The 57,671-nt window shown below is 40.6% G+C and carries 50 protein-coding genes (2 of these 50 cut by a window edge); 40 read left to right on the forward strand and 10 right to left on the reverse strand.

Translation table 11 applies throughout. The annotated features are described in order from the left end of the window. Together sirA and HDC33_RS05455 are read left to right on the forward strand one after the other, a co-directional pair. A protein-coding gene (gene sirA, locus HDC33_RS05450) for a sporulation inhibitor of replication protein SirA (protein ID WP_179391483.1) crosses the window boundary here: on the forward strand, positions 1-446 show its 3' portion. It extends 4 nt beyond the left edge of the window; 446 of the gene's 450 nt are visible here — the last part of the coding sequence; its start codon lies off the left edge, out of view; the stop codon is at positions 444-446. Positions 447-649: 203 nt separating this feature from the next. After that, positions 650-892: a YneF family protein gene (locus HDC33_RS05455; protein WP_179391484.1), complete on the forward strand. Its 243-nt coding sequence runs from the start codon at positions 650-652 to the stop codon at positions 890-892. A 43-nt stretch (positions 893-935) separates the two neighbouring features. On the opposite strand, the gene HDC33_RS05460 is transcribed toward HDC33_RS05455, so the two are convergent. Both HDC33_RS05460 and HDC33_RS05465 read right to left on the reverse strand, forming a co-directional pair. Further along, positions 936-1,862: an alpha/beta hydrolase gene (locus HDC33_RS05460; protein WP_179391485.1), complete on the reverse strand. Its 927-nt coding sequence runs from the start codon at positions 1,860-1,862 to the stop codon at positions 936-938. Positions 1,863-1,877: 15 nt separating this feature from the next. Continuing rightward, entirely contained in the window at positions 1,878-2,780 is a 903-nt protein-coding gene (locus tag HDC33_RS05465) for a hydroxymethylglutaryl-CoA lyase (protein ID WP_179391486.1), read from the reverse strand. A gap of 77 nt (positions 2,781-2,857) precedes the next feature. On the opposite strand from HDC33_RS05465, the gene HDC33_RS05470 reads away from it, so the two are divergent. From HDC33_RS05470 to HDC33_RS05505, 8 genes are all read left to right on the forward strand, one after another. Further along, positions 2,858-4,042: an acetyl-CoA C-acetyltransferase gene (locus tag HDC33_RS05470; protein ID WP_179391487.1), complete on the forward strand. Its 1,185-nt coding sequence runs from the start codon at positions 2,858-2,860 to the stop codon at positions 4,040-4,042. Positions 4,043-4,061: 19 nt separating this feature from the next. Continuing rightward, complete coding sequence (locus HDC33_RS05475; RefSeq protein ID WP_179391488.1) at positions 4,062-4,313, forward strand: DUF3886 domain-containing protein; 252 nt, start codon at positions 4,062-4,064, stop codon at positions 4,311-4,313. Between the two features lie 598 nt (positions 4,314-4,911). Then, positions 4,912-6,177, forward strand: coding sequence for a formaldehyde dehydrogenase, glutathione-independent (fdhA, locus tag HDC33_RS05480; protein ID WP_179391489.1), 1,266 nt, complete (start codon positions 4,912-4,914; stop codon positions 6,175-6,177). Positions 6,178-6,227: 50 nt separating this feature from the next. Then, on the forward strand, positions 6,228-6,653 hold the full coding sequence (locus HDC33_RS05485; RefSeq protein WP_179391490.1) for a GlcG/HbpS family heme-binding protein: 426 nt from the start codon (positions 6,228-6,230) through the stop codon (positions 6,651-6,653). Between the two features lie 284 nt (positions 6,654-6,937). Continuing rightward, positions 6,938-8,119: an N-methyl-L-tryptophan oxidase gene (gene solA, locus HDC33_RS05490; RefSeq protein ID WP_179392637.1), complete on the forward strand. Its 1,182-nt coding sequence runs from the start codon at positions 6,938-6,940 to the stop codon at positions 8,117-8,119. A 185-nt stretch (positions 8,120-8,304) separates the two neighbouring features. Then, a complete protein-coding gene (locus HDC33_RS05495) occupies positions 8,305-9,612 on the forward strand; it encodes an MFS transporter (RefSeq protein WP_370457450.1) in 1,308 nt (435 codons plus the stop codon). A gap of 59 nt (positions 9,613-9,671) precedes the next feature. After that, entirely contained in the window at positions 9,672-10,907 is a 1,236-nt protein-coding gene (locus HDC33_RS05500) for a M24 family metallopeptidase (RefSeq protein ID WP_179391491.1), read from the forward strand. 69 nt (positions 10,908-10,976) lie between these two features. After that, entirely contained in the window at positions 10,977-11,390 is a 414-nt protein-coding gene (locus tag HDC33_RS05505) for a cupin domain-containing protein (protein ID WP_179391492.1), read from the forward strand. 66 nt (positions 11,391-11,456) lie between these two features. Here HDC33_RS05505 and HDC33_RS05510 read toward each other — a convergent pair whose 3' ends face one another. After that, positions 11,457-13,106 carry a PucR family transcriptional regulator gene (locus HDC33_RS05510; RefSeq protein ID WP_179391493.1) on the reverse strand — a complete coding sequence of 550 codons (1,650 nt, stop codon included), beginning with the start codon at positions 13,104-13,106 and terminating at the stop codon, positions 11,457-11,459. 1,536 nt (positions 13,107-14,642) lie between these two features. Between HDC33_RS05510 and HDC33_RS05515 the strand changes: the two genes are divergently transcribed. The 12 genes from HDC33_RS05515 (at position 14,643) to gnd (ending at position 28,953) form a co-directional block, all read left to right on the forward strand. Next, positions 14,643-15,428 carry a creatininase gene (locus HDC33_RS05515; RefSeq protein ID WP_179391494.1) on the forward strand — a complete coding sequence of 262 codons (786 nt, stop codon included), beginning with the start codon at positions 14,643-14,645 and terminating at the stop codon, positions 15,426-15,428. Positions 15,429-15,850: 422 nt separating this feature from the next. Then, positions 15,851-17,290, forward strand: a complete 1,440-nt coding sequence (locus HDC33_RS05520; RefSeq protein ID WP_179391495.1) for an MFS transporter — start codon at positions 15,851-15,853, stop codon at positions 17,288-17,290. 718 nt (positions 17,291-18,008) lie between these two features. Next, positions 18,009-18,965, forward strand: coding sequence for a sugar kinase (locus HDC33_RS05525; protein ID WP_179391496.1), 957 nt, complete (start codon positions 18,009-18,011; stop codon positions 18,963-18,965). 10 nt (positions 18,966-18,975) lie between these two features. Then, the gene (locus HDC33_RS05530) at positions 18,976-19,995 is read left to right on the forward strand and encodes a zinc-binding alcohol dehydrogenase family protein (RefSeq protein WP_179391497.1); all 1,020 of its coding nucleotides are present in this window, start codon (positions 18,976-18,978) and stop codon (positions 19,993-19,995) included. Positions 19,996-20,011: 16 nt separating this feature from the next. Further along, positions 20,012-20,632: a bifunctional 2-keto-4-hydroxyglutarate aldolase/2-keto-3-deoxy-6-phosphogluconate aldolase gene (locus HDC33_RS05535; protein ID WP_179391498.1), complete on the forward strand. Its 621-nt coding sequence runs from the start codon at positions 20,012-20,014 to the stop codon at positions 20,630-20,632. Positions 20,633-20,645: 13 nt separating this feature from the next. Beyond that, complete coding sequence (gene uxuA, locus HDC33_RS05540; RefSeq protein WP_179391499.1) at positions 20,646-21,719, forward strand: mannonate dehydratase; 1,074 nt, start codon at positions 20,646-20,648, stop codon at positions 21,717-21,719. Continuing rightward, on the forward strand, positions 21,719-22,555 hold the full coding sequence (locus HDC33_RS05545) for an SDR family oxidoreductase (RefSeq protein ID WP_179392639.1): 837 nt from the start codon (positions 21,719-21,721) through the stop codon (positions 22,553-22,555). The genes uxuA and HDC33_RS05545 overlap by 1 nt, the downstream gene beginning before the upstream one ends. A 32-nt stretch (positions 22,556-22,587) precedes the next feature. Continuing rightward, positions 22,588-23,589: a LacI family DNA-binding transcriptional regulator gene (locus HDC33_RS05550; protein WP_179391500.1), complete on the forward strand. Its 1,002-nt coding sequence runs from the start codon at positions 22,588-22,590 to the stop codon at positions 23,587-23,589. 107 nt (positions 23,590-23,696) lie between these two features. After that, on the forward strand, positions 23,697-25,049 hold the full coding sequence (locus HDC33_RS05555) for a gluconate:H+ symporter (protein ID WP_179391501.1): 1,353 nt from the start codon (positions 23,697-23,699) through the stop codon (positions 25,047-25,049). A gap of 207 nt (positions 25,050-25,256) precedes the next feature. Beyond that, positions 25,257-25,985: a GntR family transcriptional regulator gene (locus HDC33_RS05560; RefSeq protein ID WP_179391502.1), complete on the forward strand. Its 729-nt coding sequence runs from the start codon at positions 25,257-25,259 to the stop codon at positions 25,983-25,985. After that, complete coding sequence (gntK, locus tag HDC33_RS05565; RefSeq protein ID WP_179391503.1) at positions 25,982-27,532, forward strand: gluconokinase; 1,551 nt, start codon at positions 25,982-25,984, stop codon at positions 27,530-27,532. The genes HDC33_RS05560 and gntK overlap by 4 nt, the downstream gene beginning before the upstream one ends. Positions 27,533-27,546: 14 nt before the next feature. Continuing rightward, positions 27,547-28,953 (forward strand): decarboxylating NADP(+)-dependent phosphogluconate dehydrogenase, encoded by a 1,407-nt coding sequence (gene gnd, locus HDC33_RS05570; RefSeq protein WP_179391504.1) that lies wholly within the window; start codon positions 27,547-27,549, stop codon positions 28,951-28,953. Positions 28,954-29,689: 736 nt separating this feature from the next. Here gnd and HDC33_RS05575 read toward each other — a convergent pair. Beyond that, complete coding sequence (locus tag HDC33_RS05575) at positions 29,690-30,358, reverse strand: ribonuclease H family protein (RefSeq protein ID WP_179392640.1); 669 nt, start codon at positions 30,356-30,358, stop codon at positions 29,690-29,692. 294 nt (positions 30,359-30,652) lie between these two features. On the opposite strand from HDC33_RS05575, the gene HDC33_RS05580 reads away from it, so the two are divergent. The 3 genes from HDC33_RS05580 (at position 30,653) to HDC33_RS16510 (ending at position 31,277) form a co-directional block, all read left to right on the forward strand. After that, entirely contained in the window at positions 30,653-30,847 is a 195-nt protein-coding gene (locus tag HDC33_RS05580) for a hypothetical protein (protein ID WP_370457451.1), read from the forward strand. Beyond that, the gene (locus tag HDC33_RS05585; protein WP_179391506.1) at positions 30,813-31,070 is read left to right on the forward strand and encodes a hypothetical protein; all 258 of its coding nucleotides are present in this window, start codon (positions 30,813-30,815) and stop codon (positions 31,068-31,070) included. The genes HDC33_RS05580 and HDC33_RS05585 overlap by 35 nt, the downstream gene beginning before the upstream one ends. Before the next feature lie 78 nt (positions 31,071-31,148). Further along, on the forward strand, positions 31,149-31,277 hold the full coding sequence (locus HDC33_RS16510) for a hypothetical protein (protein WP_255457303.1): 129 nt from the start codon (positions 31,149-31,151) through the stop codon (positions 31,275-31,277). Between the two features lie 182 nt (positions 31,278-31,459). Here the strand turns inward: HDC33_RS16510 and HDC33_RS05590 are convergent, their stop codons facing one another. Next, complete coding sequence (locus HDC33_RS05590; protein WP_370457409.1) at positions 31,460-31,711, reverse strand: DUF2651 family protein; 252 nt, start codon at positions 31,709-31,711, stop codon at positions 31,460-31,462. A 176-nt stretch (positions 31,712-31,887) separates the two neighbouring features. Between HDC33_RS05590 and HDC33_RS05595 the strand changes: the two genes are divergently transcribed. Further along, a complete protein-coding gene (locus tag HDC33_RS05595) occupies positions 31,888-32,874 on the forward strand; it encodes a DUF4145 domain-containing protein (protein WP_255457304.1) in 987 nt (328 codons plus the stop codon). Between the two features lie 148 nt (positions 32,875-33,022). Here the strand turns inward: HDC33_RS05595 and HDC33_RS05600 are convergent, their stop codons facing one another. After that, positions 33,023-33,460, reverse strand: a complete 438-nt coding sequence (locus HDC33_RS05600) for a hypothetical protein (protein ID WP_179391508.1) — start codon at positions 33,458-33,460, stop codon at positions 33,023-33,025. A gap of 574 nt (positions 33,461-34,034) precedes the next feature. Here HDC33_RS05600 and HDC33_RS05605 point away from each other — a divergent pair. Then, positions 34,035-34,175 carry a YolD-like family protein gene (locus HDC33_RS05605; protein WP_179391509.1) on the forward strand — a complete coding sequence of 47 codons (141 nt, stop codon included), beginning with the start codon at positions 34,035-34,037 and terminating at the stop codon, positions 34,173-34,175. Positions 34,176-34,552: 377 nt separating this feature from the next. On the opposite strand, the gene HDC33_RS05610 is transcribed toward HDC33_RS05605, so the two are convergent. Then, positions 34,553-34,999 (reverse strand): hypothetical protein, encoded by a 447-nt coding sequence (locus HDC33_RS05610; protein WP_179391510.1) that lies wholly within the window; start codon positions 34,997-34,999, stop codon positions 34,553-34,555. Positions 35,000-36,279: 1,280 nt separating this feature from the next. After that, positions 36,280-36,942, reverse strand: coding sequence for a TetR/AcrR family transcriptional regulator (locus tag HDC33_RS05615; protein ID WP_179391511.1), 663 nt, complete (start codon positions 36,940-36,942; stop codon positions 36,280-36,282). A 498-nt stretch (positions 36,943-37,440) separates the two neighbouring features. Between HDC33_RS05615 and HDC33_RS05620 the strand changes: the two genes are divergently transcribed. The 7 genes from HDC33_RS05620 to HDC33_RS05650 all read left to right on the forward strand — a co-directional run bounded on the left by HDC33_RS05620 (position 37,441) and on the right by HDC33_RS05650 (position 48,569). Further along, positions 37,441-38,943 (forward strand): BCCT family transporter, encoded by a 1,503-nt coding sequence (locus tag HDC33_RS05620; protein WP_179391512.1) that lies wholly within the window; start codon positions 37,441-37,443, stop codon positions 38,941-38,943. A gap of 68 nt (positions 38,944-39,011) precedes the next feature. Continuing rightward, positions 39,012-41,060: a CocE/NonD family hydrolase gene (locus HDC33_RS05625; RefSeq protein WP_179391513.1), complete on the forward strand. Its 2,049-nt coding sequence runs from the start codon at positions 39,012-39,014 to the stop codon at positions 41,058-41,060. Positions 41,061-41,455: 395 nt separating this feature from the next. Next, entirely contained in the window at positions 41,456-42,577 is a 1,122-nt protein-coding gene (locus HDC33_RS05630; RefSeq protein WP_179391514.1) for a M24 family metallopeptidase, read from the forward strand. 46 nt (positions 42,578-42,623) lie between these two features. Next, the gene (locus HDC33_RS05635) at positions 42,624-43,148 is read left to right on the forward strand and encodes a DUF2179 domain-containing protein (RefSeq protein WP_179391515.1); all 525 of its coding nucleotides are present in this window, start codon (positions 42,624-42,626) and stop codon (positions 43,146-43,148) included. 56 nt (positions 43,149-43,204) lie between these two features. Continuing rightward, positions 43,205-44,179 (forward strand): proline dehydrogenase family protein, encoded by a 975-nt coding sequence (locus HDC33_RS05640; RefSeq protein WP_179391516.1) that lies wholly within the window; start codon positions 43,205-43,207, stop codon positions 44,177-44,179. 705 nt (positions 44,180-44,884) lie between these two features. Beyond that, on the forward strand, positions 44,885-46,123 hold the full coding sequence (locus HDC33_RS05645; protein ID WP_179391517.1) for an MFS transporter: 1,239 nt from the start codon (positions 44,885-44,887) through the stop codon (positions 46,121-46,123). Positions 46,124-46,430: 307 nt separating this feature from the next. Beyond that, the gene (locus HDC33_RS05650; protein WP_179391518.1) at positions 46,431-48,569 is read left to right on the forward strand and encodes a M28 family peptidase; all 2,139 of its coding nucleotides are present in this window, start codon (positions 46,431-46,433) and stop codon (positions 48,567-48,569) included. A 210-nt stretch (positions 48,570-48,779) separates the two neighbouring features. Here HDC33_RS05650 and HDC33_RS05655 read toward each other — a convergent pair whose 3' ends face one another. Further along, positions 48,780-49,085: a monooxygenase gene (locus HDC33_RS05655; protein WP_179391519.1), complete on the reverse strand. Its 306-nt coding sequence runs from the start codon at positions 49,083-49,085 to the stop codon at positions 48,780-48,782. A 370-nt stretch (positions 49,086-49,455) separates the two neighbouring features. On the opposite strand from HDC33_RS05655, the gene HDC33_RS05660 reads away from it, so the two are divergent. The 6 genes from HDC33_RS05660 (at position 49,456) to HDC33_RS05685 (ending at position 57,562) form a co-directional block, all read left to right on the forward strand. After that, complete coding sequence (locus HDC33_RS05660; protein WP_179391520.1) at positions 49,456-50,850, forward strand: sigma-54 interaction domain-containing protein; 1,395 nt, start codon at positions 49,456-49,458, stop codon at positions 50,848-50,850. Between the two features lie 211 nt (positions 50,851-51,061). Then, positions 51,062-51,922 (forward strand): beta-keto acid cleavage family enzyme, encoded by an 861-nt coding sequence (locus HDC33_RS05665; RefSeq protein WP_179391521.1) that lies wholly within the window; start codon positions 51,062-51,064, stop codon positions 51,920-51,922. A 136-nt stretch (positions 51,923-52,058) separates the two neighbouring features. Next, on the forward strand, positions 52,059-53,027 hold the full coding sequence (locus tag HDC33_RS05670) for a 3-hydroxyacyl-CoA dehydrogenase family protein (RefSeq protein ID WP_179391522.1): 969 nt from the start codon (positions 52,059-52,061) through the stop codon (positions 53,025-53,027). Between the two features lie 274 nt (positions 53,028-53,301). Next, positions 53,302-54,624, forward strand: a complete 1,323-nt coding sequence (locus HDC33_RS05675) for a gluconate:H+ symporter (protein WP_179391523.1) — start codon at positions 53,302-53,304, stop codon at positions 54,622-54,624. A 153-nt stretch (positions 54,625-54,777) separates the two neighbouring features. Then, positions 54,778-55,818 carry a ketopantoate reductase family protein gene (locus HDC33_RS05680; RefSeq protein WP_179391524.1) on the forward strand — a complete coding sequence of 347 codons (1,041 nt, stop codon included), beginning with the start codon at positions 54,778-54,780 and terminating at the stop codon, positions 55,816-55,818. A 796-nt stretch (positions 55,819-56,614) separates the two neighbouring features. After that, complete coding sequence (locus HDC33_RS05685; RefSeq protein WP_179392641.1) at positions 56,615-57,562, forward strand: 2-hydroxyacid dehydrogenase; 948 nt, start codon at positions 56,615-56,617, stop codon at positions 57,560-57,562. Between the two features lie 27 nt (positions 57,563-57,589). Here the strand turns inward: HDC33_RS05685 and HDC33_RS05690 are convergent, their stop codons facing one another. Beyond that, positions 57,590-57,671, reverse strand: the 3' portion of a protein-coding gene (locus tag HDC33_RS05690; protein ID WP_179391525.1) for a protein-L-isoaspartate(D-aspartate) O-methyltransferase. It continues 548 nt past the right edge of the window; 82 of the gene's 630 nt are visible here — the last part of the coding sequence; its start codon lies beyond the right edge, outside the window — the gene reads right to left on this strand; it ends in the stop codon at positions 57,590-57,592.

Raw genomic sequence — 57,671 nt, forward strand, 5'->3', positions numbered from 1 at the left:
GAGCATATGGGATTTATAAGGTGAAGGAAATGTACCAGCCATTCGTCATTGGACGTGAACGGCTGTTGTATGACCTATTGAAAGAGGACGAGCAACATAATGATAGTATGCCGGAAGTTCATTACTTATGTGACAGGCTCGATGAACTGATGATAGATGATGCTATTATTGCAAACCTTGGAAAAGGATTCACATCGATTGAAACCCGGGATGGGGAATATAAACTAACACATCCCGTCAAAGGTTCCATTCTAATTTCATTATCATCCTATTCACTGAATGTTTTTTGTGACGGATCCCGTATGTTGGACTTGGATCTGTTTGTCGCTTTGTCAGGGGCGGATGATCGTTTTTTCGCCGTCATGGACGGACATGGGGAATGGGGATGGCTAAAACCTGTTAAAACGACTGAATTCCGACCATATGAAGAAACCGTATATTTGTGAAGCGATGTTCATTCATACATACAATGAGGCCCTGAATTTATAGTAAGGGTCTATTTGTATGTCAAAATAATGTAGAATATGCGATGCGGTTATAGGATGATAAGAATAATTGATTGAGGTCCATTGCTATTCACCTTAGCTATGTTGTATAATCCTTGATGGTAGAGTAAAATCGAATAACTGAAGTAGAGGAGGTATAGCGGATGACTACTGTATGGTGGATCGTTTTGATCATCGTCGCGCTATTAGCAGGTGTGGCCCTCGGATTTTTCATTGCACGTCAATATATGATGAAATATTTGAAAGATAACCCGCCGATTAACGAAGACATGTTACGTATGATGATGATGCAAATGGGACAAAAACCTTCCCAGAAAAAAATTAATCAAATGATGACTCAAATGAACAAAGTGAGTGACAAAAAAGATAAAAAAAGTAAAAAATAAGTGAAGAAAAACACCCATTCAGATTGTTGAATGGGTGTTTTTCTTAGTCTCTGAAACCGAAACGTCCCAGAAACTCCTGAACCGTTTTTTCATATTGCACAGGATTTTCATTGAAGGATTTGGCGTGTGCACCTTTTTGGAATAGCTTCAGCATTTTGTCTCCTTCTTTAGCTGCATACAATTCCTCCGTCATATGGGGAAGAATGAAATCATCTTCCATACTGTGTATGAAAAGAACCGGTTTGGAAATATTCCCGACGACTTCTCGCGGCGAAACGAGTTTTAACGTATAGCCGTCACGCATTTTCAAGAAAACGCTGGCGACACGCAAGGCCATCGTCGATCGTATTGGCGTATTTTTACGTAAAATATGAAGTATTTGCTCAGAAAAGTCTGAAAATGGACAATCGACGATATGGAAATCCGTTACATCCTCATAGGTTCCCGCATATAATAGCGTTGTTGCGGCTCCCATTGATTCGCCGTGGATGCCTAGCAATGCTCTTTTCCCAATACGCTCACGAACGGCATGGACAATCGCCTGCAAATCGATCTTTTCATAATAACCGAAACTTGTCGTTCTGCCGCCCGAGTCTCCATGGCGCCGATGGTCGAATATGACCGAATTGAAACCCAGCCGTTCAAATAGACGGGCGTATTTTATCGAATTGATTTTATTTTCCGTCACACCGTGGCAGATAATCACTGTTTTAGCCGTTTCGAGTGGTTTCAGAAAGACTGCCTTCAGCATATAACCATTTGGTGACACAATCCACATATTATCTTTTCGAACCGTCTCATACCACTTCCAGTCAAACCGCTTCGCAATGATTTCACGTTCCAAAATAAAATCGGAATCCTTCAACTTTAAAAACATCAGTCTATTCGTTGCGACGACTCCGAAAATGGTCAATAACGTCGTAAAAATACTGGAGATCACACCGGTTATATAAAGGACGCGCCGTTTCAAACCACTCAACTCCTTCTACAGTTGGCTGTTTTCAAATAAACTGTACATAGCTGTGTCAATTGGCCGTGACACATGCGGCGCAATCACTTGGACTGCTTCACACACCTTTTTCACATCGACGCCTGTTTTGATACCGAGCGAATCGAGCATATTGACAACATCTTCGGTTGCTACATTTCCGGTTGCCCCTGGAGCGAACGGACAGCCTCCAAGTCCACCCGCGGACGTATCGAATCGATCGATACCTGCCTGCAGCGAAGCAAATATATTAGCCATCGCCATTTTGCGCGTGTCGTGGAAATGAGCTGTCAACAAAACGTCAGGCAGTTCTTCCTTCAATGTTTTGAACAATTCATAGCTTTCACGGGGATTTGCCATCCCTATCGTATCTGCGACACTGAGTTCGTCGGCCCCCATGGCGACAAACCGTTTACAAAGTGCAACCACGTTCTGTATCTCTATTTTCCCTTCATACGGACAGTAAAATGCAGTCGAAATACAAGCCCGGATAAAAATGCCGTCCATTTTCAATTTCGCAAAGACGGGTTCGAGCGCATCGATGCTTTCATCCGTTGAACGGTTAATGTTTTTCATGTTGAATGTATTGCTCACCCCAACGAACACGGCAATACTGTGTGCACCTGCTTCAATTGCAAGCTGGGCACCTTTTTCATTTGGAGCAAGAACGAATTGCCTGCCGACCTTCTTAGACTTCTCCACAATCATTTTTGCATCCGCCATTTGCGGCACCCATTTCGGGGATACGAACGAAGTAAGTTCCATCTCCTGAATGCCAGCCCCTTGTAAAGCATCAATAAAAGCTAGTTTATCGCTTTCTTCGACATGTTTTTTTTCGTTCTGCAAACCGTCGCGCGGACCAACCTCGATAATTGTCACGTTATTTGGTAAAATGAACATAACATCCCTCCTCTAGTATATTGTAATGAAGGGATGCATATACAGGCAACTTAATTAAGGGAATAGGGGGAAAAGAAATGTCTAAAGAAGTTGTAATCATTAGCGCGGTGCGTTCTGCAATCGGTTCGTTCCTCGGTACATTGAAAGATGTTCCGGCAACAGAGATTGGCGCAACAGTTATCAAAGAGGCGTTGAAGCGTGCAGGGGTGGCACCAGAAAGCGTCGATGAAGTCATCATGGGGAATGTATTGCAATCGGGTCTCGGTCAAAATCCGGCACGCCAAGCAGCGATGAAGGCTGGACTTCCTGAAACCGTCCCATCTTTGACGATAAACAAAGTATGCGGGTCCGGTTTGAAAGCTGTGCATCTTGCACGCCAGGCAATCGCGGCAGGAGATGCGGATATCATTGTTGCAGGCGGGATGGAAAATATGAGCCAAGCACCGTACATACTGAAAAACGGTCGCGAAGGTTTTAAAATGGGTGATCAAAAAATCATCGATAGCATGATTTCGGATGGACTTTGGTGCGCATTCAATGATTATCATATGGGAGTCACAGCGGAAAATCTTTGTGACCGTTACTCAATTACGCGCGAAGAACAAGATGTCTTCTCGGCAAAATCACAACAAAAAGCGGCAGCGGCAATCGAAGCCGGAACGTTCAAGGAAGAAATTGTAGCGATTGAAATTCCGCAGCGTAAAAGTGAACCTGTCATTTTCGATCAAGATGAATACATTAAAGCGGGGACGACTGCTGACAAGCTTGGTAAATTGCGTCCGGCCTTCAAAAAAGAAGGCAGTGTAACAGCAGGAAATGCTTCAGGTATTAACGACGGGGCGGCCGCATTCGTCATCATGTCGAAAGATAAAGCGGATGAGCTTGGTTTGACAGCGCTTGCAACGATTGCAGCCAATGCCAATGCCGGCGTGGATCCAACCGTCATGGGACTTGGCCCGGTACAAGCGGTTAAGAAAGCTCTTGATAAAGTGAATATGCAACTGGCCGACATCGATCTTATTGAAGCAAATGAAGCATTCGCTGCACAATCGATCGCGGTCGGGAAAGAACTCGAATTTGACGAAGAAAAATTGAACGTCAATGGCGGTGCTATCGCACTTGGACACCCAATCGGCGCAAGCGGAGCACGAATCCTGGTTACACTTCTCCACGAAATGAAACGTCGTGACGCCAAATCCGGACTCGCTACATTGTGCATCGGCGGAGGGCAAGGCGTCGCCACCATCGTTACACGTCCATAAATGAAAGCAGGTGAAACAAGTGGCAAAAAAACGTAAACATACTCCTTCACAGCCGAAAAAGAGAGAAAACGAAGGATCAGTATTTTCCGACGCCCTTGATGATGATATTCTTGAGAAATTAAAAGCGGCGAAAAAAGCATTGTCAGCTGCTGAACAAGAAAAAGAAGAGGAACGACAAGAGCAACTGCGTCTCGAACGGGCAGAACGTGAAAAGAATAAAAGTTTTGGAGAACTTCTTAAAGAATATGGCGATACAGGATCGAAGTTCTGAAGGGAAGCACCGGCTGCAAGATGGTCGGTGCTTTTTTACATTTACCACCTCTCGGGCGGAATAGGAGTGGTGAAGTGTCCAACGAATGCCAGAGCGTCCAACCATTCCTACGAAGCATCCAACGAACGAGATAGAGTGTCCAACCATTCCGCCGACGTGTCCAACAAACATGCCAGAGCGTCCAACAAAAAATCGCGCCTCAAGTTCCTGGTATATTGATAGGTTTGCAGGAACACTATACTTACCTTTGCTATTCCCCTATTTTTCATCCACTTGTACGCCATGCACAATGAAATCCATTTCGCACTTGGAAACTTGAGCATTGAATTCCAATTGTTACATGCAGAGATCCGATGTATGATAAATTCAATCAGATAATTTACTATTCCGACGGTTCGGAATTGATTATTCTTACACGAATCGAGAACTCATGGAAAAGTCTTAAATTAAATGATTACAAGAATGTTCAATCAGTGTTAAGACAGTAGCCAGAATCCTATCAAATTATGTTCAATTTTACGCAGCATGTCTTAATTTTGATTAGATTGATAGGAGTACTTGTTCTTTAAAGAAATATTTTTTTAAGGAGGAAATAAGTATGGTTAGCAGCAAGGAATCCGTAAATGTTAGCAATAAAGGAATAGGCGCGGTTGGAAATAAAGCCGTTGTTTATGCCGGTGCAGGGAAAGTTGAAGTACAGGATATCAGCTTCCCGGAATTAGTATTAAGAGACGGTCCCGGTGTGAATCCGAGAAACGTTGGTCGAAAATGTGATCACGGCGTCATCTTGAAAGTGGTCACCACGAATATTTGTGGAAGTGATCAGCACATGGTCCGCGGTCGGACGACAGCTCCAGTGGGTCTTGTCCTTGGGCATGAAATCCTGGGTGAAGTTATTGAAGTAGGCCGCGACGTTGAATTTATTAAAAAAGGCGACTTAGTTTCTGTGCCATTTAATATTGCCTGTGGACGCTGTGTCTCTTGCAGAGAGCAAAATACCCATGTTTGCCTCAATGTGAATCCGGATCGTCCAGGATCCGCTTACGGTTACGTTGATATGGGCGGCTGGGTTGGGGGTCAGTCGGAATATGTAATGGTTCCTTATGCAGACTTCCAACTTCTCAAATTTGCAGACAAAGATCAGGCTATGGAAAAGGTTCTTGACTTATCAATGCTGTCTGATATTTTCCCGACTGGGTATCATGGCGCATATAGTGCCGGAGTACGTCCCGGATCTACAGTATATGTAGCTGGAGCAGGTCCCGTTGGATTGGCGGCTGCACATTCAGCTCAACTATTGGGAGCTTCGACTGTTATTGTTGGAGATCTGATCCCTGAGCGGCTTGCGCAAGCGAGAAGTTTCGGTTGTGAAACGGTTGATTTAAGTAAACACGATGATTTGGGCGAACAAATCGAGCAAATTCTAGGTATCCCAGAAGTGGATTCGGCAGTTGATGCTGTTGGCTTCGAGGCCCATGGGCATGGACGTGATAAAGGGGAAGCACCAGCAGCTGTTCTGAATTCAATCATGGATATTACTCGTGCTGCCGGTAAACTGGGTATTCCAGGACTTTACGTAACGGGCGATCCAGGTGGAATCGATGAAGATGCGAGGGTTGGTACGCTGAAAATCCGTTTCGGACTAGGTTGGGCAAAAGCGCATACTTTTGTAACGGGACAAACGCCTGTTATGCAATACCATAGATATTTGATGAAATCAATTCTTAGCGGCAGAGCACAAATTGCCAAAGCGGTGAATGCTACAGTCATTTCAATTGATGAAGCACCAGAGGCCTACCATGCTTTTGATAATGGAGCGGCAAGAAAATATGTTATCGATCCACATGGTACGTTGAAAAAGTGAAATTTGTTAACCAAAAAACTATCTATTAAAAACGAGGAGGAAGATTAATAATGACAAAACTTACTTTGGAAGTTGCAAAAAAGCTTATTGAGGGTGCTGAAAAAGAATCGAAAAACCTAGGTGTTAATATGGTGATTTCGGTTGTTGATGAAGGTGGAAACCTTATTGCAAAACACCGTATGAACGACGCTTGGATTGCTAGTATTGAAATCTCTCAAAACAAAGCATGGACGTCTGTTGCGTTAAAGGCACCAACGGCGAATTTGGCTGAAGCTACAGTCCCAAATGCTGAGCTTTATGGCCTGACAACTACAAATAATGGGAAAATCGTTGTATTCGGCGGAGGCATTCCTCTTGTAGAAGATGGTAAAGTAATAGGCGCCGTGGGAGTAAGCGGAAGCTCAGTTCCTAACGATGTAAAAGTTGCGGAAGCTGCTGTACGGGCTTTTGAAAATAATAAAGTAACTGTTGGCTAAATCCATTAATAAAATAAAGTTGAATTAACAATTACCTTCAATAACCCTTCGGCGCTAGGGGATGCCTCCCGCCATAAGCAGATTGCTTTGCAGTCAGACTTATGGCTTCGGCTAACCCTTGCAAGGCGCCTGCGCTCTGTATACTTTTATAGGTGAAAACGAATGTCTTTTACATGTTGGGATGGCTACTATAAAGTTAGTCCACTACTAGTAAGAGGCATTTATTTTACTAGAGTATGCGAAATGTAAAGTCAAAACTTACTTAATGATGGGGGAGTATTATGATGGCAAATCATTATGAAGTAATTGTTGTCGGAGCCGGTTCAATGGGTATGGCTGCGGGCTATTTTTTAGCAAAACAAGGAGTCAAAACCTTGTTGATTGATTCGCATGATCCGCCACATGCACAGGGTAGTCACCATGGTGATACACGGATTATTCGTCACGCATATGGTGAAGGAAGAGAATATGTCCCCCTTGCTCTCAGATCACAAGAGTTATGGGATGAACTCGAAAAAATAACACATCACAAAATATTCACGCGAGTAGGCTCAATCGGTTTTGGTCCGGAAGGCGAATCTGCGTTTATTGATGAAGCGATTGCCAGTGGAAAAGAATATAATTTGGAAATCGACCTCCTTACCGGGAAAGAAGTAAATGAGCGTTGGCCGGGGCTAACTGTTCCGGATGATTACATTGCATTCCACGAACATAACTCAGGCTTCTTGTATAGCGAAAATTGTATCAAAGCCTATCGTGAGCTGGCGGAACATCATGGTGCCGAATTTTCAGTGAACAACCCGGTTGTAGATATCGAAGTTTTTAATGACTCCGTCAAGGTGGTCACGGATAAAGGAACATTTACTGCAGATAAGTTAATTCTTAGCGGCGGTGCTTGGAATGGGAAAATAGCTAAAAGTCTTAATCTAAACCTGCCAATCACACCTACTCGTCAGCCCGTAGCTTGGTTTGAAGCTGATGAATCGCTCTATAGTACGAATTCATTCCCTACTTTCATGGTTGAAGTTCCGACTGAAACATCAAAAGCCATTTATTACGGATTCCCAACGTTCAATGGTTGTGGTGTGAAAGCCGGAAGACATGAATATATCGATGAAATAGATCCAGATACGATGAATCGTGACTTTGGCTCCGATGAGAATGACGAAGGACATATTCGGGAGTTCTTGGAAAGATTCATGCCACAAGCAGCGGGAAAACTTAATAGAGGCGCAATCTGCATTTATTCCAGAACTCCAGATGGTCACTTTATCATCGATAAGCATCCGGAGCATCCTCACATTTCAATTGCGGCAGGTTTTGCGGGACATGGATTCAAGTTTGCTAGTGTGGTGGGGGAAGTGTTGAGTCAACTGGCTGTATCTGGTGAAACGCCACATGATATTTCCATCTTCTCAATCAATCGCCCTGCTTTGAAACCTCAATTGGAAACGGCTGGATTATAGTGAGTGTGTAAGCGTTTACATTTAGGGCGAAACAGATAGAACATGCACATTGACTGATACTAACGTACAAATGATCGGCTATGCTAACTTTTTTAATTTTTTGTCAATAGTTAACTGAAGATTCGCAGTGTTTTAACTATACTGATAGAAACTAAAATTAGAAAGGAGGTTGACATTTGGTTGTCGTGGAAGTCGGACTGGATAAGACGGATAACTCCGAAGAAATATCGTCCGGAGTTAAAAAGGCAGTCATTGGAGCAGCCATTGGAAATATGATTGAGTGGTTTGATTATGCTTCCTACGGGTACCTAGCGGTGGTAATTGCCGCGGTTTTCTTTGCCCCAGGGAACGAAACAGCAGCATTGTTAGGGGCATTCGGTGTATTTTCCGTATCGTTTATCGTCCGGCCAATTGGAGGGCTTATTTGGGGGCATTTTGGTGATAAAATCGGACGTAAAAAAGTCCTGGTTCTAACGATCAGCATAATGTCACTGTCAACATTTGCTATCGGGTTTTTACCAAGCTATGCAGCGATTGGAGTAATCGCACCGCTATTATTACTGGTTTGTCGTCTTGTTCAAGGCTTTTCAGCATCGGGTGAATATGCGGGAGCAGCTTCCTTCATTTCTGAATATGCGCCGAACTCGCGCCGTGGTCTTCTAGTTAGTATGGTACCGGCAAGTACAGCGGCCGGGCTCATGTTAGCTGTAGTGGTTGTATCGCTCCTAGAGTTTAACCTGACAAAGGAAGCTTTGTACAGCTGGGGATGGCGAATACCCTTTCTCCTCTCGGCTCCACTCGGTATAATCGGATTGCTAATTCGTCTTAAGCTGGAAGATACACCGATTTTTAACGAAATGGTTCGTTCGAATAAGGCACCTAAAACTAATATATTCCAGGGAGTTCATCAAAATAGAAAACAGGTTATGATTGCCTTTGGAATTATCTGTCTTAATGCGGTGGGCTTCTACACGATTCTAAGCTATATGCCTACATACCTCACGAAGGAATTGGGCTTTAGTATTACAACTGGAATATTGATCACACTTGTGTCTTTAGGAACCTATATTCTAATTCTCCCGTTCGTTGGCATGCTTGCCGATAAAATCGGAAGAAAACCCGTTCTCATCGGGGCTTCACTCATGTTTGTAGTATTCACTTACCCAGCTTTTTGGCTACTGTCCCAGGGAGGCGTCTATGCGGTGCTGGCCTTAGTCATGCTTGGATTTGTCCTTGCGGGGAACGATGGGGTCCTTGCTACATTTCTCACGGAGATGTTCCCGACTTCGGTACGTTTCAGCTGCTTTGCTTTATCGTTCAATACGGGCAACGCAATCTTCGGTGGGACAGCACCTCTAATCGCAACATTTTTGATTGCTAAAACGGGCAATACATTCGCACCAGCCTATTATTTGATGGCTGCCGCTGTAATTGCATTTATCTTCCTTCTAATGACGAAGGAGACGGCTAAGGAGCCGCTAAGAGAAGAGTGAAAGCTAAAAGTATCACTTGCTAGTCCAACTATAGAACGTAATAGGAAGGGGAAAAAACAATGTTAACAGTTAACGATCTAGAAAGAACGAAGATTATCAAAAATGGAGAAAAAGTGACTCCGACATTTTCAAAGGCAGAAATGAAACGACGCAATGATAATCTACGCAGACATATGGCAAAAGAAGATATCGATGCGGTTTTGTTCACTTCTTATCATAATATCAATTACTATAGTGACTTCCTATATACGTCATTTGGCCGTAAGTACGGACTTGTTGTCACACAGGATAAGCATGTCACGGTTACTGCAAATATCGACGGTGGCATGCCGTGGCGTAGAAGCTTTGATGACAACGTCGTTTACACTGACTGGCAAAAGGACAATTACCTTCACGCAGTTAAGAAAGTGCTAAGCGACTCCGGCAACAACACTCGCCGTCTTGGAATCGAAGACGATCATGTAACTCTGGAGGTTCGCCGAGTACTGCAAGATGCATTCCCTAACGTTGAACTGGTAGACGTTTCAAACGCCACGATGGCACAGCGTATGTTCAAATCAGCCGAAGAGATTGAACATATCAAAAATGGTGCACGGGTTGCCGATATTGGTGGTGCGGCAGTCGTTGAGGCAATCGATGTTGGAGTTCCCGAATATGAAGTGGCGCTACATGGAACACAAGCTATGACACGTGAAATCGCACGCCTTTACCCGCATGCAGAACTAAGGGATTCGTGGATTTGGTTCCAATCGGGCATTAATACGGACGGCGCACATAACTGGGCTACTTCAAGAAAGATGGAGCGCGGTGATATCCTGAGCCTTAATGCATTTCCGATGATTGCCGGTTATTATACGGCGCTCGAACGGACACTATTTTTAGAAGAAGTGTCGGATAAACATCTTGAGCTTTGGGAGATTAACGTGGAAGTGCATAAAAAAGGACTTGAATTAATTAAGCCTGGTGTAAGGTGCATGGATATTGCGATCGAGTTGAATGAGATTTTCCGTGAGCATAATCTACTGCCGAATCGGACGTTTGGCTATGGACATTCCTTTGGTGTGCTTTCCCACTATTATGGGCGTGAAGCAGGTCTTGAGTTACGTGAAGATATCGAGACGGTACTTGAACCGGGAATGGTTGTATCTATGGAGCCGATGATCATGGTTCCAGAAGGTCAACCAGGTGCAGGCGGATACCGCGAGCATGATATCCTTGTGATCCATGATGACGGGTCTGTTGAAAACATTACCGGTTTCCCATTTGGACCAGAGCATAATATCATCAAAAAATAAATTCTAGCTATTTCATAGGTTTTTTATTGAATAATTGCGACTTGGCAAAAAAGTTTAGGGGGAGTTAAAATGACGGGAAAAACAGTAACGAAAAATGAAGCGAAATTATTGTGTGCAAAGCCTGGTATTCAATTAATTAAAGCAGGAACATATAAACTCAATGAATTGAGTGAGCTGCGCGGAACTCCGAATCTGAAAGGTCAAATTGTAGATGTTCCATTAACTACTGAAAAAGCGCCATTAACAATGGGTTACTTTGCGTTACAACCTTCAGAAGACTATTCTGCAGACTTCGATTTCATTGAAATTAAAGTAGTTACAAGTGGAACGATGATTGTACGTGACGTTGAAGGGAATAGATATGTCGGAGAAGTCGGGGATGTGTTGGTCTTTTCCCCTAATACGACGGTTATTTTCGATGGCGAAAGTAATGGAGAAGCCGTTTATTTCAAAAATGTAGAAGTTAACCCTAGTTATTTGTAAGATATAGAATCCAATAGTAAAACGTGCCTGCGGAATACGAGTAGGCACGTTTTATTTCTCGTGAACTCAGGTAAGGCTATATTGTCGGGAAAGTGATTCGATATTAAGGGCAGTTTGAATCCAGAATTGGCAATCGGGTGACGACAAACTATCTTGTAAAAGTTCTTCGATTTTTTTAATCCGATACCGCAATGTATTACGGTGTATGTGTAGCGTTTTTGCAACAATTTCACGGTTGAAGCCGTTCATTGCAAGACATGTCAACGTTTCATAAAGAATTTCATCTTTTTCAAAACGCAATCCCTCGGGCAATAATTTGTTTAGAAGAGCTTGTGCTTCAGCGGGACTCATATTTCCGTAAAGAAGTATTTCACGACGAAACTGCCCGGTAAAGAAAATTTGACCGGAATTTGTTTTAAATTGAACGATCGCAGCTAGCGATTTTGCACTCTTGTAACTTAATCCATAGGATATAAGCTCCGTTTGCGCATCGCCTATTACAATAACGGGGGTTAGTTGATCATTGATACTTGCTATCTGTTGACCTAAAATTGTCAAACGCTTGTCCAATTCAGCACTCTCCAAGCTTGAAGAAAACAACAACACTACTTGATTGTTGTATACTTCGCAGAAGCCATTAATATCACCTTGTTTTTTGAACCATTTGTTGCAGATTCCTCGAATCAATCCCAATTCCAAAAGAGTTTGTGCGGCTAACTTAACATTGCCTGAAAGGATTAGTCCCGCCATCCATTTACCTGTTGGTTTTAGACCTATTTCATGCATTTTCCGATCAATGACAATACTAGCAGTTTCCAGATTTTCGATGAGCAGTCCAAGTACCTCAGATTGTAATTGCCACCGTTTGACGTTTTCTTCTTGCTGAAGCCTGTAAAGATCGACGAGTACGTGGGCTGAATGTTTCAGGGCAAGTGTATGATACTCATCTAAAATATTGTCAGTATGAATCAGCCAAAGCGTCCCATATTCTTTTCCTTCAATAAATATAGGAGCAGCGATTACATAGGGGGAGATGGTCTGTAAATGAATCGCCTCAATATTTCGTTCTGTAACGCTAAATTCCCTATCATCATATGAAAGTTCTTTTTTTAACTGTTCAGCAAATTTTTTAATTTGTTGTGTGAAATTGTTCCGTTGTTCGTTTTTTGGACCGGCCTCTATTAAAATTGCATTTGTTTCATCGGTAATTACAACAGGGCATTTTAGAAAGGAAGCAAGAATTTCGCAAACTTCTTTAGCGTCCTTTGCAACTTGCATTAATTCCGTGAGGCTTGTAGGGACTTGATTGACCAATTCTCTAGTTTTAAACTGACGTTCCATTATTTCTTGATGAATTGCACGGGTTACCCTTACGAAAGGGACTTGAAAAGATGCTTCCATAATGGGTATGGAGTATTTTTCTCCGAATTCCAATAGGGCAGGCGGACAATGTGTTAAATAACGTCCTGTCGCAAGGATAATTCCGGAGATTTGGTGCCTAAGTAGTGAATTGAGAAATTTTTCTTCCGATTTTCTATTTTCTGGCCATACTTGGCCGCAAGACAATAACAGCTCTTGGCCTTCAAGAAAATGTGCCACATCAAAATGATCAATAACATGGACCCAACTAATTTTTCGAGCCAACCCGCCTTGTCCGGACCTGACTATTATCTGTTGTAGGTCGGGCAATCGTAACGATTCTTGTACGGTGATCATTCACTCTCCCCCTTAGTTTGATTGTACTGAAAATTACTACTATTGCAAACTGAAATGATTAAATGATTTTTGGGGGACACTAGTACATTATGAAAACAGGGTTATTCAGTAGGGATATGTGTTCAATGAAGCGGGGGATTTCCAACGATTGAGCGGAGATGTCCAACGAAATTTATGAAATGTCCAACAAAGCAGGGTGTTTCCAACCATTCCACGGAGATGTTCAACAAAACTAGATGTATTGGACCGTTCTATAAGAAACGCGGTATCGATTACACGCCTCTAGAATACCCGAACAATGAAGGATCACTATTTGTATACACAAAGAAAAAGCATGACCCTCAAACTAAGAGGTTCATGCTTTTTCCATTCCCGGTAAAAATGGGGTGCACTCGGAAAATTTGATAGTTTTTTAAATGACCCAAACTGTTCTTTCTGACGATGAATCCTTTAACTCTCGTCAGTGCAGTTTGATAGGGCTGACTCAATTAGCCATTCAGGCCATGCAGTCGTAAGGTGTTTGGCACGCGATCTGCTAGTTTGAAGTCAGTCTACAAGTTGCACTTCCACAAAAAACGTAACGTTTACTGCCTGGTCAACACATCGAGATTGGAAATTTGTTACTTGGTTTCCAAACGTGTACTTATCGCCAGCAAAGCAAATTTTCCGCCAAGGCTGTGCAGTTCATCGTCGGAATCACCTATAGGTTACTCGTCTACTAGGTTCATCTTCTGGTAGTTCCGCCTTGTAATCTAACTATACCCTGGTCGTATAAAGATAAACCCTCTTTTAAAAAAATTAAAAAAACCTTCTATCTGAGAGTCAACAACTGCTCCTACATCCAGTACTTATGTGCGTAAGTAGATTCAGGCGCAGTATTGTGTTGAATTATGCGATTTAGACACATTTATTGTTGATGGCTTACGGATGCAATTTTGTATTTGCGCCTTTTATGTACAGTGTATCAAGGTTGTAAAACAGTACTTTTCTGCTGTTGTGCATCATGCATAAAAAAGTATTTTATTGCTAATAAAGATTAGCCCAACCTTCCAATTGTCAAAAGAGATAATGAGCTGTATCTTAATAAATAAGCGAACAATAAATCTGAATATTTTGAAGTTGTAATCGGATATAGATACCTCGGGTTCTTCGAATAGCCCGATCTATATGATATGTACCTGTCAGTAGATTTGCATCCTTCTAGTCTGTGAATGGTTAAGAGTTTATCCCTTATACCGGATCTAGAAGGATGCATTTTTCTTTAGTATTTGGTAGACAAATTATTTAACGTATATGGCCAGGTTTCCAAGGATTAGAAGATAAATTGGGAAAGGATTTATTGTAAGCGGTTGCAAGACTGCTGGAAAGGAGTTTAGTGGATTCTGTAACAATGTATATGAAAGAGGTGGATAGTACAGTAGAGGTGTTTCTAGGGTTAGTTGTGAAGAATACCGACATGATACTGCCAAGTTAAATTTAGCAATCCAAGTGATGTCATCATCAAATAGAAACTTAAGGATAGGGGAGGAACAGCAAATGAAAAATAACATGATGGATCAAATGACATGGGTAGAATATGAGGCTAGTACAAAGGAAAAAATACTGATATTGCCAGTAGGGTCAACGGAACAACACGGTCCGCATTTACCACTTGGTGTCGATACAATCATTGCAACTAAAATAGCATCGGCGATCGCCGCGCAAATCCCAGCGGTTATTGCCCCTACACTGTCCTACGGGTATAAATCTCAGCCATCGAGTGGAGGCGGGCCGCTGTTTCCCGGAACAATCGATTTAAATGGTTCGACGTTGATTGCTTTGGCTCGCGATATACTTGATGAATTTTTGGAGGATGGCTGGAGCAAAATAGTTATATTTAATGCGCATTATGAAAATGAGGCATTTTTGGCGGAAGCAGCTGACCTTCTATTACGGAAACAAGAAACGGAGTACCCGAAAATAATAATCGCCAATTGGTGGGATAATGTTTCTCCTGACGTATTGTCTCAAGTATTCGATGAGGTGGAATTTCGAGGATGGGCGCTGGAACATGCGGCACTCGCTGAAACTTCGATGATGATGCATTTTACACCAGAACTTGTTCGTATGGACTTAATTCCGGATGACGGGATTGAGAATCCGCCAACAATACAGCAGTTTCCCCCTTCACGCTCGATTGTTCCCGCCTCAGGTTGCCTCAATACAGCACGGTCAAGTTCTTCACAGAAAGGCCAGTTGCTTATAGATGACGCTGTTAACAATATTGTAACGATCTTAACAGATGAGTTTTCACTGCGCAGTCCGGTAGTAAATGTAAATTGATAAAGGTAGCACCGAACACCTAATTGAATCTTGAAAAATTAGATAGGGAAGTGCTCCTTATTCATTTTTTATCTATAGATCTTAAGGACGAATATGTTAGATACGGAATCCCTATAACTATGTCAAGCTTTTTCACATCCATTGCCCCGGCCACTATCTGAATATTCCAAGGGTTACCCGTTTCAACTATTAGTAGATTGCATTGTGTACTCGTTTCAGTATGCTGAAACGTCAATGAATCGGGCGGGTCGTTAACCTTAAAAGAAATACCTAAATAAAGAAAGTTGTAGGTAAACATGGAATTTAAATATTTCTTCATTAAAAAGTATTGAATTCGCTTTATTTCTGAAGAAATAAGTATGAGTATCAGCCCCGGATAACTATGGAAAGAAGGACTTAGACAAAATTATAGGAGGTTCACAATGGAGGTAGGGAAGAAAGGTTCAAATAAAATGATTATTGGAATCGTATTGGCCGTCCTTACGTTTTGGTTGTTTGCTTCGTCAATGGTAAATATTATTCCAGCAATTCAAGCAGATTTAGGAATATCATTAGGAACTTTAAATATTGCTATTAGTATAACCTCCTTATTTTCAGGTATGTTTATTGTTGCTGCTGGCGGAATTTCAGATAGAACAGGGCGTAAGAAACTGACTTTTTTAGGATTACATTTAAGTATTATTGGCTCTTTATGCCTTGTTCTAGCACAAAGTGCTCCTCTTTTAATCGTTGGGCGTATCATTCAGGGTATTTCTGCAGCATGTATTATGCCTGCAACCATTGCTTTAGTTAAATCATGTTTTGATGGGAAAGAAAGGCAACGTGCGCTTAGTTATTGGTCATTCGGTTCATGGGGGGGAGCCAGTGCTTGTGCTTTAATAGGTGGTGCCATTGCTACGTATATGGGATGGAGATGGATTTTTATCCTTTCCATTGTTATCTCTTTGATTGCGATGTACCTATTAAAAGACATAGCAGAAAGTAAAGCTGAACAACCAAGCAATTCGAAATTTGATTTTGCTGGCCTTCTCATCTTTATTTTCATTATGCTGGCATTAAATTTAACAATTACACGTGGACATGAGTTTGGTTGGACGAGTCCGCTTACGATTGCATTAATAAGTATAACTATAATTGGAACCGTTATATTCTTTCTAGTTGAAATAAAGAAAAAGAGTAAATTTATTGAGTTTTCCTTATTCAAGTCTAAAGCATATACCGGAGCAGTAACCTCAAACTTTTTACAAAGCGCGATTGGTGGAACAGTCGTGGTTGCGAATACGTATGTGCAATTAGCAAGAGGGTTTACAGCCTTTCAAACAGGTTTATTAACTATTGGTAACTTAGTTGCTGTGCTCATAATGATTCGTGTGGGTGAGAAAATAATGCAGAAAGTAGGGGCTAGAAAACCAATGATTGCAGCTTCAATCATAACTCCCCTTGGGATTAGTTTAACAGCGTTAACATTCTTACCTGACTCAGCTTATATAATCACAGTCTTTCTTGGTTTCATGCTTTCAGGTATTGGACTTGGATTATACGCAACTCCATCAATGGATACCGCTGTGGTAAATACTCCAGAGGATAAAGTTGGTGTTGCTTCAGGTATTTATAAAATGTCCAGCTCACTTGGTTTTTCATTTGGTATTGCGATTTCAACAGCTATTTATGGTGTAATCGTAGCAACCGGTAACATGGAATTGGCGGCATCTGCAGGGATCATGGTAAACATAGCTTTTGCTATCCCATCATTAATCTTCATAATGTTAACAATTCCGGATAACGAAGGGAAAAAGATAACCGAGCTTTCAGTGGTGGATGGTGAAGATGAAAAATCGCTCGTTCTAAATAGCGGAACCTGATTAAATGAAGATGGATAAAAGTAACTATCAGAATATAGTAAAGTTGGAGTCATTTTCGTTTATTGCTCCACTTCTATGTAAGCTGAAATAGTCGACAATTATTTTAAGCTTACGTTATTTTCTTTCTACACACAGCACACCGATGATATCCACTACTGGTATTCACTTAATTCCGAAAGGATTATCAAGCGATATATATCCTTCGAATGTAATTCAATCCCCACCACTGAACGGGATTCTGCTGGCGATTGTTTTAGTCTACGTCATGAATGGAGTATTTAAATTATTTGGGCTATCTGACGCTCATGAAGTTCCAGAAGATGCAGAAGCTATATAGTAGTAATATGGGTTAAATTTATTCGATATTGAAATAGGAATGCATCCCCTCGCTGAATTAACGGTTAGGGGATTTTTCATTTGTATGAAGTATCAGTACCTATTCCAAATAGATCGTTATTTCCATTTAGGCAAATTCCGCTGACTGTCATTTCTTATCATATTTCAAATTTTGCAACCACAAAAAAACATAATGCATAGGTATCAAGCTTTTCGATGTGCATGCATAACTTAATAAAGAGAGTTTTTAGATTTTATAACCTAAGGCTTGTTTTTGTAAGCCTTTTCATTGTATAATTCACTAAACCGATTTAGTAAACCGTTTTATAATTTTGATAATGTCGATGATAGCTACCAGAAATGGTAGAGGGGGAGGAATTATGTGTCTTCAAATTTTAGTGTTCTGACACTTGGTGATGGACTTATTACGATGAATCCGGCTGATACGGGCCCTTTGCGGTTTGTATCTAGTTTCTCCCGCAAAGTGGGCGGGGCGGAGTTGAATTTTGCCATTGGATGTGCACGCCTTGGTCTTAAGTCGAAATGGGTGAGCCGTTTAGGGAAAGACGAGTTTGGACGAGTCATTTATAATTTTGCACGCGGTGAAGGTGTAGATGTGTCTGATGTCGAGCTGATGGAAGGCTATCCCACTTCGTTGAACTTTAAAGAAATCCGGGAAGATGGTTCTGGGAAGACGTTTTATTACCGCCATCAGTCGCCTATGCTGACGATGCAACCGGAAGATATTTCGAAAGACATGTTTGAAGGGGTGGATGTAATCCATCTTACCGGCGTGTTTCTATCCATTGATCCAAAAAACTTTGAAATTGTGAAGCAAGTGCTTGAAATTGCGAAAGAAGAGGGAATACCGGTATCATTTGATCCGAATTTGCGGTTGAAAATGTGGACCGTTGAAGAGGCCAGAGCAACATTTATGGAGATATTCCCGTATGTTGATATTCTGCTGACTGGACTCGATGAAATCGAATTGATTCTCGGAGATTCTTCGGATGAAGCGTTGATCGCCTGTGCAGAGCGTTTTCAAATAGACCAATTTGTAATAAAAGACGGAGCGAACGGTTCAAGAATTCTTGCGAATGGTACTTGGTTTGAAAAAGCTGCATTTAAAGTCAATCCTGTAGACACAGTCGGTGCGGGTGACGGGTACGATGCCGGTTATATTTATGCGTATTTGAATGGGTTCTCTCCAGAAGAAAGATTGGAATTGGCAAATGGCGTCGGAGCTCTTGTTACGACAGTTTCCGGGGACAATGAAGGACTTCCATATTTGGAAGAGGTATTGCCTTTCATCCGACAGGAGAAGGGAATCGAAAGGTGAGGTGGATAAGATGAAGGCTGTACAAGTAAGGAAAGCGCTTGACCTCGTCATCAATGAAGTCGAACAACCGAAACTCGTTGCCTCAACGGATGTGCTGGTGAAAACGAAGCGCGTCGGGATATGCGGATCGGATATGCATATTTACCACGGAACGAATCCCCTCGCGACATTGCCGCGTGTAGTTGGTCATGAAGTGACGGGCGAAGTGGTGGAAACAGGAACGGGCGTAACGACATTTAAAGTTGGGGATCATGTTGTTGTAGAACCGATTAGCTACTGCGGCGAATGTTACGCATGTCGTAAAGGACGTCCAAATGTGTGTGAACACTTATCTGTGTTCGGTGTGCATGAAGACGGCGGGATGAGGGAGTATTTCGTTCTTCCTGAAAAGCAGCTCCACGCGTTCGATTCATCGCTTGATTGGAACGAAGCTGTCATGGCGGAGCCTTATACGATCGGTGCCCAAGCAACTTGGAGAGGTCAAGTGGGACCGGGAGATACGGTTCTGATCCAAGGAGCGGGACCTATCGGTATATGTATCTTGAAATTCGCCAAACTACAAGGTGCATCCGTTATGATGACCGACTTAAGCGAAGAACGTTTGGCATTCGCACGGGAAAACGGAGCGGATGTGACGGTTCAAGTAGGGTCGGAAAATGTGAAAGAGCGCGTGAAAGAGTGGACGCAAGGCGAAGGTGCGAACGTCGTCATCGATGCAGTCTGTCTGCCGATGACATTCGAACTGGGGATTGAAGTTGTTTCCCCTGCCGGAACGGTCGTTGTGCTTGGTTTCGATGAAAGGCCGGCTCAGATTCCACAATTATTAATTACTAAAAAAGAAATAACCATTGTTGGATCACGACTGCAAACGAACCAGATGCCGAGGGTCGTTGAACTGTTAAACACAGGCAAACTCCGTCACGACGGATTAATCACACATACTTTTGCACTGGCTGATGTGCAAGAAGCATTTACATTTGTGGAAAATAATCCGGATAAGGTTCGAAAAGCTGTTATTGTATTCGATTAAGGGAGGTTGGACGATCATGTCAAAGTTTGAGACGCATGCACAAATAGCGGCATCTAAAGTCGTAGCGGTCATTCGTGGGAATGATGCGGAAGAAGCTATCCAGTTGTCAAAAGCGGCTGCTGAAGGTGGAATTCGGGCAATCGAATTGACGTATACGACTCCGCAAGTTCAAAAAGTGTTTGAAGAATTACAACATGAAGACATTCTTTTAGGGGCAGGCACAGTGTTAGACCCCGAAACTGCACGTCATGCCATCTTGGCTGGTGCAAAGTTCGTAGTAAGTCCTCATTTCAATGAAGACGTTGCACGCATTTGCAACCGCTATGGCATTCCGTATTTCCCGGGTTGTATGACGATCCGTGAAATGGTGGTAGCATTGGAATCAGGTTGTGATGTATTGAAACTATTCCCTGCAAACGGCTTTGAGCCATCATTCATCACATCGGTGAACGGACCGTTGCCGCAAGTGAAGATTATGCCGACAGGTGGCATCAATCTGGACAATATGAACGATTGGCTTGCTGCAGGAGCAGTTGCCGTCGGTATCGGCAGCGATTTGAATAAAGCATACAAATCGGGCGGTTACGAAGCAGTAGTGGAACTTAGTAAAGAATATATAAACAAAATCGCACAATAAAAGGAGTGGCATCATGAATATCACATTTCGTTGGTACGGAAGAGACAATGACACGGTCACACTCGATCAAATAAGACAAATCCCGGGCACAAAAGGTATCGTTTGGGCATTGCACCAAATACCTGCCGGGGAAGTTTGGGAAAAAGAAGACATTAAAGAAGAAATCGATTACATAAAATCATTCGGCTTCCATGCGGACGTCGTTGAAAGTGTAAACGTCCATGAAGCGATTAAAATCGGCAATGAAGACCGCGATAAATACATTGAAAATTATAAAGAGACAATCCGCAATCTTTCGGAGTTCGGCGTCAAAGTCATCTGTTACAACTTCATGCCTATATTCGACTGGACGCGGACGGAAATGTTCCATCCGTTGGAAGACGGATCCACGGCTTTGTTTTATGAAAAAGCGAAAGTGGACGGGCTAGATCCGAAAGAATTGATCCGCACAGTTAGTGAAGCTTCGGATCTGACGCTGCCTGGTTGGGAACCGGAGAAATTGGATAAGATCACTGAACTTTTCGATGCGTACAAACAAGTGGATGAAGAGCAACTATGGGCGAACCTTGAAATCTTCTTGAAAGAAATCTTACCTGTCGCCGAGGCTTGCGGCATTAAAATGGCGATTCACCCGGATGATCCACCATGGTCCATCTTTGGTCTTCCGCGCATCATGACAGGTCCGGAAAGCTACGAAAGATTGATTGCGATTTCTGATTCACCGTCAAACGCTTTTACAATGTGTACTGGTTCGATGGGTGCGAATCCGGATAACGATATGGTTCAAATCGCGAAGAAATATGCTTCTCGTGCCCCGTTTTCACATATTCGTAATGTGAAGATCTACGACAACGGTGATTTCGTAGAGACATCCCATTATACGCAAGATGGTTCGATTGACGTCAAAGGTATCGTTGAAGAGTTGCATAAGCAAAACTACGACGGATACGTCAGACCTGACCATGGCCGCCATATATGGGGAGAAGTTTGCCGACCGGGTTACGGGTTATATGACCGCGCGTTAGGCATCATGTATTTGCTCGGACTATGGGATGCATATGAAGCGAAAAAAGAGAATGATGCATGATGATACCAATTCATGACAACCTCAAAGGACGGGTAGCCGTCATAACAGGGGGAAGTGGTATATTATGTTCAGAAATGGCGCGTGAATTAGCGCGCCAAGGTGTTAAAGTGGCGATTCTGAATCGCAATGCCGAAAAGGGTCGGGAAATCGTTGACAGCATTCAAGAAGCTGGTGGTACAGCGCTCGCAGTCGCGGCGGATGTGTTAGACAGAACTTCCCTGGAACAGGCAAAGAAAGAAATCGTTGACCAATTTGGCCGAATTGATATACTCATTAACGGAGCGGGCGGCAATCATCCCGATGCGGTAACGGATCCGGAGAGCTATGATGAACAGGAAGAAGGCAAAACATTTTTTGATCTGGATGAAAACGGTTTTTCCAATGTGTTTTCCACTAACTTCACTGGTACATTTTTGGCAACGCAAGTATTCGGTAAAGAATTATTAAAAACGGGAACACCTTCAATACTCAATCTTTCATCAATGAGTTCATATTCTCCATTGACGAAAGTCCCGGCATATAGTGCAGCAAAAGCATCCATCAACAATTTCACAATGTGGTTAGCTGTCCACTTCGCAGAAACGGGAATGAGAGTAAACGCGATTGCACCAGGTTTTTTCCTGACAACTCAAAATCGGGACCTGCTGCTCAATGAAGACGGCAGCCATACTGCGCGCTCCACTAAAATCATTACGGCTACACCGATGAAACGATTCGGTAAACCTGAAGATTTGCTTGGTGCAATGCTGTTTCTTGTTGATGAATCGTGTTCCGGTTTTGTGACGGGAACAACTATTCAAGTAGATGGAGGTTTCATGGCTTACTCCGGTGTATAATAATGTAAAGTTAGAAAATGGAGTTGGATCATTTGAAGAACATTACAATCGCGGATGTAGCAAAGCATGCCGGTGTTTCAAAAAGCACAGTTTCCCAATTTTTGAATAAACGATATGAGTATATGAGCGAGCTTACAAGAAAACGGGTTGAGTTGGCGATCGAAGAATTGGATTATCGTCCAAATACAGTAGCCCGCAGCTTAACGCAGAAGTCCACTTTTACAGTAGGGGTCATTGTGGCGAATATTCTTCACTCGTTCTCTACTCATATTATCCGGGCGATTGAAAACAAGTTATACGAAAAAGGATTTCATATAATTGTTTGCAACGCGGATGATGAACCGGATAAGGAAAAAGAATATATCGAGATGCTTATGGCAAAACAGGTGGATGGAATTATCATATTTCCAACAGGCGGAAATATAGACTTGTACAAGAGGATGAAAAAATCCGGTTTCCCACTTGTTTTTATGGACAGAACAATCCCTGATCTAGGGATTGAAACTGTTCTGCTCGATAACGAAAAAGCGGCGGAATTAGCCGTCAACCATTTCGTTGAAAGCGGTTGCAGCCAAATCGCCATCGTCACGACGTCAATCATCAGAAATATTAGTCCACGGATTGAACGTATTCAAGGGTATAAAAGGGCATTAGAGAATCATCAATTGAATGTCACATCAGATTATGTGAAAACGGCTGATGCGGATGCCATTCCTGCAGCCCTTGAACAACTATTCAATCTTGAGGCACCACCAAACGCGATATTGGCAGGCAATGATATCGTGCTTATGGAAATATTGAAATACATAAAAGAACACGAGTTGAAGATTCCTAATGATGTGGCAGTTATCGGCATAGATGACGTTCCATTTGCTAGTTTTTACACGCCTTCGATCACGACGGTTTCACAACCGATGATTGAAATGGCTAATCTTGCGGTTACATTACTCATGCGGCAAATTAGCAAAGAAAACCAAAGTGAAGCAGAGGTATATCGTTTACCGCCAACGTTAATAGCAAGAGGATCTTGTTGATAAAATCAGCAAGCGAGTTTTCCGTTTCCACGTGAGATGACCCGGTTAAATCCATAACACATAAGTAAAAAATAGACAATAGAATTGTAAATAGGGGAGAGAGAGTTATGCCGTTACTAATTGTGGCTTTAGGGATTGTTGTTTTACTTATAATGATCATGAAATTTAATGTAAATACATTTATTTCATTAGTGGTTGTTTCATTCTTAATAGCGTTAGCTTTAGGTATGCCGATTAATGAAATTGTCAAATCAATTGAAAGTGGTATGGGTGGAACGTTAGGCAGTATCGCATTAGTCTTCGGGCTAGGGGCGATCCTTGGTAAACTAATCGCCGATTCAGGCGGTGCCCAACGTATTGCTATGACGTTGATCGGTAAATTCGGATTGAAGTATATCCAATGGGCTGTTGTTGTTGCTTCATTCATACTTGGTATTGCGTTATTCTTTGAAGTAGGTCTTGTGTTATTGATTCCGATCGTTTATCAAATTTCAAAACAAATAAAAGTACCATTTTTATATTTAGGTCTTCCGATGTCGGCTGCTTTATCTGCAACTCATGCATTTTTACCGCCGCATCCAGGCCCTACGGTTATTGCCAATGAATTCGGCGCAAACGTAGGATTGGTCTTGCTTTATGGTTTCCTGATCGCAATTCCGATCGTCATTATTGCAGGTCCGATCTTTACAAAATTCGCGAAAAAGTTTGTACCGAAAGCTTTCGATAAAGATAGTACAAGCGGTAGTATCGCTTCGATCGGTGAAACAAAGCAATTTAAACTGGAAGATACACCAGGATTCGGTATCAGTGCATTCACAGCGCTATTCCCGGTTATCTTGATGGCATTTTCAACAATCATTAAATTAATAGAAGATGGAAATGAATCGCAGAACGTATTTTTTGACCTAGTGACAATGATTGGATCTCCAACGACTGTTATGTTGTTATCTGTATTACTGGCAATCTACACAATGGGTATCGCACGCAAAATTCCGATGAAAGATCTTATGGAATCTGCAGAAAACGCGGTTCGGGCAATCGGTATGATGTTACTGATTCTTGGTGCCGGTGGTGCACTTAAGCAAGTGTTGATCAATGGAGGAGTTGGCGATTATGTCGCTGTCCTGTTTGAAGGCAGTTCAATATCACCGTTAATTTTGGCTTGGCTTATCGCTGCCGTCATAAGGGTTGCACAAGGATCGGCAACGGTTGCAGCATTAACAACAGCTGGACTCGTCATTCCGATGATGGCAGGTACAGATGTCAATTTAGAATTGATGGTATTGGCAACAGGTGCCGGTAGTATCATTGCCTCACACGTTAACGACACTGGTTTCTGGATCGTTAAAGAGTCTTTCGGCTTAACGATGAAAGAGACATTCGCAACGTGGACAGTGCTTGAAACGATTATCTCAGTGAGTGGTCTTGGTTTCGTTTTACTTCTAAGTCTATTTGTTTAATAGATAATCCGGCTAACACAATCAAAGAAGAGGCTGCCCCATGAGTTGGAAATCATCCAGCTTATGCGGGCAGTTTTTTGTGGCCTATTCCTGAAAGGTCGTCTCCACTCTTCCCTCTAAACGTCGTAAAACCGTTTACATTTCGTTGTATGTGTACTATCATACTTGTATACAAGTATGTAGTTGTTCAGACGAGGAAGTGAAATGATGAGTGACGATAAGGAATTTTTATACCCTTCAAAATGGATTGCAAACGCTTCCACTGGTGTGCGTTTAGCATGCGAGCTTAGAATGCGGATTATTTCTGGCATGGTGAAAAAGGGCACGGTCTTATCAGAAAACAAATTGGCAGTGGAATTTGAAGTGAGTCGATCTCCTATTCGCGAAGCATTGAAAATCTTAGCATCTGAAAATATTATCCGATTGGAACGAATGGGTGCAGTTGTCGTCGGTCTAACGGATCAAGACATAAAAGAATTTTATGATGTACGGTTACTCATAGAAACGTTTGTATATGAACGGATTGTACAGATGGACACGAGTGATTTGGTAAGTGACCTAAGCAAAATACTCGAAATGATGGAAGTCGCCATTAAATATAGGGATGCCGATGAATTCTCCTATCAAGATGTATTATTTCATGAAACGATAATTCGTTCGATCAACCATTCCTACATCCAGTTAATATGGAATAATACGAAACCTGTCATGGAAAGTTTGATACTTTTATCGATGCGCATGCGTTTACAGGAAAAACACGATGATTTTTCACGTATCTTGACAAATCATCAGCTTTATATTGAAGCCATCAAAACAAAAGACAGGGAAATCATGATTCAAGCATTACATCAAAACTTCGATAATGTTCAAAATGAAGTAGAAGACCTTTGGAAGTCGCAACAAATGCTCACCAAAGGAAGGGAGCAAAAAAGATGACGAATTATATGTTAGGTATAGACGTAGGCACGACAAGTACGAAAGCGGTTTTATTCACTGAAAAAGGTGAGATCATTCAGCAGGAGAATATCGGTTATCCACTTTACACGCCGGATATTTCGACAGCTGAACAGGATCCGGAAGAAATCTATCGAGCCGTGTTGAAGGCGATTTCAACGATAATGAAACAGTCCCGGATAGCGACGGAAAAATTACTATTCATTTCATTCAGCAGCGCGATGCATAGCGTCATTGCGATGGATGAAAATGATCAACCGCTGACACAATGTATTACTTGGGCGGATAATCGAAGTGAAGCTTGGACACGTAAAATAAAAGAAGAGCTAAATGGCCATGAAGTGTACAAACGGACGGGGACACCGATTCACCCAATGTCCCCGTTAAGTAAAATAGCTTGGATAGTGCATGATCGTCCTGAAATAGCGGTAAAAGCTAAAAAGTATATCGGCATAAAAGAATACATCTTTAAAAAGTTCTTCGATCGCTATGTCGTGGACCATTCCCTCGCTTCAGCCATGGGCATGATGAATCTCAAGAAGCTGGATTGGGATGAAGAAGCATTGGCAATCGCCGGTGTCACGCCCGAGCAGTTGTCCGAGCTAGTGCCGACAACCGAGATTTTTAACAACTGTCATACGGTAATTGCAGAAAAAATCGGCATCGACCCGCAAACACCGTTTGTCATTGGGGCAAGCGATGGAGTGCTATCCAATATCGGCGTGAATGCGATCGGTAAGGGAGAAGTCGCTGTGACGATCGGCACGAGCGGCGCAATACGAACAGTCATTGACCGACCGCAAACAGACGAAAAAGGGCGGATATTCTGCTACGCACTAACCGAAAAACATTGGGTCATTGGCGGACCTGTCAACAATGGCGGAATGGTACTCCGCTGGATCAGGGATGAATTTGCGTCAGCAGAAGTGGAAACGGCGAAAAGGCTAGGCATTGATCCATATGAAGTGCTAACGAAAATTGCAGAACGTGTAAGACCAGGCTCAGATGGATTGTTATTCCACCCATATTTGGCAGGTGAACGTGCACCCCTATGGAATCCTGACGTGCGGGGCTCGTTTTTTGGATTGACGATGTCGCATAAAAAAGAGCATATGATCCGGGCGGCGCTTGAAGGCGTGATTTACAATCTCTACACTGTGTTTTTAGCTCTACTGGAAGTTATGGACGAACCAGTAACGAAGATTCAAGCAACGGGCGGTTTTGCTAGATCAGCTATTTGGCGCCAAATGATGGCTGATATATTCGATTTGGAAGTGATTGTCCCGGAAAGTTATGAAAGCTCGTGTCTAGGTGCATGTATCTTAGGGTTATATGCAACAGGAAAAATCGAATCATTTGACGTTGTTTCCGACATGGTAGGCAGTACGTATAAGCATACACCTGTTGAATCGGCTGTTGATGAGTACATAAAGCTATTACCGATATTCATTAATGTATCCAGAGTTTTAGGCAATGAATATGAAAGTATCGCGAAATATCAAAGAAACTTACCGAAACTTGATAAATAAGGAGTCGAAAATAGATGAAACATACAATTGGAGTTATTGGTCTAGGCGTGATGGGCAGCAGTATCGCGTTAAACATGGCAAGTAAGGGTGAAGAAGTAGCAGTTTATAATTATACAAGAGATTTAACAGATCAACTTCTGCAAAAAAGTGAAAACGGACAGATTCATCCGTATTATGAACTACAAGATTTTGTGCAATCTTTGCAATCTCCAAGAAAAATTTTTCTGATGGTCACAGCAGGTGAAGTGGTCGATACAGTCATTTCTTCACTAATCCCCCACCTATCATCAGGCGATATCATCATGGACGGCGGCAATTCAAATTATGAAGACACGGCCCGTCGATTTGACGAATTACAGGCGATTGGAATCGACTATTTAGGAATCGGTGTTTCCGGCGGCGAAGAAGGGGCTTTAAAAGGTCCATCCCTCATGCCTGGTGGCGTCGAAGAAGTATACGAAAAAGTAGCTCCGATTCTAACCAAAATTGCAGCCCAAGTGGAAGGCGTTCCTTGCTGCGTTTATATCGGTCCAAAAGGTGCAGGCCATTTTGTGAAAATGGTGCACAACGGTATTGAATATGCGGATATGCAACTCATCGCCGAGGCGTATACTTTTTTAAGAGAACGACTACAACTTCCTTTGAATGAAATCGCAGACATCTTTGAAACGTGGAATAAGGGAGAACTGAAGAGTTACTTGATTGAAATCACTGCCGATATACTAAGGAAAATGGACGACAAAACGGGATTGCCACTTGTCGACGTAATCCTTGATAAAACAGGTCAAAATGGTACAGGAAAATGGACGAGTATACAAGCAATCGATAATGGGATTCCCGTTTCCATTATTACGGAATCGCTATTCGCCCGTTATATCTCTCATGCAAAAGAGGAACGGGTATTTGCGGCAAGTGTGTTAGCTGGTCCGGCGACAGGAAATGAAGAGCTGGATAAAGAAGTGTGGATTGAAAATGTAAGACAAGCCTTATATATGGGGAAAATTTGTGCGTATGCGCAAGGATTTACGCAGTACAAAATGACTTCAGAATTGAACGACTGGAACTTGCCTTTAAAAGACATTGCCCTAATTTTCCGCGGCGGCTGCATTATACGCGCTGAATTTTTAAACACGATCAGCGAAGCGTATGAAGATGCACAGACGGGAATCGCTAATTTATTGGTTGCCCCTTACTTTGTGGAAAAAACAAAAGACTATCAAACGGGTTTGAGGAAAGTTGTAGCTGAGAGTGTCATGTCCGGCATGTCATTCCCATCGTTAAGTGCTTCCCTCACGTATTATGATAGTTATCGAACGGGTCAATCAAGTGCAAACTTACTTCAAGCGCAACGCGATTATTTTGGTGCGCATACTTATGAGCGTATTGATAAAAAAGGGGCTTTTCATACGAAGTGGAAGTGATCCGTTTTCAGGGAAGTGTCCAACCATTGCGGGGGAGTGTCCAACGTAAGTAGAAAAGTTTCCAACCATTGTATGGGAATGTCCAACGAAGTTAGTAAAGTGTCCAACAAAGTGAAAAGTGTCCAACCTTTTCGCGCAAGCTTCCAACGTGGCTAGAGAAGTATCCAACCATTGTACAGAAGTGTCCCACAAAAATAGCGAAGCGTCCAGCCAACAAAAAACGTCATACCGGATTTTGATGGTACACAATAGGCTTCATTACCTCACCAGAAGAAAAGCGAATAACCCATAGTTGCATACACAAAGAAACAGCATGATCCGAAAAGGACCATGCTGTTTCTATTCCCCGATAAAAAGGGGTTGCACTCGGAAAATTTGATAGTTTTTCAATGACACAAACTGTTCTTCCTGACGATGTTTGAAGCCAGTCTTCAAGTTGCACTTTAACAAAAAACGTAACGCTTACTGCTTGATTAACACGTTGAGATTCGAACCTAATTACTCGGTTTTCCAAAAGTGTACCTATCGTCAGCAAAGCAAATTTTCCGCCAAGGCTGTGCAGTTCAGCGTCGGAATTGCCTGTAGGTTACTCGTCTACGAGGTTCATCCTTCGGTAGTTTAGCCTTGTAATCTTTGTATACCCGCGAAGGATTAAGATAAACCACTATAAAAAATATTTATTTTGAAATTTGGAAGTGTCCAACTAAGCTTAATGTTTCCAATGCCCCAAAAGTGTTCAAGTATCTTTTTCTGTTACTTCAATCGTAGCCGTAATCGCAACCCCATTCAACGCCTGTGTCGCCAGCCGATCCGCTTCTGAATTTAATTTCCGTTGCACCAGTTCGTACTCCGGCTGGATACCTAGGTCTTTCAGTTTCCCATAAATACGGTCCACCCAGTCCGATAGACTGTTCTCGAGCGCCGGCCATTCTCCGGTCAGCTGGTTAATCACCACCTGGGAATCCCCGATGAATCGGACCGGTAGATGATGGACATTCAAAAGCTCGAGCTCCTGGAGGCACAAGTGGAGTGCCGCATATTCCGCCTCATTATTTGATTTGAGTTCGGCGGAAGGTGCATTCCGGCGCAACCTGTATGATTTACCGCTTTGCTCATAATAAATGACGCAACCCAAACCCGATCTCCTGCTCTCACGATCAAAGCCGCCGTCGAAATAAACAGTGACGTTATGCGGTTCGGTTTCGATACCTTTCAGATAGCCCTTCATTTCCTTGACCGTCCACGTGCTGTCGAAGCGGTCAATGAATACCACGTTTTTAGCGCGCCCAGTCCGCTCCATGTCTTCCGCAAACAGTACAGCTTGTGCAGCCGGCATCTCATCAGAGCGGAATACGGTTTCTGCGCCTTTTGGTGTTCGGTAGATCAACTCGATTAGAATATTCATCGCCAATCCTCCTTGTATCAGTTTCTTCTTATATTTATCCGATTTCTTATTCAATAAATTATACACAAGGTGAGTCTAACCAAAGCATACTCTATTTATGAAAAATGAAAGCTGTGCCTTACACATAGAGAACGACGGATGAATTCCCTTGTACGCCCAGGAAAACGTTGATAGGATCATGAATTTTAACTTCGTTTCGAATGAAGGGGAAGTATATGAATGAATTTCAGCTGTCTTTCCGAATGAACTTTCAAAAGAGCTTTATATTCCGTCCACATTCATGGAAAGGAAGATATCGATAATGTGATCGCTGAAGCAAAAGAGGATGGAATTAAAAATGTAACGAAAAATGAAGATGGATCCGTTACATATAAAATGTCAAAAGCAGAGCATATGAAAATGATGAAAGAAATGAAAACGAACGTAACGAACTATGTCGATGAAATAGTAGACGATGAAGACTACATCGATTCAAGACATTACGCATAATGGAACATTCTCTGAATTCACAGTGGTCGTAGACAAAGCTGCTTTCGAAAACAGTTTTGACGGATTTGCCACACTGGGCCTTGCAATGTCCGGCATGTACTACCAAGCGTTCGACGGAATGAATGCAGACAAACTGAACGTCACCGTGCACACGAAAGATGCCAGCACGGGAGAAGTCTTCGGTACCGCTGTCTATCCGGATGCGTTGGAAGAAATGGAATGATCACTTGTTGCAAATGAACTAGTAAGAAACGAGAGGAAGTCCAAACATGAATAACTAATAAAAAGGAGGGAAAATCTCATGAAAATCATTGGCATTCTTTTACTCATAGTTGGCGGAGTCGGATTGATGCTATCTACAATGATGTTCGGCGATATCGGAGTTGCGGCAGCAATCGGATCGATAAGTGTAATTCTTACGGGTAGTTGATTTCTGAAGATAAATAAACAGTTGGCGTTACAAATGAAGTAGACTGGTTGATCCAGTTTAGGTAGAAGTAATCGTCGTGGAATTTCCAGGAGTTACGTAAAGCAGCATTTAATTTTAAGAACAATCGTGAATTCTTAAACCAATGAAGTTATTTGTCTTGAAGAAAAATCACCACGCAAACTTCATACAACAGACTTCTGATTATCATTTCCTTTTCGGATTAACCCCATACCAAAACTTACAATTGCTGAAAAACCTGTCAATACGATGACCCAAATAAAGAACGACTTGTTAAAAAATATGAATGTCAAGATAGTCAATACAGCAAAGACGCCTAGCGGTATTAAATACCATTGTTGAACAAAAAACAATCCTATTATTGAAGTTGCGAGAACAGCTAACGACACAATAACGAACACAGTGAGAAGCTCCACAGACATAACCTCCTTTTCGATTCATTTCCTTTATTACTAAACAATTCGGCGATGGGGAAGTGAAAACCTCTTTATTACCAAGCTTCACGTCACTATACTATGGAAGCGCATGGTCAATATCATTGCGGTAAAATAAGACTAGTATGAGAAATTCACACGGTCGGAGGAAAGGTCACATGGACAATCAACTTTACTTCTATAATTTTCTAGAACCACTATCCAAAGAACACGCATACGTTGCACGTGAACTTGAAAATAGTATATTCACAAGCCCCCGTACAATGCTTACACACGCAAGAATATTCATCGAAAATATATTGCAGAAAGTCATACAGGCAGAAAAGCTACCCGACGAGCCGTGGACAAATTTAAAGGAACGGCTCGATCTGCTCAATGAAAACGGCTATTTAACACCCGAAATTCGCGATGCCCTACATCATATCCGCCAAATCGGCAATAAAGCAGCACATGATTCCCGCATGTTCCGCTACTCCGAAGCACTTTTATCGTGGGAAGCGGTCTATACAATCGTCAAATGGTACGTCGAAGTGTATGGCCCCGTCGATGTCACAGTTCCCGATTACCAAGACCCATCACTTCGGGCGGAACAAGCCTATGACATTACCGAACTAGAAGTACGCCTCAAGTCACTCGAAGAATTGCTCATTGCATCCGTGCAGAAGCCGGCTGATGAATCAGTACATAGCGAAGTGGTTGCAACTACGGGCGTAATGACACCAGTAGAACCCGAACGACCAGGCTACACAACGATCCGTACGCTAACATACAAAGGACAACAACTTGAAGTTCCGTATTTCTTACGTGATGCATTTTTGTTACCGCAGCGGTTCGATAAATCCGAAACATTCCTTGTCAGGCTCGGAGCAGAACAACAGGCACGCATCATGAGTGAATTGCCGAACAATCTCGAAGGGCTTCACAAACATGTAAAACGGTTTGGTGAGAAGCACGACGAAAAGTTTTTTGAGGAGTTAAAGGTCTATATTGAAGAGGAAAAAGTTAGAAGAAAACTTGCTTTGGAACGCCCAGGTGAGCTGTTCTTCTTTTATAAAGCGGACTACATCGTCGTGACAGAAGAACTTTCCGAAATTCCATTCACTGCAGATAATTCACGGGAAGTACGAGCCTTCTTAGACAGTTAAATGAAGACCAGATAGAAACAGTTGGGCAGTTGCCGAAGGAATTGGTGATTCTCGCGAAGTATGAGAATGTAGGGATTGGGACTGTGGAGAAGTTGTTTGAGCAGCTGAAAGGGAAGCGGCTATCCCTTATTACGACTTGAGAAATGGGTCAATAGCCCGATTCATCAACTATATCAATTTCAATAGTATTATTAGAAAAATTATATTCTAAGTATCTTGTAGAATTTTCGAATTCCATTGATAGTAAAGCTGTGTTATCATTTTTCCAAGCAATATTGTATCTTGATGCGTGATTAGATTGCATATCATTATCAATGTCAATTTTTTTAGTTTTCTTAGTTTCTCCGTCTTCTTTAAAGTAGATCTTAACTGTCTGTGAACCCATAAGAATTCCATTTCCGTATTCATTAATTATTACTTCATTTTCTCTAGAAGGGGATTTCTTTTCAATTAAGAATTCTTCTTTAAAATTGACCCAGTAAATCAAGTACGACAATAAGACCAAAAATCCCCAAAACAATACTCTACGATCCTTCTCTTTTATCTTTTTAATATCCTCTTTAATCGATGGATCTTCGTTGTTCATAGTGAACCTCCTTTACCTTATATATACATTATAACTCAAATGGAAAAGTTCGCACAAACTGGATTTTGTAATATTCACACTACCTAAAACGCAGGTGTACTGTGTTCTTTGCTACTTCTTCAAATTGACCACCGATGCCATTAAGCTTTTTCTCAACTGAATCAAAACGTGCATCCACTGCAATAAACCGTTCATTCATTTTGGATTTCATATCCTTCATTTCCGTCAGAATTTATACTCAAGGGTGGAAAGGGTGGAAACACTACATACTTGTTGAGAATAAGAGGTACAATCTTATTGGTTTTTGAAAAATATAATTTACAATATAGGTTTAGTGTAGATAAAAGAATGTCCGAAAAGATTACTCTTGAAATTTTAGTTCAGATAGCTAATTCTATTGACTATTGAATCGAATTAAAGAAATCTCTTCTTTAACTAAAGCAAACGCCAAGGGATTAATCGAGGGTTTATAAGGAATCATGGATGATTGTGAACTACCGAGAACATCAATTCCGTGCTTTTAAGTTGGTCAATATACTTTTGATGGGACCACTACGACAAAGGAGGGCGCTTAATGGATATTGAAAATTATAAAGACAGAGGCAGGAAAAAGTGGACTGCAATGATGTTGCCCGAACATATTTCCATGTTAAAGGAAATGAATATTGATTATGAGAAAGAAACAAAACCGATTTTAGACGAGTATCAGCTATAGGAAATCAACGAAAAGATTGGTACTACCGTAGAATTTCATATGCCATTAATTTTTGAATTGTGGATCGACGGCTTTGATGAAGTTTTTAGAGGCGTTAACAATAAGGAGATAGATTTCTATGTTTAAATCTGAAAAACACAATTTAATTACTAACATTATTCTTTGGATTACAGCTCTTATAATTATTTATAGTGCTATACCTTACAAAACGCCTTTATGAATTAATATTCTTTTTCCTTTAATAATGAGTGTATCAATAATTAAAAATATTTATAATATCTTAAAAAACAAAGAAAAAGTTTCAAAAGATGAATAACTAAAAAGAGTTTCCCAAGCCGTAGTTGTTTGGGAAACTCTTAATCCTTCAATCAATTAGTTTAATTTACTACTTCGTAAATTACCCTTATAGAATATGAAGTATGGTAGTTCTTACTATCTGTGATAGAGATTTTAACTCTTTTACCATTTTTAGCAGCATAAATGATGTCAACATCTGCAACAGCCATACCTGACAAAGATGCTGCTAGTACTGCAACTGTAACGTAGGGACCATATTTATACCCATACTTAGTTAGTATCTTTTCAGCTGCACTTGTAGCCGCAGTAGCTGTTATTGCTGCACCTGCTCCAGATAAAGCCTTCATATTATCTGCAATTTCTTTTGTTTGTGCTTTCGTTAGTGTATATGAACCAAGTGTGATTCTTTCTTCTGTTGATCCACCACCTCCGCAAGGTCCATAAGAACATGCAGCAAACACATTAGCACTAGGTACAGCAATTAAAAGTACTAGACTTGCTATCAAAACACTTAAAATCTTTTTCATTCTTATGTACAACCCCTCTCTTTAATATACTGAATATTATCACTATCGATATGTAAGCGTCAAATATATTAGCTAAATAGTTACTTTTTTGATTTTATTCCAAGTATATTAAATGTTATATTATCTAATTTATGTTATTTCGTAATTGTCATTCCGCCGTCTAGAATAAGATCTTACCTGTAACAATGTTATTTTCTTCCGTAGTTAAATAAAGACCGGTTCGTGCAATATCATTTGTAACTCCAACACGTTCCGAATCACACTGCACATTAAGAGACTTGTACAGTTTAGATAGCCAATTTATTCAATTTGAATCCGGTGGAACTTAGAGTACTTATTTCACGGTAATTATTGTCAATTAAAAGTGGGTGATAATGTTTTCTAAATTTCTAGTAATTTACTTGAATTATTTTTTTCGTAAAAATACTTCCTACGAAACTTCTTCTATCCGTTTTTTATTCTCTCCAAATCTACCGAAATTGCGCTGTCGCCTTTGAAGATGCTTCAAATTGCTTGTTTGCTTTGTCATGTAAATAATCAATAACAGACACAACGTCGAGATCGTTCTCGACTAGTTCTTTTTTAATTCTTTTATTCTCTTAGGTTATTGCTAGTGGAAAATTGCCTTCTGTAGAAGGGGCAACTTGCACTTCCTCTTGGGATTGTTAGACGGCTTTTCATCCAGCTGAATTAATTGTCATAGCTGCACGACCGTCAATGGGAAAAGACCGACACGTTGAATCATATTGCGCTTCAAGCAGTGGGAGGGGGCTATAAGCCAATGATCTTTTCACTAGAAGTGAGTAGAACGTCGATGGTTGATCAAATCATCGCGATAACAGGTGGCAATAACTGACTGTGTATGCAAAATTCTCACACGCATTTCACTGACAAGCAAAAATCGAACTGGCTTTTCCGACACTCGGCAGCTTGAGCAAGGCGAATAGTCATATCGATGATTGCACTGGACTGACAGTGGTCCAAATACGTGCCGCTACAAGAAACATCATCCATACGGAACCTAAGCTGAAACCGATTGTTTGCAAATGATTTTAGGCACCTGTGCGTGGCACTATTCAGTAAATACAATACAATTCTATAATAATACAAAGTAAATCAACACCTATGCGATTTCTCTATATTTTTTTATATTTACTTTGTTGCTTGAGTTATATGTCTTTGTGTCTGACACAGGTACCTCTTTTAAGGCATCCCCAAAGCGCAAAAGCGGTATCCAATGGAATCACCGCTGTTTAGCGCACAAGTATTGCTTTAAACGATTAAGACACTTGCTTACTCGAATAGTGAATAATCTCCGTTATATAATCCATCGTGATTTCCGAAAGCTTTTCTGCTACATGAATTGTCCGGTTATTTAATAGATTAGTGAGCATACCTTGCCAAATTAGAATCGTCATCTCGTTGACCTTATCAATGTCCACTTCATCGATGAAGCCCTCATTTGCAGCGATTTCCAAAATGGACCGACCTCGTTTTGACACGTTACGTTCAAATAGAATGGGTTTAAGCTCTTCTGGAAAACTGATTAGATCAGTTGGATAAATTTCATAGTATTCTGCCAAGAGCTTTTCAGGATGATTACCTAAATCCATGATAAATACAGCATGAAAGATTTGCGGCTGTAGGAAGGAGTGCTTACAAAAGCATTCCCATGAGTGTATGTATTTTTCTAACGGATTTTTCCCCTTTTCAATAGCGTTCCGCACGTCATCTGTATATGCTTTCAAAAACTTCATGGAAGCGAAAAATATCAAATGTGAAATCTCCGTAAAGTAATTGTAAATGGTCGCACTATTATAGCCTGCCCGATCGGCCACTTTTCGGATTGTAACATTTTCAATCCCTTCTTCTTCAATTATTTCCGCTGTCGCATCAACGAAGTATTTCCACATCCGACTTCTTTGAATCTTCTTATTTCCCATTTATGAACACCCCTACATTCTGCATAGTAACTTTAGATTGACATTAGTGTGCCTATTATACATTATCTACTAAAAAAAAAGCTGATAATTAGATTGTTCTATGTTTTCCGATGTGCTAATATAATCAGCATAAGTATATAATCATGATTATTTATACTAGTCTGATTGAAAATGATCATGAAAAATATATTTGTATTTATCCCGCGTGAACGAGCAGTTTTATCTATACCACAGGAATCAGTGGCAGCAATGAGATAATGTGGAAATCTGACTATCCGGAAATGCTGTATAGGTTCAATGAACAATCAAGGAAATTGTGGAAACCCACACTGATTGAAATAGTCTAAAACGGATAGGTATGAATTGAGAGAAGGGGGGAGTAAAGTATTTCCATTACGCTTGCTATTCGTGCCTTAATTGAAAGCGTTGCCACGTAGAGAAATTAGCTACAAATCATGGGTTTTAACAATATAAAGTTGAAAAAAGGGGATTGGAAGTATGGGGAAAGTTAGAATTGATCCATTTGTATTCTGGACATCAATCGTCGTTATTGTTGCAGCAACTGTGTTATTAGTGTTAAACAGAGGAACAGCGGAACCGTATTTGGATAAGTTAATGACTTCCATCACCTATCAAATGGACTGGGCATTTCAGTTTTTAACAATTGGATTATTTATATTACTAGTTTATTTAGCATTTAGCCGTTTTGGGAAAATCAAGTTGGGTGAAGGCAAGCCAGAATTCTCCACATTCAGCTGGGGGACAATGTTGTTCACAGCAGGCATGGGGACAAGTATTATGTATTGGTCGATGTTGGAACCGATTTATTATTTCATGGGACCACCTTTCGGAATTGAACCCGAGAGTAATGAAGCGGCAGAGTGGGCATTGACGTATGGCTTATTCCATTGGGGAACATCAGCATGGGCACTTTATGCTTTCCCGACAGTTGTCATTGCTTACTCGTATTTTGTAAAGAAACGTCCTTCGTTAAAAATGAGTACTGCACTTAGTGGGGTTCTCGGCAAATATGCAGATGGCAAGGTTGCAAAACTAATTGATGTGTTGGTAATTTGGAGTTTGGTCGGAGGGCTTGGTACATCACTGGGACTGGGTGTTCCAATGGTTTCGGCAGTTGTCGCTAGCATTTTTGGGCTAGATAAGTCATTGATGCTCGATACAATTATAGTGATCAGTATTACAATCATCTACTCTGCCAGTGCTTATATGGGACTGCATAAAGGAATTAAACGATTGAGCGACATAAATGTCTTCCTTGCATTGGCTCTTGCGGTTTTCATCTTCATTGCAGGACCGACATTGTTCATCTTGACGTATTTTACCAACAGTTTAGGAATGATGATCCAAAACTTTGCGATAATGAGTTTTTATACAGATCCAATTGGCAAAAGTGGATTCCCACAAGCTTGGACAGTATTCTATTGGGCTTGGTTTGCTGCCACAGCTCCATTCATGGGCTTGTTTGTTGCACGGATATCCAAAGGACGCACAATCCGCCAACTAATTACACATATGCTGTTATGGGGGTCAATCGGTGGGTGGACCTACTTTATGGTCTTCGGTGGATACACAATGAATCTACAATTGAATGACATTCTTCCAGTAAAAGACATTCTAAACGATAGCGGTGGTCCAGCAGCAGTTGTTGAAATTTTGAAGTCATTACCACTCAGCTACATTGTGTTACCATTCTTTGTGGTGTTGGCGGTTATTTTCCTTTCCACCTCACTTGATTCTGCGACCTATATCCTAGCAGCAATTGCGACGAAGGAAATAAAGAATGGACAAGACCCTGCAAGGTGGCATCGTATGGTATGGGGTGCAATTCTTGCAGTCCTGTCAGTAACCTTACTAAATATAGGAGGATTACGTGTCATTCAAACTTCTGCCGTCATTGTATCCGTACCAATATTTGTCATTTATTTATTGTTAATCGTTTCGTTCTTCAAATGGTTAAAGCAGGATTTCCCGAATAAGTAAATCTAGTTCAACAAAGAAAAACTTCATTCGCACGCTAGGTTTTAAAATTATTACTTGGAGGTAATTACATGGTTTTCAATGTACGTGAATCGAACCGGTCAATTAAAACAAAATTTCCGAGAGAGGTTAAGGAAATTGAACATGTCTGGATTCCGTTGTCGGACGGGACACGTCTATCGGCACGCATCTGGTTACCTGTAGACGCAGAACAACAGCCGGTTCCCGCTATTCTGGAATACCTTCCTTATCGCAAAAATGATTTTACAGCGCTAAGGGATTCGATTCGTCACCCGTATTTTGCGGGTCACGGCTATGCGAGCATTCGTGTGGACATGCGTGGATGTGGCGATTCAGATGGGATTTTATATGACGAATATTTAAAGCAGGAGCAGGACGATGGACTGGAAGTACTATCATGGATTGAGAAGCAGCCATGGTTCACAGGCGGAGTGGGTATGATTGGGAAATCGTGGGGCGGCTTTAACGGCCTGCAAATGGCGGCACGTCGTCATCCCGCACTAAAAACAATCATTACACTTTGTTCGACAGATGATCGTTACGCTGATGATGTTCACTATAAAGGCGGTGCACTTCTTGCGTCGGACATGCTTTGGTGGGGTTCCACGATGCTTGCCTACAATGCGCGACCTGCAGATCCCGCAGTTGTAGGGGATGCATGGAGAAAAAGTTGGTTGGAACGTTTGGAGAAAACACCGCCATTCGTAGAAGAATGGATGAGACACCAGCGTCGAGACGAGTACTGGAAGCATGGTTCCGTCGGTGAAAACTTTGATGATATCGACATCCCTGTCTACGCTGTAGGGGGATGGGCTGATGGCTATACAAATGCAATCCCTCGTTTACTTGAAGGATTGAAAGGTCCACGCAAAGGGTTGATCGGCCCATGGGCGCATGAATATCCTGAAGTTGCGGTTCCCGGTCCACAAATCGGCTTTTTACAAGAATGCGTACGTTGGTGGGATCATTGGTTAAAAGGCATTGACACAGGCATCATGGAAGAACCGATGCTACGTGCATGGGTACAAGATAGCGTACCGCCTAAAACGGATTACGCGATTCGACCAGGTCATTGGGTTGCTGAAACTGAGTGGCCACCCAAGGCGCAAGAACAAAAGGCCTATTATCTGAACAAACAGCAGCTTTCTGATAAACCGGTTGCGGAACAAGCAATCACTGTTTCAAGTGTTCAGCATCATGGACTCTATTCCGGTGTGTTCTGTCCATTCGGACAACCTGGAGACCTTCCTGCAGATCAGCGACTTGAAAATGGCCTTTCCGTAGTCTTCACATCTGACCCGGTAAATGAGGCGATTGAAATTCTAGGTTTTCCTGAGTTTACAGTCGAAGTAGCATCTGACCAGCCGAATGCATTACTCACAGTTCGTCTGAATGACGTTGCACCAGACGGTTCTTCGACACGCGTGACGTGGGGCGTGTTGAACTTGACACACCGAAATAGCCATGAACATCCTGAATACCTAGAGCCGGGTAAAAAATATACGGTAACGTTACGAATGAATGCAATCGGACACAATTTACCTGCAGGACATTGTTGGCAATTAGCAGTATCGCCAACATACTGGCCACACGCTTGGCCATCTCCAGAGCCAGTGACATTGACTGTCTTTGCAAATGAAAAGACGTCTCTCACGTTACCAATCAGACAACCTAAAGCAATCGATCAGGAATTACAACCGTTCGAACACCCAGAAACCGCGGCTGTTATGGAACGTGTGATTCTCCGTGAAGCAAACCGGACTAGAGAAATTCTTCATAATACAATTACAGACGTTTGGACGCTAGATGACTTTTCTGATGAAGGAGCAAGAATGCTTCCTAGTAACGGAATCGAATATGGCAGCACAAATCGCAACGTTTATTCCATTGTAGAAGGTGATCCACAATCTGCCAAAGTTCAATGTGATTGGACGCTAACTGTTGGTCGTGGTGAATGGCAAACGAGTCTAGAAAGCACCAGTATCATGACAGCAGACGATGAGCAGTTCTATGTTACGAATGAGCTGATTGCTTATGAAGGAGAGACTGAAGTATTCAATAAAACATGGAAAATAGCAGTGCCAAGGGATTTTGTTTAACAAGGAGGAATGAAGTTCAATTCCTCCCTGTTAAAGCCTCCGGCGGATGTCAAAGATTTTGAAGGGAGTTAATTGAGCAAGCTCAATTCAAAATCTTGACGCAATCACTCCAAGGCGTGATTGATTTAACTTTACTCCTTGTACAGACAGTGTTTCTATAAATGGAAGCCTGTTTGTCATAAGGGGTTTTTAGTGGGCTGACGTTTAAATGCCTATAAGCTGTTGGCAAAGGAAAGGTAGTAGTTGAAATATAGATTCCCACTATAAGGTATATTTTCTCAATTTTCACATGTAATCCTATGTTCAATATAATTGGACTGTCACACTCTTTTTTATAATCATGGTTATTTAATTAGGTATGATAATTGGTATTAATTTTGAGAGGTGAATTAAGTATGATTGTTCAAAAGAGACTGGAACAGTTTAGAAAGTATATGGATGACAACCAGATTAGTATGAGTTTAATTTGGGAGCCAGATAATCAGTTTTACCTATCAGGTTTCCGTGCTATTTCGTATTCTCGTCCGATTGTGACACTCATCGATAGCGAGAGGACAGCGTTAATTATACCAGGACTTGAAGAAGTCCATGCGGCGGAGAAAGCGAAAGTAGATGCAATGTATGTCTACTATGAACAAGTAGGGCTAAAGGATAAGGAATTATCCTATATGGATCACTTAACGAAACTTATTCAACAATTTCCCGCTGGTAGCCGCATCGGTGTTGAGTTGAATAATCTTCCTTCGAGCGTGTTTATGTACCTTACGCAACTAGGTTTCACTGTTGTGGATGTAGGCAAGAAGATTACTGAAATGCGAACGATTAAAGATGCGCACGAAATAGAATTGCTAAAAATAGCGGGTCGATTGTCAGATTTAGCGATTGCAGAATCATTGAAACATGCACGGGTAGGCATTAGTGAACTTGAATTTGATACGTACGGGGATAAGATTTTACTTGAGATTGCATCAATTGAGTATCCTGACGAACTAATCGGATATGAAGACTGGACATGCTCCGGGATTCGACGCAGCGAAATGCCTCACCTATATTCGAGTACACGTAAGTTTGAAGAAGGTGACGGTGTTGTTCACAGCCGACAAGTATGGTTCAACGGTTATCGAGCCGAGAATGAACGAACGTTCTTCGTCGGGAAGCCAACGGAAAAGCAAAAGAATTTATTAGAGCTTGCAACTGAGGCACAACGAGTGGGTATGGACCTGATTCGTCCTGGTATCATGGCGAAGGAAGTTGATATTGCTGCCTACGAAGTTTTTAAAAAAGCGGGTTATGGTGAATTTGTCAATCACCGGATTGGACATGGACTCGGACTTTCCGAACATGAAGAGCCGTACTTGAGGTTCGACAATGACCTCTTTCTCCAAGAAGGAATGGTGTATACAATAGAGCCAGGCATCTATGTACCCGGAGTTGGTGGATTCAGGCATTCAGGTACAGTTATTCTAACGAAGAGTGGAAGTTTCGCGATTACACAGCATCCGAAAACGATTGAATAGATGACATTTCAAGACATCATTGAGGTAAAGACCTGAGGGGGATCCCATGACAGCTATACTATTTATCATCATCGCCATTAATATCGTTTATGTCTCCTTATTTACGTTGCGCGTCATTCTAGTCATTAAAGGATACCGAATGGCGGCATCGATTCTATCGATGGGCGAAGTGTTTGTGTATCTGATGGGTTTGACAATTGTCCTGGACAATTTAGACAATCCCATCAATATTGCAGCGTATTGTGTGGGTTGGGGAATGGGTGTCTTCCTCGGAAGTAAGATTGAAGAGCGCTTGGCACTCGGTTATATCGTCTTTGACGTAGTCGTTGATTCACTCGAGATTGAAATACCCATGAAAATCCGGGAACAAGGGTATGGTGTTACATCTTGGGTTGCAGATGGGAAAGACGGTGAACGACTCGTTATGAAAGTGTTAGCGAAACGTAATTACGAACAGAAATTAAGAAAACTTGTCCTCTCCTATGCGCCTAAAGCATTTATCATCTCCTATGAACCGAACAAGTTCAACGGCGGATTTTTGCTTAAAAACCTTAACTCAGGACGAAATTAATCTAAAGAAAATGTTGAATATGAATACCGATAAAAACAGATTGAGGGGTATGAAGAATGGCTTTATTAAAAGATTTATTTATTGGGTTATCCCAAAACCAACTACTAAATACTGCAGCTAAAAAGTACGGTTTGAAATTAGGCGCACAACATGTCGTCGCAGGGACGAATGTCGCTGAAACGATTGAGAGTATAAAAGAATTGAATGCGCGAGGGATTTCTTGTACAGTCGATAATTTAGGCGAATTCGTTTTTGAAAAAGAGGAAGCAATCGAAGCAAAAGGACAAATTCTTGAGGTGATCGAAGCAATCCATATACATAAAGTGGATGCACATATCTCATTAAAACCGTCTCAACTTGGCCTGGACATCGACTATGATTTCTGTTTGGATAATTTAAAGGAAATCGTGAGTAAAGCGAGTGCTTATGATATTTTAATCAACTTCGACATGGAGGATCACAACCGACTGCAAGCATCGTTTGATTTATTAGAAACGCTATCGGAGGAGTATTCCAATATAGGGACAGTGATTCAAGCTTATTTCTTCAGAGCAGTAGAAGACATCCAAAAATATAAAAACTACCGCTTACGTATCGTGAAAGGTGCCTACAAAGAGTCAGAAGAAGTCGCTTATCAAAATAAGAAAGAAATTGATGAAAACTATATCAAGCTCATCGAATGGCATCTGTTAAACGGCAAATTCACTTCAATTGCGACACATGACCATGTAGTTATTAACCATGTGAAAAAGTTTGTGAAAGCGAACAACATCTCAAATGACAAGTTCGAATTCCAAATGTTGTACGGCTTTAGAACAGATATGCAGCTTCAATTGGCAAGTGAAGGCTATAACTTCTGTACATACGTTCCTTTTGGTAGTGACTGGTATGGCTATTTCATGAGGCGTCTTGCGGAACGTCCGCAGAATTTAAATCTTGTTGTTAAACAAATGTTTAATAAGAAAACGAATAAGGTTATTGGTCTGTCGGCAGGGGCATTTTTGCTGGGGAGAGTGTCTAGAAGGAAATAAATCTACCCTAATACGAATAGCAATTCGGATTCAAATGAGGCTATCATTAAGCGCCGAGCGTTGTAAATAAAACCCTTTCGTTCAAACTTGCACTGACCTAAAGCAATGAGACAAATAAAAAACACCTTTCGTTTGAAAAACGGGTATAGATACCCAATTAGACAACGTGGAGGTGTTTTTTCTATGGGACCAAGAGTAAGTTATCTAGTAGAAGTAAAAATGAAGGCGATTGACTGCAAGGTTTTGAATTTGTAAAATCAGTGCCACAATAAGAGCAAGTAAGATAATGAAAACGCATTCATTAGTAACTTAACAAGCAAAGAAATATGCCCGCTTAAAATCCCCCCCACAAAAACTTGACTCAATCCATTTCCTTTAGCAGTTGTAATAGTAGAAAGACGTATGCTAAAATGAAAATTAACTATAGTGAAACGGAGGTTTTCCTTGTGACAGCATCAATGAGACTTAGAATCCAAGTTTTGAACCGTTAACTGAATACGTTCAAAAACTCTGCTGATGTGCAGGGGGAATGGGATTGGTCTGTCTAATTGAGGAAAACTTGATTTATCATTTAGAAAGAGGGAGGACGAGTCTGCCCTCTTTTTTGCTGTTTAAAAACTTGAATGAATAACAAATATTTCCAGTAGGATAGGACCTTGCCGTTTTGAACTTGCAACCATTAATTTGATAAAGGTCGTGAAGTAGATGAATTCTGCATTTGAAAACTGGAAGAGGAATATCATTATCTTTTTAGGTAGCCAAACCATTTCTCTTTTTGGCTCTTCTTTAGTCCAATATGCGATTATGTGGCATATTACGTTGACTACACAGTCTGGGATGATGATGACTTTGTTCATCATCTGTGGGTTTATCCCGACTTTCTTATTATCACCGGTGGCCGGGGTTTGGGCGGACCGTTATAACCGGAAGATACTGATTATCATATCGGATGGACTTATTGCGATTTCGACGCTGATCCTGGCTATCGTGTTTTTAATGGGGTATGACTCCATTTGGTTATTGTTTGTCATGGCTGCAGTCCGGGCTGTCGGGGCGGGCATCCAGACCCCGGCTGTCGGAGCAATATTGCCGCAAATTGTCCCGGAGGATCAGCTGACGAAAGTGAATGGCACGAATGGTAGTCTTCAAGCAATCATCATGTTCGTTTCCCCGATGGTCAGTGCGGCATTATTGTCGATGACTTCCCTTGAAGTGATTTTCTTCATCGATGTGATCACCGCGGCTATCGCGATTTTTACGTTACTCGTATTTTTGAAAATCGCTGTGCATGAGAAAGCGTCCGAAAAGCAGACAACGAGTTATGTCAGCGATTTTAAGGAAGGCTTGTTATATATTAAACAGCATGCGTTTCTGAAAAAATTCTTTCTCTTTTTCGCATTTTTCTTTGTGTTGATGGCACCTGCTGCATTTTTGACGCCTTTGCAAGTGGCGCGTAGCTTTGGTGATGATGTGTGGCGTCTGACTGCCATCGAAATCGCTTTCTCCATCGGAATGATGGCAGGTGGTGGTATTATTGCTGCTTGGGGCGGTTTTTCCAATAAAGTGCATACGATGACCTTTGCGAGTGTGTTGATGGGGGTTTGTACGTTTGCATTGGGGATTGTCCCGATTTTCTGGATTTATTTAGTTTTCATGGGTGTGTTTGGCATTGCTATGCCGATTTTCAATACGCCGACGATGGTTTTAGTGCAGGAGAAAGTGGACAGTAATTATCTGGGACGGGTCTTCGGTGTGTTCGGGATGATTTCCACTTCCATGATGCCGATTGGAATGCTCATTTTCGGGCCGATTTCGGATGTTGTGAAAATTGAGTGGTTACTCGTAGGAACAGGGATCCTCATTTTAATCGTCGGCGTTTTCTTGGGTAGGAGTAAAGTGTTACTGGAGGCTGGAAAACCTACAGTGAAGGAGCTTTCCGAGTAGAAACCCGATAACAGTAGACCGCTTGATGTATAGGCATCGGGCGGTCTACTTTTTGGTTTTAATTGTAACCTGTGCGTGAAACTCTTCCGGTAATTGACTACAATTTCATAAAAGTAGAACAATGATCAGATAAATGGATGGGTGTCTGGGATTTTTGCGTATTTATTCAGGTATGTGAATTATTTACTGTTGTATCACACACAGGTACCTCTATTTAAGCAACGATGCATCTTTAGATATCTTGCTATTTCAAATTGAATAATGTTTAATTGAGCAATGTGGAAAAATATTGAATGGAGATTTGTAAATGAAAAAGAAATTGAATGCAATCACTTTACTGCTAGTCATGGCGTTGTTATTGTCTGCTTGTACGAAAAGAGAGAAGCTTAACGAACCTAAAAGCGAACCTTTGGAAATTGCAAAAAGCGAGTATCTATCAAAAGTAGATGTCGATTATGCTTATAACTTCACAAAAAGTCTAGAAGAATTTAAAACGAATGAAAAGTTAGGTTATCGTACTGCCGGTTCACAAGCGGAAATCCTAACAGGTAATAATATCTTTGAAGAAATGAAAAAAATAGGACTATCCGAAGTAACCAGGGATGAGATTACCGTAGATACATGGGAGTTTGAAAAAGCGGACCTCACCTTTACAGATGAAAATGGAAAAGAACATCTCGCTGTTTTAGGAGCTTATCAAACGAACTTTGACACAAAAGGTGTGAAAGAGTTTGAAGTTATTTATGCTGGAAAAGCTACAAAAAATGACCTTGCAGAAATTGATGTAAAAGATAAACTCGTATTAATCGATATAAATCAACGTGAAGAATGGTGGATAAACTATCCTGCCTACCAAGCTTACTTAAAAGGTGCTGCTGCAGTCATCGCTGTACAACAAGGTGGCTATTCCGAGATTGACCCAACAGCTTTGAACGCGCAAGATATTATTGGTCCTGGTTATGCCCCTGCATTTTCAATGTCACAAGCAGATGCAGAAGTATTGAGAAAATCGATTACTGCAAGCGGAAACGCTTCAATAAAAGTTGATTTTGATGCTAAATCAGTTGTTGAGTTTGATGGAAAAACCTACAACTACTATGGAAAAATAATCGGTAAAGATCCCGAGTCTTACATCATTTTATCAGCCCATTATGATTCCTATTTTTTAGGGTTTCAAGATGATAATGCTGCAATCGGGCTTATGATGAGTATTGCAAAAGGTCTAATCGATAGCGGCTATAAACCAGAGAAAACAATTATCTTCAATGCACTGGCTGCAGAAGAATGGGGAGTTTCAAACACTCGCTATGATTGGTCGACTGGTGCCTATAATCAAATTTTTAGAGTTCATCCAGAGTGGGTAGGAAAAGCTGTTGCAAATATCAACTTTGAGCTTCCTGCTTATGAGCACACATCGAGCGATGAAATACGTGCAGTATACGAGCTTAAAAACTATCTTAAAAACTTTGCTACAACTGTCCCACGAATCGAGGGTGTTTATAAAGATGGAATATCAGTAGTTTCACCACTTAGAACGTGGTCAGATGACTTTTCCTTTTCCATCGCGGGCGTTCCAGCACTTAGAAATGATTTTCAAGACAGCAAATTTATGAGAACTCATTATCACTCGCAGTTCGATAATGAAGACACTTATAATGAAAAGGCATTATTGTTTCACCAAAATCTATATGGTTTACTAACAATCTATTATGATCAAACTGCCGTTACTCCACTCGATTTCACGGTTAGGTTAAAAGCGTTAAAAGAGAGCATAGACCAAGAAATTTTTGACGATGCGGATGTGTCTTCAAATGAGATAATGACAGAAATTGATACTGCAATTGCTACTGCAGAAAAGATAAACAACAAAGTTAACGAAATCAATGATAACTACCTTAAAGCTTTTAATAAAGGCGATGCTAAAACTGCCAAAAAGCTTTATGATAAAAGCAGACAGCTTAATGCTGGGTTATTGGAAACATTCAAGTTTGCCCAAGATCATTTCGTCAAACTCACATGGGAAGATGAGCCGATTTTCCCACATGAACACGCACAACATAACATTGGGAATTTAGCACTTTCTATTGAATCTCTGAAAAAAGGCGATGTAAATACCCCTCTTGATGAATATTTATTTGCCATTGATAATAATTGGTACACTTATGATTTTGACAAAGAGGTTAACCGCTATTTCACAGACTACGTGTTAAAGCAACCTGCTGACAGACTGCTATGGGGTGCAGGAAGAATTGTAGGTCATGAAGATCTATATGACACAATAAATACTCTTTTAGAAAAACGCGATCAAACGGATGCTAATGTGACCGAAGAGATTGAGACATTGACTAAAGCATTAGAAAGTCAAAAACTACTACTGAAAACATCTGTCGATGAGGAACTAGCAAGCATAAAGACACTCTCCGAAATGCTAGCTGAATTAAAGTGATTTCTTAATGGTTTTCATAAGATCTTTCTAAAAAATAAAAAACACTAGAACTCCATCGACAAAACTACAACGGAATTCTAGTGTTTTTTTGTAGTTAAATGATTTTTGTTAAGTGTTTATTTGTCGTAGTAATACGAACGTGTATTTCGTAAGTAGACGAATTGTGGAGTGACAGATTTTATTTGAATTTCTAGCGCAGGTACTGTTCACTTATCCCATCGGGCCATGATTGATTGTTGTCAATGCATCATTCGTTTTAAAGATCTTTACGTTGACAGTTGTAATGCCAAAACCATTCAACCGTTTTGTATGTTTTGCTAAATAATTTTCGGCATCTTCTTTGGTGTTGAATAAATAGATACCGCCGGCTTCCTTCGTTTGTTCATTCTCCGTCCAAATCTTCCAGATGAATCCTTTTTCTTCGTTAATGCTATTTGCCAAATCTGTAAACGCATCGACCATTTCTGTGCCAAAGGGTCCTTCATGATTGAAATCGACTTGTAATATGTACGCCATAGTGAAACCTCCTTTAAATTGTTGTTGCTACATGTAGTATAGACGAAACGTGCTCATTTATATATGATGCCGCATTGATTCGTTCAAGGATAGGATTAAGAAGTCCTGTCCCTCGGTACGGCGCACTTTATTTTCGCATGTTTATTTAGGTATATGAATAATTTATTGTTGAGTCACACACAGATACCTTTCACTAAGTGTTGATTCGGATATCACCAATACATTTAAATTCCTCAACAGTAAACTATGGTAATATTAATATTGATTATACTGGATATATAGAAGAGTAGAGTAATATGAATAAATATAAAGAATTTCCTTGTTAGAAATTTTCGAGAATTGGCCACTTGATTCTATGATCAGGACGGAAATGGAATCAGGTTTAAAAGGAGCTTATGTAGAATTGGACGAATTGATTGAAGCTGTCGATTATAAAAAAATTTGTGATGAATTATATGATGGGATTTATATCTCTGATGAAGAAGGAAAGACTTTATATGTCAACAAATCTTATAGCAGGATAACTGGATTGGCAGCAGACTTAGTCATAAATAAGTATGTAACTGATCTCATGAAGGAAGGTTTATTTAAAAACGCAATCACACCTGACATTATTAAAACAAAAAAACCAATTAACGCAATGGCAGAAATCCGCACAGGGGTAAAAGTATTAATTTCTGGATCACCAATTTTAGATCCTGAGGGAAATTTAAAAAAGGTCGTCGTTATTAATCGTGATATGTCAGATTTATTGGATATGCAAGAAAAGCTTGCTGCATCACAAAATGAAATCGAACATCTGAGGAAATTACAGATAGCTAATAATTTAATAGGTAATAGTGATGAAATTCAACCTATTATTCAAATGATTCACCAAGTAGCCGATTTGGATGTAACTGTACTTATAATGGGAGAAACGGGGGTAGGCAAAGAAGTTATAGGAAATGAAATTTATATGAATAGCGACAGACATGGCAAACCCTTTATAAAAGTCAATTGTGCAGCGATTCCTGCCAGCCTATTAGAGGCAGAGTTATTTGGCTACGAAGCCGGCTCCTTCACTGGAGCATCCAGTAAGGGGAAAATCGGAATGTTTGAGTTGGCTGACAAGGGCACCTTGCTTTTGGATGAAATTGGTGAAATGCCTCTTGAATTACAATCAAAGCTTCTTAGAATCATACAAGAAAAAGAGGTTACACGTGTAGGGGGAACGAAATCGATTAAATTCGATGTTAGGATTCTTGCTGCAACTAATTGTGATTTATATGAACAGGTGAAAAAGGGGAATTTTAGGGAAGATTTATATTACAGGTTAAATGTATTTCCAATTCATATACCACCACTTCGAGCTCGAGTTTCAGATATTGAATTATTAACAAAACATTATTTGAACGTGTATAACACGAAGTATGGAAAACAAGTATTATTTGATAGTGAAGTGTATGAGGTTTTCAAAAACTACACATGGCCAGGAAACATTAGAGAGTTGCGAAATGTGATTGAGCGTCTGGTTATTGTTTCAGAAAAATACAAAAATATAAATGGTACATTATCCAAAAAGGTTTTGAATATTGAGTCGGACAGTACAGAAACAACAAAGGGTGAGCTTAGTCTTAAAGAAATTGTCGAAAAAGTAGAAAGGAAGATAATAGAAAAGGCATTAAAAGATTATGGGAGTACAAGAAAAGCAGCGGCAGTCTTAAAAATAAGCCAATCATCAGTAGTGAAAAAGGCGAAAAAATTAGGAATTCATATAGGTGATTAGAAAAGGAATCATAGTGATTCCTTTTTTAATCGCCAATAAACAATGTCAATTAACATATAGTCCTGATTTATATTGAAAAACGATGAATACTTTCATCGTTTAATTTTTAGCCAAGGAAGCAAAAGCCTTTGATATCGGTTTTTGCAATTGGCACGCAAATTGCAATATATAAAATGAATAACTAACTATATAGAATGTGAGGGGAAAAGTAATGGAAAAATTAATCATTACGGTAGCACCAACAGGAGCACAAACTACTAGAGAGCATACGCCATATGTGCCTTTATCGCCAAAAGAGATTGCGAATTCTGTTTACGAATCATGGAAAGAAGGGGCAGCCATTGCCCATATTCATGTTAGGGATTATAAAGGAGACAATACCCTTGATTTAGACACGTATAAAGAGGTAATTGATCGAGTTCAGGATAAATGCGATATTATTTTAAATTTAACAACTGCTGGGGGTTTAGGGAATAATGAGGAAGCGAGACTAAGAGTTTGCGAATTAAATCCTGAAATGGCTACATTTGATGCAGGGTCCATGAACTTTGGACAAGATGTTTTTCATAATACACCTGTATTTCTGGAGACACTGGCGGCTGTTACAAAGGAACGTCAAATAAAACCGGAAATTGAGATTTTTGATATCGGAATGATAGATAATGCTTTAAGAATTGCGAAAAAAGGTTTATTGGAAGAACCGTTCCATTTTCAATTTGTGTTAGGTGTCCATGGCGGGATGCCTGCAACTCCCAAAAATCTAATGTTTTTAGTGGATAGCATTCCAAAGGATTCAACTTGGTCAGCAATAGGGGCAAGTAAAGATCAACTAATCATTAATACGATGAGTATACTTCTAGGCGGTCATGTTCGAGTAGGAATGGAAGATAGTGTGTACTATCGAAAAGGAGAGTTAGCTACTACTAATGCTCAATTTGTGAAAAGAATAGTAGAGTTATCTAACACGCTCGGAAGAGAAATTGCTACTCCTAACGAGGCTAGGAGAATTTTGGGGCTGGATAGAATAAATGAGAAAAAGAAATCAAAGAGTACAGCTAGTTCTGGTAGATAAATGAAAATCTGTTATTTTACTTCAAATAGGCTTCTTTTTGACTGAATGCAAGTTGAAAGCCAAAACGAATGTAATTATTCTCTATACTAGAAAGCGCTATCACCCGTAAATATAAGGAAGAAAGTTGGAATGAAAAATGATAAAAAAAATAGCTGTATTAGGTGCAGGAACAATGGGTCAAAGCATAGCGGAAAATTTTGCAATCCATGGATATGATGTGAATCTGTATGATGTTGATGAAGATAGACTAAGAAATGTTGAAAATGAAATTAAAACTGATTTGGAATTCCTTGCCGAAGAAGGATATATAGAACATAGTGTAATCGCAGAAACAATGAACAATATTCATTATTGTTCTGACATAAAAAAAGCAGTTGTTGATCGTGATTTTATTACGGAATCGATTCCTGAAATACTGGAGCTAAAACAAGAAACGTTCAAATTATTAGATGATATATGCCCGGAACAAACAATTTTCACAAGCAATACTTCCAGTCTTGGGTTAAACGACATGATGGCCTTGGTTAGTGAAAATAGAAAAAAACGGATGATGGTTACTCACTATTATAATCCAGCGCATATTATGCCAATTGTTGAACTCTCCTATTTTGGTAATATGCCGGAAGAAGTTTATCAAGAAGTCGAAAGTTTATTTAAATCTATAAAAAAGCAGTATATAAAAGTATTAAAAGACGTACCCGGATTAGTAGCTAATCGTATTCAACAGGGTATCGCAAGAGAGGTGTTTTCGATTATTGAACAAGGAATCGCTGAACCGGAAGATGTTGATAAAGCATTAATGTTCGGACCTGCATTTCGTTATGCCACCACTGGTCAGCTAGAAGTAGCCGATATGGGCGGTCTTGATATTTGGAGTGTGGTAGGCGATAACCTATTAAAAGTTATGGATAATCGTACAGAAGCGAATCCTTTGCTAAGAGAAAAGGTGAAAGAAGGTAAGTTAGGAGCTAAAACCGGTGAAGGCTTCTTCAAGTATAAACCGGAAACGCTTGCTCAAACAAGAAATGACTTCACTAAACGTTTGATTCATCAATTAAAGGTTTCACAAAATTATATAAAAAAGGAACCTATTTCAACTAAATAAGCTTTTTGGATTCATCAACACTGATTGCCTGAACATCCTGAGGAATATTGCGACATAATCAATTATGATGTATGGCAAACTTTCCGACTTGGTTGTGTATTGATGTAAAGGATAAAGAACTATTAGTAAATTTATTACTCGTACGGATGAAGTAACAGCTATCGGCTTGTTCAACCGTAAGAGTTACGATGAACAGATCGATTTGAAATTGGAAATCTTAATTGTATAGTATTATTTTAAATGTTTTGTAAAAAAATCAGAATGGAGTGGAAGTATGCCACTTATAGCATTGGCTTTGGGGATAATAATATTATTTATTTTAATCATAGTTTTTAAGCTTAATGCATTTCTGTCTCTAATAATATCGGCAATATTCGTAGGGCTTTTCCAGGGAATGGAACCATTGGAAATTGTCAAATCGATTGAATCTGGTCTGGGGAGTACCCTTGGACATTTAGCTATTATTATTGGTTTGGGAGCCATTTTGGGGAAATTAATATCTGAAGGTGGTGGAGCTAATAGAATCGCAACGACTCTAATTAAAGTTTTTGGCGAAAAAAGAGTGGATTGGGCAATTTGCCTAGCGTCATTTATTTTGGGGATAATATTATTCTATGAAGTTACCTACATTCTTTTGATCCCTATCGTATATACAGTAGCAATTGAAGCAAAGGTTAAGCTAATGAGAGTGGGTATCCCTTTTTTAGCGGCTATATCAATAACACACGTCTTTTTACCTCCACATCCAGGTCCAACTGCTATTGCAGCTGCTTTAGGAGCAAATTTAGGTGTTGTTCTGGGGTACGGCTTTCTTCTAGCGATTCCAGCTACAATTATTTTCGGACCGCTATTTGGTAGGTTATATAAAAATTGGGATATTGAAATTCCAAGCCATTTAGTATCAAAGAAAGAATTCAACATGGATGAAGTTCCATCATTTGCAACTTCCATTTTAACAGCTTTGTCCCCAGTTATTCTTATTTTGATAGGGGTAATTGCACAATTTTCGATTTCTGAGACCTCTTCTACTTATAAAATTTTAACCTTTATCGGTAATGCTGATATAGCTCTGCTTATATCACTTCTTATCGCAGTATATGTATTTGGATTGCATAAAAAAAGGAAAACGATGCCTCAATTAATGAAAATCGCGGAAGAAGCACTGATTTCTATGGGGGGAATAATATTCATTCTTGGCGGTGGTGGTGCATTTAAACAAGTTATTCTTGATAGTGGAATGGCAGAATACATTTCTGAATTTACAAATGGATGGAATATCTCACCATTCGTATTAGCGTGGATTATTGCCGCTATTATCCGGTTAGCCGTAGGGTCTGCCACAGTCACAGTTTTAACCACTGCTGGAATTATGTTGCCAATTGTTCAGGCAACTGGTGTTAGTCCAGAATTGATGGTAATAGCAATTGCAAGCGCTTCGATAGCTTGGGCGCCACCAAGTGATGTATCTTTCTGGATGACAAAAGAATACTTTAATTTGACGATTGTACAAACAATTAAATCTGTTTGCTTTATGTATACTCTGGTTGCTATTTATGGATTACTTGGAGTCCTTGCATTGAACATGTTAATTGGGTAATTTATAAAAGCTTTGTAACTAGTAGAGGTTTTGCTATCTATTTGTGAAAAGAATAGTAGAATTGTTTAACACTTTAGGAAGAAAAGTTGCTTCTCCGAATGAAGCATCGGGAATTTTGAAATCGAGAAAAAATCAATCAAGGGGTGACTATTTATGAAAATAGGCGTATTAGGAGTAGGGTCACTTGGTACAATTATCGGTGCACTTATCACTAAGGGCGGATATAATATCGATCTAATTGATATTAATCAGGAAAATGTAGATGAGCTAAATCAAAATGGTGCAAAGTTAACAGGTTTTTTAAATGAGACAATTCCTGTAAAAGCTAAACATCCGAATGAATTAACTGGAAAATATGATGTGATTTTTCTTCTTACAAAACAAGTTTACACAAAGGATTCATTGGAATCCATACTTCCTTTTCTTTATAAAGACAGTATAGTATGTACGTTGCAAAATGGTATCCCCGAAGAAAGTGTTGCCGCCATAGTTGGGAAGGAAAGAACTGTTGGTGGTGTAGTTGGCTTTGGCGCCACTTGGATAGGGCCCGGCGTATCAGAGCTAACAACAGAACTAGAGGTAATGAGGAAATACGCATTTGACATTGGGGAACTCACTGGAGAAATTACCGAAAGAATAAAAACGATAAAAGCCATTTTAGAAACTGTTGGTTATACCGAAATTATCACCAATATTAATGGAATGAAATGGTCTAAGCTGTTAATGAATGCAACTTTTAGTGGTATGTCTGCAGCACTAGGGTGCACATTCGGAGAGGTATTATCTAATCCGGATGCAATGAGAAGTTTGGCAAACATCGCTGATGAAACGATTAAGGTAGCTCGATCACATCATATTCGACTAGTAGAAATGCAAGGGAAAGACTTTGAGTTTTTAGAACTGGAGAGTCAAACAGACGTTTCCGGGAAAATAGCATTTTATGAGGAAGTGTGGGGGCCTCATGCAAACCTCAAGGCTAGTATGTTGCAGGATTTAGAGAAAGGCAAAAAAACAGAAATTGATTATATTAATGGACATGTTTCCGAAAAAGGAAGAGAGAAAAATATACCAACTCCATATAATGATTTGGTTTGTACCTTAGTAAATGAATCAGAAAAAGCAAAAAAACTCCCTGTTTTTGAGGGAAATATCTACATGTTTAATTCGTTGAGCAACAATCTTTTGAAAGCTTAATTGATAAAAAGGATTACTAATATTTTTAGCTTATCGTGGTTTTCTAGTCATAGTCGTTGCTCCCATCGTCAAGCATATGGGGACATTTTCATTATTACCATCATGAAAGCGCTTGTAGCATTCTGTACCGCTATTATACTTTCATTAATTGTTTAACTTAATAGGTTCATCTCGGTTGGAAATATCCCTTTGGATATAGAAAGCACGGCTATGCCAATTTTGTTAGTAGTAAAACTTTATTTAGCATCACCCATCTAAAACCTTTTAGACAACAACATTTAAAGCATAGTGCCTCTCAACGGTGTCGAAAGCGATTATGTTGATGGGGACACAAAAAAGTAAGCGCCAAATAACGCCCATCTATTCGTCAGGTGGGCGTTATTTGGTGCTTACGAAATAATGAGAGGACGTTCAAAAGAGTTTTAATACATATATGAAAGGCGTTCTGTTTTAAATACGGACGCATTCGATCAAGGACTTCAAAAGATAAGTATTGAAGGGGCTACCAACGTTTGAACCACTACTCGGTGACGGTTGGGCTTCCTTATATAAGATGAAACTTGAACTAACGGTAGAGAACGTTATCATATAGGTACCTTTCACCAAGGAAGGATTGTCCCTCGGGATGGCGCATTTTATTCCCGCGTCGTGAAATCCGATTCTTTTATAAAGTGCAGTTCCTAATATGGTGGTATTTCACGTGCCAGTGCTTGTAAAATATGGCACAATGAAGCTAGATTTTATTGAATAGTAGGGGGAATGCAAAGTGAAACCAAAAGTTTATTCCACATATGCTATGCCTGAAGATGTGAAGGAATTTATGGCAGAGTATTGCGATATTCGTCAATGGCAGGGCGATGGACGGATTCCGAGAGATATCTTATTAAAGGAAATTGCTGCCGTTGAAGGGTTATATACGGCGGGCGGCAGTATGGTTGGAAGGATTGATGAGGAGCTGCTGAATCACGCGCCTCATTTAAAAGTCATTAGTAACGTATCTGTAGGATACAATAATTTTGATGTAGAAGCGATGAACAAACGAAATATAATTGGAACAAATACACCTCATGTTTTGGATGAAACGGTTGCAGATTTAGCATTTGCCCTAATTTTATCCACTGCTAGACGCATTACTGAATTGGATCGGTTCGTCAAAGAGGGAAGCTGGAAACCGACGACAAATTATCACGAGATCTATGGGAAAGATGTACATAGTACCACGTTGGGCATCATAGGTATGGGGCGGATCGGGGAAGCGATTGCGCGAAGAGCGAAATTCGGATTTAATATGGATGTCCTTTATTATAACCGTAACAGAAAACCGGAGGCTGAAGAGAAGTATGGCACGGAGTATTGCGACTTGACTTCACTTTTAACGCATTCCGATTATATTGTATTGATGACACCCCTTACAACTGAAACATTACAACTTATAGGTGAAGAGGAATTTAAAATGATGAAGAAATCGGCTATTTTCATAAATGTGTCTCGCGGTCAGACAGTCGATGAACAAGCGCTTATTCGTGCATTACAAAATGGAGAGATTCTTGGAGCCGGATTGGATGTATTCGAAACAGAGCCCGTGAATCAAGATAACCCATTACTTCAAATGTCGAATGTCGTTACAGTCCCACACATCGGATCCGCCACAGCTTTGACGGAAGCGGCAATGGCGATGCGAGCGGCGGAGAATGTAGTAGCAGTTTTAACGGGGAAGGAACCAATTGACCCCGTCGGAAAATAATAACGGACACGGGATAGATGCTGACACCTATTCATACTTTCCTTTCAAAGGAACAAACATCACATCATCCAAAACGGTCGTATGGATTTCTCCGTCTATGTCTTTTTCC

It is taken from the genome of Sporosarcina sp. JAI121, assembly GCF_013408665.1.
Classification (GTDB): domain Bacteria; phylum Bacillota; class Bacilli; order Bacillales_A; family Planococcaceae; genus Sporosarcina.

Bases quoted from the DNA above. Each gene is read 5' to 3' on its own strand.
- HDC33_RS05455 (WP_179391484.1), top strand. From the start codon at position 650: ATGACTACTGTATGGTGGATCGTTTTGATCATCGTCGCGCTATTAGCA.
- HDC33_RS05465 (WP_179391486.1), bottom strand. From the start codon at position 2,780: ATGTTCATTTTACCAAATAACGTGACAATTATCGAGGTTGGTCCGCGC.
- HDC33_RS05470 (WP_179391487.1), top strand. From the start codon at position 2,858: ATGTCTAAAGAAGTTGTAATCATTAGCGCGGTGCGTTCTGCAATCGGT.
- fdhA (WP_179391489.1), top strand. From the start codon at position 4,912: ATGGTTAGCAGCAAGGAATCCGTAAATGTTAGCAATAAAGGAATAGGC.
- HDC33_RS05485 (WP_179391490.1), top strand. From the start codon at position 6,228: ATGACAAAACTTACTTTGGAAGTTGCAAAAAAGCTTATTGAGGGTGCT.
- solA (WP_179392637.1), top strand. From the start codon at position 6,938: ATGGCAAATCATTATGAAGTAATTGTTGTCGGAGCCGGTTCAATGGGT.
- HDC33_RS05500 (WP_179391491.1), top strand. From the start codon at position 9,672: ATGTTAACAGTTAACGATCTAGAAAGAACGAAGATTATCAAAAATGGA.
- HDC33_RS05505 (WP_179391492.1), top strand. From the start codon at position 10,977: ATGACGGGAAAAACAGTAACGAAAAATGAAGCGAAATTATTGTGTGCA.
- HDC33_RS05510 (WP_179391493.1), bottom strand. From the start codon at position 13,106: ATGATCACCGTACAAGAATCGTTACGATTGCCCGACCTACAACAGATA.
- HDC33_RS05515 (WP_179391494.1), top strand. From the start codon at position 14,643: ATGAAAAATAACATGATGGATCAAATGACATGGGTAGAATATGAGGCT.
- HDC33_RS05520 (WP_179391495.1), top strand. From the start codon at position 15,851: ATGGAGGTAGGGAAGAAAGGTTCAAATAAAATGATTATTGGAATCGTA.
- HDC33_RS05530 (WP_179391497.1), top strand. From the start codon at position 18,976: ATGAAGGCTGTACAAGTAAGGAAAGCGCTTGACCTCGTCATCAATGAA.
- HDC33_RS05535 (WP_179391498.1), top strand. From the start codon at position 20,012: ATGTCAAAGTTTGAGACGCATGCACAAATAGCGGCATCTAAAGTCGTA.
- uxuA (WP_179391499.1), top strand. From the start codon at position 20,646: ATGAATATCACATTTCGTTGGTACGGAAGAGACAATGACACGGTCACA.
- HDC33_RS05545 (WP_179392639.1), top strand. From the start codon at position 21,719: ATGATACCAATTCATGACAACCTCAAAGGACGGGTAGCCGTCATAACA.
- HDC33_RS05555 (WP_179391501.1), top strand. From the start codon at position 23,697: ATGCCGTTACTAATTGTGGCTTTAGGGATTGTTGTTTTACTTATAATG.
- HDC33_RS05560 (WP_179391502.1), top strand. From the start codon at position 25,257: ATGAGTGACGATAAGGAATTTTTATACCCTTCAAAATGGATTGCAAAC.
- gntK (WP_179391503.1), top strand. From the start codon at position 25,982: ATGACGAATTATATGTTAGGTATAGACGTAGGCACGACAAGTACGAAA.
- gnd (WP_179391504.1), top strand. From the start codon at position 27,547: ATGAAACATACAATTGGAGTTATTGGTCTAGGCGTGATGGGCAGCAGT.
- HDC33_RS05575 (WP_179392640.1), bottom strand. From the start codon at position 30,358: ATGAATATTCTAATCGAGTTGATCTACCGAACACCAAAAGGCGCAGAA.
- HDC33_RS05585 (WP_179391506.1), top strand. From the start codon at position 30,813: ATGAAGACTACATCGATTCAAGACATTACGCATAATGGAACATTCTCT.
- HDC33_RS16510 (WP_255457303.1), top strand. From the start codon at position 31,149: ATGAAAATCATTGGCATTCTTTTACTCATAGTTGGCGGAGTCGGATTG.
- HDC33_RS05595 (WP_255457304.1), top strand. From the start codon at position 31,888: ATGGACAATCAACTTTACTTCTATAATTTTCTAGAACCACTATCCAAA.
- HDC33_RS05600 (WP_179391508.1), bottom strand. From the start codon at position 33,460: ATGAACAACGAAGATCCATCGATTAAAGAGGATATTAAAAAGATAAAA.
- HDC33_RS05605 (WP_179391509.1), top strand. From the start codon at position 34,035: ATGGATATTGAAAATTATAAAGACAGAGGCAGGAAAAAGTGGACTGCA.
- HDC33_RS05610 (WP_179391510.1), bottom strand. From the start codon at position 34,999: ATGAAAAAGATTTTAAGTGTTTTGATAGCAAGTCTAGTACTTTTAATT.
- HDC33_RS05615 (WP_179391511.1), bottom strand. From the start codon at position 36,942: ATGGGAAATAAGAAGATTCAAAGAAGTCGGATGTGGAAATACTTCGTT.
- HDC33_RS05620 (WP_179391512.1), top strand. From the start codon at position 37,441: ATGGGGAAAGTTAGAATTGATCCATTTGTATTCTGGACATCAATCGTC.
- HDC33_RS05625 (WP_179391513.1), top strand. From the start codon at position 39,012: ATGGTTTTCAATGTACGTGAATCGAACCGGTCAATTAAAACAAAATTT.
- HDC33_RS05630 (WP_179391514.1), top strand. From the start codon at position 41,456: ATGATTGTTCAAAAGAGACTGGAACAGTTTAGAAAGTATATGGATGAC.
- HDC33_RS05635 (WP_179391515.1), top strand. From the start codon at position 42,624: ATGACAGCTATACTATTTATCATCATCGCCATTAATATCGTTTATGTC.
- HDC33_RS05640 (WP_179391516.1), top strand. From the start codon at position 43,205: ATGGCTTTATTAAAAGATTTATTTATTGGGTTATCCCAAAACCAACTA.
- HDC33_RS05645 (WP_179391517.1), top strand. From the start codon at position 44,885: ATGAATTCTGCATTTGAAAACTGGAAGAGGAATATCATTATCTTTTTA.
- HDC33_RS05650 (WP_179391518.1), top strand. From the start codon at position 46,431: ATGAAAAAGAAATTGAATGCAATCACTTTACTGCTAGTCATGGCGTTG.
- HDC33_RS05655 (WP_179391519.1), bottom strand. From the start codon at position 49,085: ATGGCGTACATATTACAAGTCGATTTCAATCATGAAGGACCCTTTGGC.
- HDC33_RS05660 (WP_179391520.1), top strand. From the start codon at position 49,456: ATGGAATCAGGTTTAAAAGGAGCTTATGTAGAATTGGACGAATTGATT.
- HDC33_RS05665 (WP_179391521.1), top strand. From the start codon at position 51,062: ATGGAAAAATTAATCATTACGGTAGCACCAACAGGAGCACAAACTACT.
- HDC33_RS05670 (WP_179391522.1), top strand. From the start codon at position 52,059: ATGATAAAAAAAATAGCTGTATTAGGTGCAGGAACAATGGGTCAAAGC.
- HDC33_RS05675 (WP_179391523.1), top strand. From the start codon at position 53,302: ATGCCACTTATAGCATTGGCTTTGGGGATAATAATATTATTTATTTTA.
- HDC33_RS05680 (WP_179391524.1), top strand. From the start codon at position 54,778: ATGAAAATAGGCGTATTAGGAGTAGGGTCACTTGGTACAATTATCGGT.
- HDC33_RS05685 (WP_179392641.1), top strand. From the start codon at position 56,615: ATGCCTGAAGATGTGAAGGAATTTATGGCAGAGTATTGCGATATTCGT.